This window comes from Arthrobacter sp. MDT1-49-2, from assembly GCF_059090185.1.
Genome location: NZ_JBNHFK010000002.1, coordinates 453392 through 510101, shown reverse-complemented (window position 1 = coordinate 510101; position 56710 = coordinate 453392). Strand labels below are relative to the sequence as shown.

52 protein-coding genes, 1 tRNA gene and 1 pseudogene (1 of these 54 only partly in view) are annotated in these 56710 nt (G+C 63.4%); 28 read left to right on the top strand and 26 right to left on the bottom strand.

Annotation, left to right across the window (positions count from 1 at the left end):
- Positions 1–113: 113 nt before the first annotated feature.
- From AC5RTS_RS04875 to AC5RTS_RS04865, 3 genes are all read left to right on the top strand, one after another.
- Positions 114–187 (top strand) — tRNA-Thr (locus AC5RTS_RS04875).
- A 186-nt stretch (positions 188–373) separates the two neighbouring features.
- Positions 374–556 (top strand): helix-turn-helix transcriptional regulator, encoded by a 183-nt coding sequence (locus AC5RTS_RS04870; RefSeq protein ID WP_493990941.1) that lies wholly within the window; start codon positions 374–376, stop codon positions 554–556.
- 167 nt (positions 557–723) lie between these two features.
- Positions 724–1797 (top strand): tyrosine-type recombinase/integrase, encoded by a 1074-nt coding sequence (locus AC5RTS_RS04865; protein WP_493990940.1) that lies wholly within the window; start codon positions 724–726, stop codon positions 1795–1797.
- A gap of 1 nt (position 1798) precedes the next feature.
- Here AC5RTS_RS04865 and AC5RTS_RS04860 read toward each other — a convergent pair whose 3' ends face one another.
- Positions 1799–2170, bottom strand: coding sequence for a hypothetical protein (locus AC5RTS_RS04860; RefSeq protein ID WP_493990939.1), 372 nt, complete (start codon positions 2168–2170; stop codon positions 1799–1801).
- 134 nt (positions 2171–2304) lie between these two features.
- Here AC5RTS_RS04860 and AC5RTS_RS04855 point away from each other — a divergent pair, with 134 nt between their 5' ends.
- Positions 2305–2454: a hypothetical protein gene (locus AC5RTS_RS04855; RefSeq protein ID WP_493990938.1), complete on the top strand. Its 150-nt coding sequence runs from the start codon at positions 2305–2307 to the stop codon at positions 2452–2454.
- Between the two features lie 168 nt (positions 2455–2622).
- Entirely contained in the window at positions 2623–2787 is a 165-nt protein-coding gene (locus AC5RTS_RS04850) for a hypothetical protein (protein WP_493990937.1), read from the top strand.
- Between the two features lie 298 nt (positions 2788–3085).
- On the opposite strand, the gene AC5RTS_RS04845 is transcribed toward AC5RTS_RS04850, so the two are convergent.
- From AC5RTS_RS04845 to AC5RTS_RS04830, 4 genes are all read right to left on the bottom strand, one after another.
- Positions 3086–3412: a type II toxin-antitoxin system HicB family antitoxin gene (locus AC5RTS_RS04845; protein ID WP_493990936.1), complete on the bottom strand. Its 327-nt coding sequence runs from the start codon at positions 3410–3412 to the stop codon at positions 3086–3088.
- Positions 3409–3720, bottom strand: a complete 312-nt coding sequence (locus AC5RTS_RS04840) for a toxin HicA (RefSeq protein WP_493990935.1) — start codon at positions 3718–3720, stop codon at positions 3409–3411. Before AC5RTS_RS04840 ends, AC5RTS_RS04845 begins: the two co-directional genes overlap by 4 nt.
- Positions 3721–5926: 2206 nt before the next feature.
- A complete protein-coding gene (locus tag AC5RTS_RS04835) occupies positions 5927–6094 on the bottom strand; it encodes a hypothetical protein (protein ID WP_493990934.1) in 168 nt (55 codons plus the stop codon).
- A gap of 567 nt (positions 6095–6661) precedes the next feature.
- On the bottom strand, positions 6662–6967 hold the full coding sequence (locus AC5RTS_RS04830; RefSeq protein ID WP_493990933.1) for a hypothetical protein: 306 nt from the start codon (positions 6965–6967) through the stop codon (positions 6662–6664).
- A gap of 421 nt (positions 6968–7388) precedes the next feature.
- On the opposite strand from AC5RTS_RS04830, the gene AC5RTS_RS04825 reads away from it, so the two are divergent.
- The gene (locus tag AC5RTS_RS04825) at positions 7389–10460 is read left to right on the top strand and encodes a hypothetical protein (RefSeq protein WP_493990932.1); all 3072 of its coding nucleotides are present in this window, start codon (positions 7389–7391) and stop codon (positions 10458–10460) included.
- Positions 10461–11280: 820 nt separating this feature from the next.
- A complete protein-coding gene (locus AC5RTS_RS04820) occupies positions 11281–11472 on the top strand; it encodes a hypothetical protein (protein WP_493990968.1) in 192 nt (63 codons plus the stop codon).
- A 21-nt stretch (positions 11473–11493) separates the two neighbouring features.
- Here AC5RTS_RS04820 and AC5RTS_RS04815 read toward each other — a convergent pair.
- From AC5RTS_RS04815 to AC5RTS_RS04805, 3 genes and pseudogenes are all read right to left on the bottom strand, one after another.
- Positions 11494–12072: pseudogene (locus AC5RTS_RS04815) on the bottom strand (metallophosphoesterase family protein); the annotation flags it as partial.
- On the bottom strand, positions 12059–12541 hold the full coding sequence (locus AC5RTS_RS04810; RefSeq protein ID WP_493990931.1) for a hypothetical protein: 483 nt from the start codon (positions 12539–12541) through the stop codon (positions 12059–12061). The pseudogene AC5RTS_RS04815 and the gene AC5RTS_RS04810, both read right to left, overlap by 14 nt.
- A 640-nt stretch (positions 12542–13181) precedes the next feature.
- Positions 13182–14444: a hypothetical protein gene (locus AC5RTS_RS04805; RefSeq protein WP_493990930.1), complete on the bottom strand. Its 1263-nt coding sequence runs from the start codon at positions 14442–14444 to the stop codon at positions 13182–13184.
- Positions 14445–15090: 646 nt separating this feature from the next.
- Between AC5RTS_RS04805 and AC5RTS_RS04800 the strand changes: the two genes are divergently transcribed.
- Positions 15091–16596, top strand: a complete 1506-nt coding sequence (locus tag AC5RTS_RS04800) for a hypothetical protein (RefSeq protein ID WP_493990929.1) — start codon at positions 15091–15093, stop codon at positions 16594–16596.
- Between the two features lie 65 nt (positions 16597–16661).
- Here AC5RTS_RS04800 and AC5RTS_RS04795 read toward each other — a convergent pair whose 3' ends face one another.
- From AC5RTS_RS04795 to AC5RTS_RS04785, 3 genes are all read right to left on the bottom strand, one after another.
- Positions 16662–16994, bottom strand: a complete 333-nt coding sequence (locus tag AC5RTS_RS04795; protein ID WP_493990928.1) for a hypothetical protein — start codon at positions 16992–16994, stop codon at positions 16662–16664.
- A gap of 450 nt (positions 16995–17444) precedes the next feature.
- Positions 17445–19388, bottom strand: coding sequence for a zinc-ribbon domain-containing protein (locus AC5RTS_RS04790; protein WP_493990927.1), 1944 nt, complete (start codon positions 19386–19388; stop codon positions 17445–17447).
- A 518-nt stretch (positions 19389–19906) separates the two neighbouring features.
- The gene (locus AC5RTS_RS04785) at positions 19907–20404 is read right to left on the bottom strand and encodes a hypothetical protein (RefSeq protein WP_493990926.1); all 498 of its coding nucleotides are present in this window, start codon (positions 20402–20404) and stop codon (positions 19907–19909) included.
- Between the two features lie 206 nt (positions 20405–20610).
- Between AC5RTS_RS04785 and AC5RTS_RS04780 the strand changes: the two genes are divergently transcribed.
- From AC5RTS_RS04780 to AC5RTS_RS04760, 5 genes are all read left to right on the top strand, one after another.
- Positions 20611–21438: a hypothetical protein gene (locus AC5RTS_RS04780; protein ID WP_493990925.1), complete on the top strand. Its 828-nt coding sequence runs from the start codon at positions 20611–20613 to the stop codon at positions 21436–21438.
- 327 nt (positions 21439–21765) lie between these two features.
- Positions 21766–22194: a hypothetical protein gene (locus tag AC5RTS_RS04775; RefSeq protein ID WP_493990924.1), complete on the top strand. Its 429-nt coding sequence runs from the start codon at positions 21766–21768 to the stop codon at positions 22192–22194.
- Between the two features lie 931 nt (positions 22195–23125).
- Entirely contained in the window at positions 23126–23482 is a 357-nt protein-coding gene (locus tag AC5RTS_RS04770; RefSeq protein ID WP_493990923.1) for a hypothetical protein, read from the top strand.
- Positions 23483–24293: 811 nt separating this feature from the next.
- The gene (locus tag AC5RTS_RS04765; RefSeq protein WP_493990922.1) at positions 24294–24875 is read left to right on the top strand and encodes an RNA polymerase sigma factor; all 582 of its coding nucleotides are present in this window, start codon (positions 24294–24296) and stop codon (positions 24873–24875) included.
- Positions 24863–25903 carry a CU044_5270 family protein gene (locus tag AC5RTS_RS04760; protein ID WP_493990921.1) on the top strand — a complete coding sequence of 347 codons (1041 nt, stop codon included), beginning with the start codon at positions 24863–24865 and terminating at the stop codon, positions 25901–25903. Before AC5RTS_RS04765 ends, AC5RTS_RS04760 begins: the two co-directional genes overlap by 13 nt.
- Before the next feature lie 41 nt (positions 25904–25944).
- Here the strand turns inward: AC5RTS_RS04760 and AC5RTS_RS04755 are convergent, their stop codons facing one another.
- Positions 25945–27354 (bottom strand): aminotransferase-like domain-containing protein, encoded by a 1410-nt coding sequence (locus AC5RTS_RS04755; protein ID WP_493990920.1) that lies wholly within the window; start codon positions 27352–27354, stop codon positions 25945–25947.
- Here AC5RTS_RS04755 and AC5RTS_RS04750 point away from each other — a divergent pair.
- Positions 27353–28288, top strand: coding sequence for a DMT family transporter (locus AC5RTS_RS04750; protein WP_493990919.1), 936 nt, complete (start codon positions 27353–27355; stop codon positions 28286–28288). The two genes, AC5RTS_RS04755 and AC5RTS_RS04750, sit on opposite strands and share 2 nt — an antisense overlap.
- Positions 28289–28440: 152 nt before the next feature.
- On the opposite strand, the gene AC5RTS_RS04745 is transcribed toward AC5RTS_RS04750, so the two are convergent.
- Genes AC5RTS_RS04745 through AC5RTS_RS04735 form a run of 3 tightly spaced genes read right to left on the bottom strand, consistent with a single transcriptional unit; the run spans position 28441 to position 30221 of the window.
- Positions 28441–28683, bottom strand: coding sequence for a DUF559 domain-containing protein (locus AC5RTS_RS04745; protein WP_493990918.1), 243 nt, complete (start codon positions 28681–28683; stop codon positions 28441–28443).
- Between the two features lie 6 nt (positions 28684–28689).
- Positions 28690–29469, bottom strand: a complete 780-nt coding sequence (locus AC5RTS_RS04740; RefSeq protein WP_493990917.1) for a hypothetical protein — start codon at positions 29467–29469, stop codon at positions 28690–28692.
- Positions 29466–30221, bottom strand: a complete 756-nt coding sequence (locus tag AC5RTS_RS04735; RefSeq protein ID WP_493990916.1) for a hypothetical protein — start codon at positions 30219–30221, stop codon at positions 29466–29468. The genes AC5RTS_RS04740 and AC5RTS_RS04735 overlap by 4 nt, the downstream gene beginning before the upstream one ends.
- A gap of 144 nt (positions 30222–30365) precedes the next feature.
- On the opposite strand from AC5RTS_RS04735, the gene AC5RTS_RS04730 reads away from it, so the two are divergent.
- Complete coding sequence (locus tag AC5RTS_RS04730) at positions 30366–30734, top strand: hypothetical protein (RefSeq protein WP_493990915.1); 369 nt, start codon at positions 30366–30368, stop codon at positions 30732–30734.
- A gap of 32 nt (positions 30735–30766) precedes the next feature.
- Here AC5RTS_RS04730 and AC5RTS_RS04725 read toward each other — a convergent pair whose 3' ends face one another.
- Positions 30767–30949 (bottom strand): hypothetical protein, encoded by a 183-nt coding sequence (locus AC5RTS_RS04725; protein WP_493990914.1) that lies wholly within the window; start codon positions 30947–30949, stop codon positions 30767–30769.
- Positions 30950–31450: 501 nt separating this feature from the next.
- On the opposite strand from AC5RTS_RS04725, the gene AC5RTS_RS04720 reads away from it, so the two are divergent.
- Positions 31451–31624 (top strand): hypothetical protein, encoded by a 174-nt coding sequence (locus tag AC5RTS_RS04720; protein WP_493990913.1) that lies wholly within the window; start codon positions 31451–31453, stop codon positions 31622–31624.
- A gap of 114 nt (positions 31625–31738) precedes the next feature.
- Here AC5RTS_RS04720 and AC5RTS_RS04715 read toward each other — a convergent pair whose 3' ends face one another.
- Entirely contained in the window at positions 31739–32380 is a 642-nt protein-coding gene (locus tag AC5RTS_RS04715; protein ID WP_493990912.1) for a hypothetical protein, read from the bottom strand.
- Positions 32381–32492: 112 nt separating this feature from the next.
- Here AC5RTS_RS04715 and AC5RTS_RS04710 point away from each other — a divergent pair, with 112 nt between their 5' ends.
- A complete protein-coding gene (locus AC5RTS_RS04710) occupies positions 32493–33317 on the top strand; it encodes a histidine phosphatase family protein (protein WP_493990911.1) in 825 nt (274 codons plus the stop codon).
- Positions 33318–33379: 62 nt separating this feature from the next.
- On the opposite strand, the gene AC5RTS_RS04705 is transcribed toward AC5RTS_RS04710, so the two are convergent.
- The 3 genes from AC5RTS_RS04705 to uriH are packed head-to-tail and all read right to left on the bottom strand — an operon-like array spanning position 33380 to position 36699.
- The gene (locus tag AC5RTS_RS04705; protein WP_493990910.1) at positions 33380–34300 is read right to left on the bottom strand and encodes a ribokinase; all 921 of its coding nucleotides are present in this window, start codon (positions 34298–34300) and stop codon (positions 33380–33382) included.
- Between the two features lie 24 nt (positions 34301–34324).
- Entirely contained in the window at positions 34325–35755 is a 1431-nt protein-coding gene (gene uriT, locus AC5RTS_RS04700) for a uridine transporter UriT (RefSeq protein WP_493990909.1), read from the bottom strand.
- Positions 35752–36699, bottom strand: a complete 948-nt coding sequence (gene uriH, locus AC5RTS_RS04695; protein WP_493990908.1) for a uridine-preferring nucleoside hydrolase UriH — start codon at positions 36697–36699, stop codon at positions 35752–35754. Before uriH ends, uriT begins: the two co-directional genes overlap by 4 nt.
- Before the next feature lie 409 nt (positions 36700–37108).
- Between uriH and AC5RTS_RS04690 the strand changes: the two genes are divergently transcribed.
- From AC5RTS_RS04690 to AC5RTS_RS04680, 3 genes are all read left to right on the top strand, one after another.
- Complete coding sequence (locus AC5RTS_RS04690) at positions 37109–38731, top strand: AMP-binding protein (protein WP_493990907.1); 1623 nt, start codon at positions 37109–37111, stop codon at positions 38729–38731.
- A 45-nt stretch (positions 38732–38776) separates the two neighbouring features.
- Entirely contained in the window at positions 38777–39898 is a 1122-nt protein-coding gene (locus AC5RTS_RS04685; RefSeq protein ID WP_493990906.1) for a hypothetical protein, read from the top strand.
- Positions 39899–40448: 550 nt separating this feature from the next.
- Entirely contained in the window at positions 40449–41534 is a 1086-nt protein-coding gene (locus AC5RTS_RS04680; protein WP_493990905.1) for a PLP-dependent cysteine synthase family protein, read from the top strand.
- Between the two features lie 9 nt (positions 41535–41543).
- Here AC5RTS_RS04680 and AC5RTS_RS04675 read toward each other — a convergent pair whose 3' ends face one another.
- A complete protein-coding gene (locus AC5RTS_RS04675) occupies positions 41544–42044 on the bottom strand; it encodes a GNAT family N-acetyltransferase (RefSeq protein WP_493990904.1) in 501 nt (166 codons plus the stop codon).
- 119 nt (positions 42045–42163) lie between these two features.
- Here AC5RTS_RS04675 and AC5RTS_RS04670 point away from each other — a divergent pair, with 119 nt between their 5' ends.
- From AC5RTS_RS04670 to AC5RTS_RS04650, 5 genes are all read left to right on the top strand, one after another.
- A complete protein-coding gene (locus AC5RTS_RS04670) occupies positions 42164–43156 on the top strand; it encodes a patatin-like phospholipase family protein (protein ID WP_493990903.1) in 993 nt (330 codons plus the stop codon).
- Between the two features lie 79 nt (positions 43157–43235).
- A complete protein-coding gene (locus tag AC5RTS_RS04665) occupies positions 43236–43832 on the top strand; it encodes a magnesium transporter CorA family protein (protein WP_493990902.1) in 597 nt (198 codons plus the stop codon).
- Positions 43832–44371: a hypothetical protein gene (locus tag AC5RTS_RS04660; protein WP_493990901.1), complete on the top strand. Its 540-nt coding sequence runs from the start codon at positions 43832–43834 to the stop codon at positions 44369–44371. Before AC5RTS_RS04665 ends, AC5RTS_RS04660 begins: the two co-directional genes overlap by 1 nt.
- Before the next feature lie 111 nt (positions 44372–44482).
- A complete protein-coding gene (locus tag AC5RTS_RS04655; RefSeq protein WP_493990900.1) occupies positions 44483–44905 on the top strand; it encodes a hypothetical protein in 423 nt (140 codons plus the stop codon).
- 139 nt (positions 44906–45044) lie between these two features.
- Entirely contained in the window at positions 45045–48086 is a 3042-nt protein-coding gene (locus AC5RTS_RS04650; RefSeq protein WP_493990899.1) for an alpha-mannosidase, read from the top strand.
- Positions 48087–48158: 72 nt separating this feature from the next.
- Here AC5RTS_RS04650 and AC5RTS_RS04645 read toward each other — a convergent pair whose 3' ends face one another.
- Complete coding sequence (locus AC5RTS_RS04645) at positions 48159–48635, bottom strand: hypothetical protein (protein WP_493990898.1); 477 nt, start codon at positions 48633–48635, stop codon at positions 48159–48161.
- A gap of 112 nt (positions 48636–48747) precedes the next feature.
- Positions 48748–49617, bottom strand: a complete 870-nt coding sequence (locus tag AC5RTS_RS04640) for a DUF1684 domain-containing protein (protein ID WP_493990897.1) — start codon at positions 49615–49617, stop codon at positions 48748–48750.
- A gap of 174 nt (positions 49618–49791) precedes the next feature.
- Between AC5RTS_RS04640 and AC5RTS_RS04635 the strand changes: the two genes are divergently transcribed.
- Both AC5RTS_RS04635 and AC5RTS_RS04630 read left to right on the top strand, forming a co-directional pair.
- Entirely contained in the window at positions 49792–50457 is a 666-nt protein-coding gene (locus AC5RTS_RS04635; RefSeq protein ID WP_493990896.1) for a peptidyl-tRNA hydrolase, read from the top strand.
- A 35-nt stretch (positions 50458–50492) separates the two neighbouring features.
- Positions 50493–51737, top strand: coding sequence for an MFS transporter (locus AC5RTS_RS04630; RefSeq protein WP_493990895.1), 1245 nt, complete (start codon positions 50493–50495; stop codon positions 51735–51737).
- Between the two features lie 16 nt (positions 51738–51753).
- On the opposite strand, the gene AC5RTS_RS04625 is transcribed toward AC5RTS_RS04630, so the two are convergent.
- The 3 genes from AC5RTS_RS04625 to AC5RTS_RS04615 all read right to left on the bottom strand — a co-directional run bounded on the left by AC5RTS_RS04625 (position 51754) and on the right by AC5RTS_RS04615 (position 55199).
- Positions 51754–52527, bottom strand: a complete 774-nt coding sequence (locus AC5RTS_RS04625; RefSeq protein WP_493990894.1) for an SDR family NAD(P)-dependent oxidoreductase — start codon at positions 52525–52527, stop codon at positions 51754–51756.
- A gap of 70 nt (positions 52528–52597) precedes the next feature.
- Positions 52598–54424, bottom strand: coding sequence for a Na+/H+ antiporter NhaA (gene nhaA / locus AC5RTS_RS04620; protein ID WP_493990893.1), 1827 nt, complete (start codon positions 54422–54424; stop codon positions 52598–52600).
- Positions 54425–54431: 7 nt separating this feature from the next.
- Complete coding sequence (locus AC5RTS_RS04615) at positions 54432–55199, bottom strand: tyrosine-protein phosphatase (protein WP_493990892.1); 768 nt, start codon at positions 55197–55199, stop codon at positions 54432–54434.
- Positions 55200–55367: 168 nt separating this feature from the next.
- Here AC5RTS_RS04615 and scpC point away from each other — a divergent pair, with 168 nt between their 5' ends.
- Positions 55368–56710 carry the 5' portion of a succinyl-CoA:acetate CoA-transferase ScpC gene (gene scpC / locus AC5RTS_RS04610; RefSeq protein ID WP_493990891.1) on the top strand. Its footprint extends 184 nt past the window's final position, so 1343 of the gene's 1527 nt are visible here — the first part of the coding sequence; it begins with the start codon at positions 55368–55370; its stop codon lies beyond the right edge, outside the window.

The window sequence follows — 56710 nt, the reverse complement described above, 5'->3', positions numbered from 1 at the left end:
TGTTCCCCGTGAAACCATTGCCGGTTTCACGGGGGCGGGCGCTCTGGGCTAACCTTGTCTAGCGTTGTTTGTTCGGTTCCGCTTTCCTTGTTTGCCAGCGGGCACGGCAACACGCCCCCTTAGCTCAGTTGGCCAGAGCACCTGTCTTGTAAACAGGGGGTCGCCGGTTCGAATCCGGCAGGGGGCTCCGACAAACCCCTCCTGATCAGGCGAAACGTCCGATCAGGAGGGGTTTTTTATGGGCTGCCGACGGCTCACTACACGTTTACGACACGCTTTCACGCAAAAAGTTGTCACCCGCCAACCCACGGGCCGCATAGAGACAGATATGCAGAAAAGTGAAAAGTCCATGGGTCCGAGCACGGACCATGGCATGCCCGAGCATCTCCTGACCCGGGGGGAGGTTGCAGCCTGGCTCCAGATCTCTCCCAAAACACTGGCCAACTGGAGTTCGAATGGACTGGGCCCCACGCCGTTGAAGTTGCACGGCTTTGTCCGCTACGAGCGCGGCACCGTTCAGGCCTGGATCGACAACACCGCACAGAAGGCCGCGTAATGCCTAGGGCTGCGTTGCCGGTTGGAGCATGGGGCACGATCACCGCCAAGAAGGACGAGACAAGCGGACGATGGAGAGCGTCCTGTCGCTTCAGGGATATGGATGGGATTACGAGAACCTACAGCAAGTACGCGACCACGCGGGGTAAAGCGGAAAACTCCCTGTTAATGGCGATGAAAGAGCGGCAGGGGCAGGGGCGACAGCCGGACCGGAAACTCACGCTCGGGGAGGTCGCTGCTATGTGGCTCGCGAGTATTGAGCCGGCCGAAGTTGTTGTTGACGATCGCGGTGATCAGATTTCCGGCAGTAGCAGCGGCCGTCTTCGACGGCAGACCTGGGACCAGTACGAATCGATCCTCCGTCTACACATCAGCCCGGCACTGGGTGCCCTGCCGATCCGGGAGGTGCGCACCTCTACCTGTGATGCATTTCTGCGGTCACTGACGGTCGATGGGAGGGGCAGCTCCAATGCGCGTATTGGTAAGACTGTGCTGCGCCAGGTGATGTCCTACGCGATCCGGCACGACCTATATGTAGAGAGTAACCCTGTGGCGGAGGTGGATCGCATCCCCCGGAAAGTGGTGAAACCACGGGCACTCGATACAGCGTCTTTGGAGGCTATCAGGGAGGCAGTGAGTATGTGGCGGGCCGAACCGGGGTTGTCTGGACCGCGTCCGACAAGCACTCTCTCGGACATTATTGATGTGCTGCTGGGCACTGGAGCCCGTATCGGGGAGGTGCTGGCTTTGCGGTGGCAGGATGTCGACCTGTCGGGTGATGTCGGAAAGGTATCGATCACCGGAACCATCGTTGAGCCGAGAAAAGGTTCCAAATATCGGCAGGGGTACACGAAGACCAGCTCAGGTGTTCGAGTTGTTCCTGTTCCGCGGTTTGTCGTCGACGTGCTGCTGCGCCGGAGCATCGAATCGCCCACGACAAACGGCGTCGGCGCCGTTTTCTGGTCTCGGAGGGGTACCTACATGCAGGGCTCCAGCGTCCGCAGGTCGTTGCGGTCCGCGCTGGAAGCGGCCGGAATCGATCCGACACTGGCGATTACACCGCACTCGTTCCGGCGCACAGTAGCTACGCTGATTGATCGGGAAATCACCGACGGTGCCGCAGCGGAGTTACTCGGGCATTCGAACGTGGACATCACGCACAAGCACTACATCGAGAAGCTTCGGGAGGTTGGTGACTACCGGGACACCCTGCAGCAGTTGGCTAGGAGACACGTGAGTTGAGCTACGGTACATGGGTATGCGAACTCAGCGATGAAGGAGACCTTGAAGGCGTCAAAGCATCCCGTTTCACCCCAGTTGGCTCGGGAAGTCCCGCGGTCACCTGGGACAGTAGCGAGCTGACAACGTCCTTACATTCACCGCCGGCGGTGATGGTGATGACGACGGCGTTCGGTGACGTGGAGTGGTGCGTCGGCACGGCGGTACCCGTTCGGTGTGCGAGCCAGAGGGAGTGGCGGCGGCGTTCCTTGTTGGAAGGTCTGCGCATCGTGACGGCGATCCACGTGCCCTCGGGCATGGCGGTGGCCAGCAGCCGCGGCAGCTCGGTGGGGTCGATGCCGTTCTGTGTTTCGCGCAGGGGGGGGTAGCTGACCATCTCCGATGGCCGCTGGCGGTTAGACCTCTTCAGCGCGTGCACGGACGGTCTGGGCGAGGTGAAGTATCGCGTTGGAGCCGACAGCTTTGGCCGGCAGGATCAGGTAGCCGTGCAGCCGGGTCTTCTCGCACCGGATGAGCAGCGCCGCAGATCCGGCATTGGTCGCCGCTAAGGCAAAGGTTCCGGTCCGCTACGTGAAGGTTGTGGGGTTTGTGCCGGTGCACGCCGACGCGAGCGAGCCGAAGATTCTCTGTTCCATGCCGGGGAACACCCGTAGTTTTTAGCTCACTGCCGGTTTTCGTGCCCACACTAGGGATTTGCGGCCGGCTACACAGGATTCAATCGCCGTGCCGGGCGCGAATCCCCGATGTACGCCCAGCGAACGGTGCCGCCGCTTCTCTCTGTCTGTCACCATGACAAGGTGCGACCCAAGTGCACCCTTCTGCTAACTGGTGGCCCGAAGCGTTTCTGCGCTGCGGATCCCCAACCTCCGCGAAAAGGCCATCCAGTGCCCCGTGCACCGCGACGTCCGGCCGCGGACGGTCCGGGAACGCATCGACTTCGAGCAGGCCTTCGACAAGGCCCTGGAATACAGCCGCACCGTAACGGAGGAGTAACCCCATGCCCACCATGGTCAAGATCGACGGCAAGTACTACAACGCGGACTTCATCCTGAGGGTTGCACCTGATGAGGGGGACGTCACTGTCAGCATGGAACGCCGACACTGGGTGTTCACCGTCGGGAAGACGACGAGGGGGCAGCGGGCAGCGGACTTCGTCGCCAGCTCGACACCGTCGTTGACACCAGCGGGACGCCGGTGGAGCACAGATAGCTGCCGGAGTCGGCAGCAGCAGAAAAGCCCCTCCCGGTGGCGTGCCGGGAGGGGCTTAGGCATCCTGCGACATCCTGATTTTCTAAGCGGAGAGCTTCATGGAGGCAAGGCGGTTCAGAGAGACGTTCTGCTCTGCCGCTTCTTCGGCCAGTCGGCGGTGGGCCTGCGGCGGGATGCGAACCAGGAATTTACCGGAGTAGTTGCGTTCGGAAAGCGGCTGGGGGATAGGTTCTCCGTTTGCTTCCAGATCGGCCACGACCTCGGCAGCTAACCGCTGGATGCCGGAGAAGGCTGACCCTGACTCGGTGTCGAGCCAGGACAGGGAAGGCAGTTCCAAAACGGTGCCGATGAACTCTTCATCCTCGGCCGACCAGGTGACCCGGTAGCTGTAGTGCTCTGCAGTATTCACTCCTGCTCACCCTCTTCCTCTTCTTTGCCCTCGGAACCTTCGGCAGGTTCCGCTTCTTCGGCGCTATCGGCTTCAATTTTGCTGATTGCTTCCAGGACCTGTCTGACCTGGTATGGCTTAGCTTGCCCGTTCTTGTTCTGGATATTCACCCGTGGATCACCGGCCCACGGTGTCGCGTAAACCTTGTGGGAAGTCCCGCTTTGCCGAGGGTCGCCGAAGTACTCGTCGCAGACCCGGACAAGATCGTCAAACCGTACGGATGTTGGATTCTGGCGCATCTTGGCCAGAGCCTTCTCCGTTTTCCCCATGACCAGATAGTACCATTAGTAGTATCACGCTGGTCAAGCACGCAGATGAAGCCTGCGGCCGGCGGTTGGTTGCCACCTGGCTCGTGATGGTTGGTGTCACTCTCTTGGGTGGTGGTAGGGGCTGCGCCCCGGTGGGTGCCTCTCGTGTGGGTGGGTTGGTGCTGTCTTGTTCCTGGTTGGGAGGAAGGCCTTCGGCCGGTGAAGGGGGTTCCGGTTTTGGTGGTCGGGTCTCGGGTCGCTCCTTGTATCTCGTCCTGTCCACGTCCGGTCATCTGATCGTCGTCATGATGTTCCACGCAGCGCCCTTCTTGATGGTCCACGCAGACCATGACGCTTCACGTGCCGCCAACATCCCGCAAGCATTCAGCCTCCCGCAAACATTTCGAAAAACATTCCGCCAACAAGCAGCCGGCGTCACGACAAGCACCCTTCACGACCACCATGACGACAAGCAGACCGCCGGCCGTGAAGAACACCACAACCCATGGTCAACCGGGGCGAAGCCCCTCATGCCACCCACCCGTCCGCCACCATAACGACCAACACTCCGGGCACACACCGCCCCGCGCAGCGGCCACCGGAACGGACACCAACAAGCAAACGTCTTGCCCCACAAACCGCCCCGCGCAGCGGCCACCAAAACGACCACCAAGAAGCAAGCGAGAAGGCCCCCGCAACCGGGGCGCCGCCCCTTCGCTTTTCCATCAAGAAACCATCCCGACCCATCCTGCCCAGGATGAGGCCACGCCATCTGCCCGCGCAGCGGCCGAAGGCTTGGATGAACGGAGCGCAGCGACGGAAACCAAGACCGGTCGCGGACGAGCCGCGGACCGGCGCTCCGCGCCAGGTCCACGACCTGCAGCCACTACGGGTCCCGAACCGGTCCCCGTGCAGCTGCAGAGCGCAGCGATGCAGCGCCCGTACCGGGCAGCTGCACGCCGACGCTACGCGCGGCGAAGCCGCACGTACGCGCGCAGCGCGGACGGCCGAGCGCAAGCGATGGCAGCAAATCGAAAGGCTTTCCAAAACACCAGGCACCGAAACGAAACCCGAGCTGGTATCCGGAAAGGTTAGCGGAGGGGGAGGGCCGCCAGGCCCGACCTTCTTTATATGCCCTCCAATCAGCCCGGCTCACCGTTTCGCGGCTACCGCCGGCCCCCGCGGGCACACCCGACGTCCCTTTGTCGCGAGGCTGTGCCTTTGCCTCTACCCGATTCGGATCGCCGGGGGTTTGTGATTAAAGAGGCCTGTTAACAGTCTGTAATTCTCTGAGGTGAACTCCGGTCCAGCATTGACCCCAGGACTCGGTTTTGGCTGAGTTCGGCAGTTCGGAAGTTCCAGCCCGGCCGCTCGGGTATGGCTGGAACTACGGGAGTCTGGATGTTCGGAAGTCCGGTGGTCTGGAAGTCCGTGCCTGGCCGCTCGGGTATGGCTGGAACTACGGGAGTCTGGATGTTCGGGAGTTCGGTGGTCTGGATGTTCGGAAGTCCGGTGGTCTGGGAGTCCGGGAGTCCGTGCCTGGCCGCTCGGGTGTGGCTGGAACTACGGGAGTCCGGAGGTCCCGGAGTCCGGGAGTCTGGATGTTCGGAAGTCCGGGAGTCTGGATGTCCGTGCCTGGCCGCTCGGGTGTGGCTGGAACTACGGGAGTCCGGAGGTTCCGGTGTCCGGGAGTCTGGATGTTCGGAAGTCCGGCAGTCTGGATGTCCGTGCCTGGCCGCTCGGGTGTGGCTGGAACTACGGGAGTCCGGGAGTCCGGTGGTCTGGATGTTCGGAAGTCCGGGAGTCTGGATGTCCGTGCCTGGCCGCTCGGGCGTGGCTGGAAGTACGGGAGTCCGGGAGTCCGGAGGTTCCGGAGTCAGGGACTGCCAAATCAGACTGGACGATGCCTGTGTCCTTCTGGGCATCGCGGGTCGTAGCGCAGCGCGCCATGGGGTCGCCTATATCCAACTAGCGGCAATATCATGCCGATTCAGTTCTTGTCAGCCGCTTAGGGACGTCCAAGCGTCGAAAAAGGCAATATCCTGCCTATCGGTGAGTGTGCAGAACTGCCTGCGCAATGAGAATAGGGAACATCCTGCCGCAGCGAGAATCGGGAACATCCTGCCGCAGCGAGGGAACATAACAGCCGGCACAGCCAAGTCCGTCATGTAAACGCGCGGTTTAGCACAATGTGACCGAGTGCATTTTTCAGGCCGAGCCTAGGGAGTCACGCCACTGTATCGTTCACGAAGGCCATAGCCGCGCCCAGAACCTCTGCCTCACGCTCATGCTGGATAAAGAGCACGGGGAGCTGTCCATCAAGCCGGGGGTTTGAGCCCATCAGCCAAGCCAGGGCCTCATGCGGACCCATGGCAAGCGTGAGCGTGCGCCACACTCGGTACCCGAGCCTTAGCCTAGCTTCAACGTTTGGGGGCGGCTCAGGTCCGTCCTGGCTGGCCCAATCGTTGGGGGAGGTCGGTTCACGGACGCCGGCCATAGTCTGGACAACTGTTGCGCCGACGTTGTCGTTTAGTTCACGCGCTAAGGCATGGATGCTCATTCTATTGGTTTGAATAGAATTGTCGTTCCCAGAGGTCGGCTCCATCCGATTATTCTCGCACCCGCTGATAGAAGAACAGTGCGGAACAGGCATCATGCCTTACTGCTGTTCGGTTCTGCGCCGGACGAACAGAGACCTTGGCCTTGCGCGCAGAGAGTCGTAGGTGTTGGGTTTGGGGTGAAAACGGCATAACCGCTTATCGGCATGGGCCCTAAGCCCGTTGTGTAGGGAGAAAGGACTCTGCGTCGACGTTGATATCCGCGGCCTAGCGAAATTTCGGTACACGCCTCAGAGCAGGACTGGGCTCATCGGAACCGGTCATCGGGGCTAGCCAACCTGACATGCAGGTTTTTACGATTGTGCGGACCTGTTTTATAGGCGCACCCAGGACCCAATGAGGCCTTAACCACCCGCAGCGATGAAAAGGTCAGCGACCTGATCGGCTGTAGATCCGGGAAGAACAGCGACCCCGGGATCATCCTCACGAATCGTAGTGACGTACATGCTCCCCGTATTGAAGACTGAAGCGCCCGGGTTCTCGTTGTTGTAGTCTCCGGGGCCGGCAAACAGAATGCTGTTCGGCAAGGATGCGTAGATAGTGGCCACCTCGGGGCTGGTCTGGTAGACAAAGGAATCTATGCCCCTGTGGGAGAGGGCTTTAATGAGGCTATTGGCTGTGTGCTCATATTTAGTCTCGGCCTGAGTCATTTTTGCTACTCCTGTATCGGTGGCCCTGATGCGGGCCGTTCACCTCATATGTGTGCGGATTCGGTCAGAAATGTCACCGCGGGTTGTTTTCACGGGTGGTACGGGTGCGAAATGATGAGCGGTAGCCGGGGTAGGTAGCTTTTCAAATAAGAGCGGGGCCAAAAGAAGTAGGACCGGACGCTGTTTCCGGCTATTCCAAGACCTGAGCACGGTGGCATCCCTGAACACCCGAGAGGTGTGTTGCCGCCGTTGCCTGGCGACATCAGCTTCCGCGTTCGTGTCTGGGTCTCCCTGTCTTCGATCCTTTGCGAAACAAGTGATGCTGTCACCGACCCGGCCACGAAGGCCGCTAAAAATGCCATTGCCGTATCGAGGCGCAAAAAGTTGTCACCGGTCAGGGCCAAGGACGCATAGAAACAATATGACCAAGATACGAGAAACCATCAGTCCGAAGGCCGACGATCGGCAGGCGAGCGGTGACGGAGGAGTGCACTTCCCTCACTCTTCGGGGCTCGCTCTGCCCGACCTGCCGCCCTGGCAGCTGGAGGACTATCCCTCTTCCTTGGGAGGTTTTGCAGCTTGGGCGCTCGCGAACTCCGGCATCGCTCCATTGGTCGCTGAAGCGCGGGGATACAAGCTCATGAACCACACCACCATTGCGGCTGAGTTGAAAGCCATCGGGGTGAACACAAGAAAAGGAAAGGGGCTCCGCTGGAAGCAGTCTCTTTCTATCCCTGGAAGAGAAGCCTTATTACTGCCGTGGTTCTCACGCGCAAGTCTTAGGGAAGCTGACAACAGCCACACGTCCGTAGTTCCTCTCACCTTTCAGGTTCGTGCCATGGTCCCGACCGTCAACAAGGTTGGGGAGCTGATGGAGTATGAGTTCATCGAGGACACGGGTGCGCCACCGGGCCTTCACCCGGGGACACCAGTTTCGTGGCTCGATACAGCCCCCGTAGTCATGGTCACCGAAGGGATGCTGAGCGCAGACGCGGCGCTTTCCGCCTACCTTCGTGCCATGGGCGCCACTTGGGATGAGCTTCGCACCAGTGATGTCGCCAACCCCGTCAAGAAACTGCGTGCTCTGATGGAACGCATCTCTGACCACGACAGCATCCTCATCGTTTCAGCGCACGAGCTGAGTGACTCACGGCACTATCCCTTCAACTGGGAGGACCGCGTCGTTTGGTTGGCGCCAGCCAGTGAAAGCGAAAGCACGCATGCCACGGACGTAAAGGCCCTGTCCCTGCACCTCCACGAGAGAGCAAAGGCTAAGAATGTGTTGTTCCTGAATCTGGAGGACAACCCCCAGGACGGTGCGGAACCGAGCAAGATCCCTTTGGACGAATTTCTCGCTAAGGTCGGGACGTGGGAACAGCTCAAGACCCGGCTGTGTGACGCTCTCTTGACAGTACCTACGCCCTCTCACGTTTGGAAGGACGGTGCATGGCGCGTCTCCGGGAACGGGTTGTTCGTAGAGAGACTTGTTGGTTCCGACAAACGTAGCCACGCTTTGAGCCAGCCTCACAAGTGGGTCAGAGAGGTTGATCTCGGAGGACGCGTCCTCAGTGTTGAATGCGAACGTTACCCCACCGAACTGGAGCTGCGCACAGGCGTGCTGCAGTCCGGAAAGCGCCACGGAACGTCTACCGTTGAAATCGAACTCTCTTGGGTGGGGCAGAGGGGCGTCGTGGAAAGTGGGATTATCAGAGGCCCCGCCAGCATTCTTTCCTCGCCGCCCACAGACTGGGTTTCGGAGGGTGCAATCGTTCCCTTCGCGATACTTCGGCACCCGTCGTGGCCTCCTCGTTGGGAGGCGGGCGACAAATGGCTGGAAGCGGTCAAGAGCAACGGTGCGGATGCAATCGGATTGACGACGCGGTGGAGACACATGGGCTGGGCTCCCACCGACGATGGGCGCCCCGTCTATCTGGTCGGCGACCAGATTATTGGTGATATCAGCGAGGATCGGGCATCATGCTCCAGCCCCCGACGTCTGAGTGCGCCGATGGTAGAGCACTATGGGGTCGGCGTCTTGGCCGACGGAGACTTTCATGAAGAGGCGTACCGGGACCAGGTGCGTCGGGACTTCCATAAGGTGATCGAAGCCTATATCCGTTCCCGGGCTTGGACCGAGGAATCGACAGCTGCACTTGTGCTTGCAGCGGCGCTGCGCCCACTGGTTCCCATCCGCCCCCGCGCAACCATCTACCTGTGGGGGCCGAAGGGCAAAGGTAAGTCCTGGACAGCCCGGTCCATGATGTACTTCTGGGCACGCAAGAAGCCTGACTGGCAGGACATGCTTCCGGGTCAGGCCAAGGACACACCTTCGGCAATCGAGAATGCTCTGGCTCATCTCCCCATCTGGGTCATAGATGACTTGGCGCCGTCATCGGTATACAACCAGGCCAAAGAAGAAGAAGCGAAGGTCTCTGACGCCGTCCGGGCCATCTTCAACAATGCGGGGAAGGCCCGCATGAATCCTGATATGACTCCCAAGAGGGTCAATAAACCCCGCGCACAGCTGGTCGTTACGGCTGAGAAAGAGTTGAGCACACCGTCGGTGAGGGAGCGGCTCATTTCCGTATATCTGGGGCCGGGCAAGCTCAGCCCTTTCAGGGAGGCGACCGACCGGATCAACGAACTCGCCCGTCAGGACGGGCTTCAGGCTCGTTTCACTTCTCACATCGTGCGCTACATCCGTCATGTTGTCGACGAGACTCCCGGTGGTTGGGAAGAGTACGTGAAGGGATTGGAAAGCAAACGCAACGAGTTGATGGAGTTGGCTGGAGCAGGTCAGGAGAGGCTCTGGGGCCCATCCGCTTCCTCGGAACGGAGCGCGTCGCTGGCGGCCGACATGCTCTTGACGCTTGAGATCCTCAGGGGCATGGCCCAGGAATTGGATATGGGTTCTGAAATGCTTCGTTTGCTCGGCACCGATGGATTGGGGTTGGCGATCATTGAAGCGGTGGCTAGTTCTCATGGGAACAATCAGGAGTCTGCTCCCGGTATCTCCCTGATACGCGCGCTAACGTCGTTGTTGGCGTCCGGTGCCGCCCATGTGATCTGCGGCCATAACCCTGGTGAGCCGCCGATTGAACCCACCGAAGAGGGTGCTGCGCTGGCTAATCGCGGCTTGGGATGGATATGCGGTCCCGAGGACGGTTCTCTTACGCCTGGCGGACTGCGGATCGGCACTGTCACAACGGTCAGGGATTACGAGGGCAATGCACAGAAGGTCGTGCTGTTTGACGAGGAAAGTGCTTTTGCTAGGGCTCAGGCTGCCTATCCGTCGTTGATTCCTTATGGCCAGCGTAAAGGAACCTCGTGGGCTTGTGTCTGGGACGAGGGTCTCACCCCCACCTATATTCCGCGTGCCAGGCATCCCAAATCAAACGGTCCTCTGAGTACTGTGCGTCGTAAAGTGGGAAGTCATCGGATCTCAGGGGTGCCCGTCGCAATTGCCACGATTCTGGGCGAGGAAGCGGGCTAGCCGCAATCGCTTTTCATGGCTTCAGGAGAGAGTCCCCGTGATGTCCGGGACTCTCTTCTGTATTAAGGGAGGTCATCTTTTGGCACTCGGGCCTACCGACTGCAGACCTCCGGGCATCCGAACGCCGACCCGGTGGGAAACAGCAGAGTGTCATCTTTCCGCTAGAACGCGCGGGATTTTGGGGTGCCGCCGACCGAACCGACCTAACCAAGCAGGGGAGAGTATGCCTATAAGAGGGGAACATATGTATATACATAGGGGAGGGGCTATATATGATTCGCTCCCCTCTTTATATATATATCTTTTGGTTGGTTAAGTTGGTTATATATAAGGAAGCCCCTTCGTCCCTTTAGATTCCGCGGATTTATCCTGCCGACCCTCAGGTCGGCAGGACGAGGCAGCGAGTCGGCGATGTAGGTCCTGTGACGCTGGCTTGCACCCCATCGCGGAATCGGTGTGAGGGGTTAGCGGGCCGAACGTTCCGGGTCCTCCTCGTGAGCGAGGCTGACTGTCTTCCCTGTTTCAGTCTGCGTCCGGGACCTTGCTTTCGGTAGGTCGGCGCCCAGCACGGTGACCGAGATTTGGGGCGGTGATAGACCTCCGCTCGTCCCCTTGAGTCTCCGCCCCGTAGCGTTCGCTCATGAAGTCCTTTCACCGAACAGCCGGTTGCGGTTCGGCCACGCTTCGCGTTCCTCCCGGCTGCGGTCAGGACGTTCGTTTTCGCCCTGTGCGAGGACGATGGGCGTGCAAAGGAATCGGCGGCGGCGACGCGTCGGTTTGTCGTCGATGCTGACAGCGCCGGAACCACGGTGCTGTGCACGTGCGCTCATCCGCGGACAACCAATGGTTCGACGCGCAGCGGGACCTTGCCGGGCCACACAAGTACGGCGTTGCCCACACGGGACTTCTCTTTGTCGAGTACATCTACGCGGGTTATTCGTCCGTCCCGGTGAATTATTTCCTGGGATCGTCGCTGGTGCCAATGTCCGCAGAACACATGTGGCGGAACTAAGGAATCGACGACCTCGCGAAGTAATGTCCTGGTACGGTCCGCACGACGACGGACATCGGCTGGAAGGTCAAACTTTTCCGTGATAGATACGCCGGCGGGGGCATCATGGGTAAGGAGTACATCCACAGGGCCACCGCCCACCAGCCTTTGGGCTTCGGACTCGCTGGGTTCCTCATTCGCCCACCAGTCTTTTCCCTCAGTCCGGTGCTCCTGGTCAACGCTGTAGGCCCCGCCCAGGGCACCAATTGTCAATCCGCTTATATGGGCTCTACCTCCTCGAGGGAGGACGCGGATATTGGATCTGAACGTCCCTAATCCGTCTTCCTGTGGGCTGAGCTTCATCAGAGTGTCCCAGTTGTCATGGTTTCCTCCGGAGACGATGAGTTCGATGTCGCATTCAATCAGTCGTCTGTTCAGTCTGTCTTCATACCTTGCACGCTTAAGCCCGGGCCAATCAAGCGCGAAGTCTCCCACGTGCAGAATGGTTTGCGCGCCGCTTCGGGCTGCAGAGCGGATTACAGCCAAAGCCCACTCCTGGTCACCGTGCCAGTCGCCGGCGATGACGATGGGCTGAGCGGAACCCCGGTCAAGTATTGGCATGAAGGTGACCATGCTCTTTGAAAGCGGTAGATGTACTGGAATTGAAGGCCAAGCAGCCCCTATCTACTCGAGCGGAAACGGCGATCGCGACGGCTGGGGTTTCCGGCGTCCGGCCATTACAGATGGTCCCTTCCTCATTGATCACTATGTAACCCCATTCGAAAAGCGGGTCGCATCCCAGCGAACAGACCAGCATGGCCACAGAATCGAAATCCCTGCGTTCCTCCTCAGTGCACATGCGGCGCGGTTTTATGTGACCAGCGATAAGGAGACGCCTCGGATACGATTCTCCGCAGATCGAGCAGGGTGCAGCCTCCCGTTCTCCCAGAAGCCGCCGACGGAGATCAGCCTGTTCTGTGCGCAGCATCGTGAACGCCGCAGTATCGGTGTCTTGGCCGTTCCACCAGTCCTCAGGTCGGCCCATAAACCCTTCGGCCCGGTCCGGCAATTGCACCTTGAGTTCTTCCAACAGGCGTAGGCCTTCTTCTTCCGCCAAGGTTGACAGGAACCGTTCGGCTGGGCGGCCAGCCGAATGAAGGGGGGGGCATCCTTTCGGCCGTACTGAATCAGCTCAGCTACCCGCGTGTAATGCAGTCTGAGGCCGGTGGCGAATGGATCAACTCGGACCAGCCAGCCCTCGTCCTCTTCTCCGACCCGACCGGGATGATAGGCCGCTGGACGGTGGCATTTTTGCCAGGGCTCGATAACGACGCTGACGGCCCTCAGATACCCATGCGCATGATGGAAAACGACGTCCCCCGCACGGATCTCCTGGATGAAGGCTCGAGAGTTGTCCAGTTTTCGGCCATTAGGACGTGGGCATGTCCAGAGAGAGCCCTCATTAATTGCATCCTCGTAGTTCCTGTTTTGCGTAGCCCACCAGAATCTCATGGACACACTCTGCCATGATTGGCAGCGCCTGCGCTGGATGGCTCGCCCGAGGGGAAGAAGCCCCAGCGGGAACGCTGAGCTACCAGTTTCTATCCGAATTCTGGGCACTTCCCCATCGGGTCTGGGGCGCTTGCGGTCTGAAGTGGTTATGCCGCAGGACCAAGGACCCAGGACCTGGGAGCGTCGCTCCGGTCCTGAAGGGCGCCACTATCCCAGGTTCACCGGTTTTTAGCCTGTGCTCTGTCCGCTGCGGTTGACAGACGGAAGGCGTCCAGGGCGGAGAACCCCGGGTAGAGGCCGGCCTGGTCCATGTTGGCCAGGTCTGACTGGATGGAACTGGAGCCGGCCAGGGCGTCGCGGAGCGTGTCGGCAGGAACCAACAGGAGAAGCATGCGCAGTGCCAGGACATTGCGTACGGCCAGGCTGGCCGCGTAATACCGGTCGGCCTCGTCGCCGTGAAATCTCGTCAGTGATTGATGGCTCTGGTCGTTGCGGATGTCCCTCACCGTCCTCTTCCAAGGCTCTAAGTTGGGCGGGCCGCATAACCCGGGGGCGACTAGCTCCAACTCCTTGGCGAGATCCTCGGCCCGTACCGCGTAGTCGACCCTCCTCTTGGCCCGGGGGTCGAGGCGTTTGTGCAGGCCCTCCAAGGCCGTTGTTAGCACTTGGGCGGTAGCCTGTAGAGGCATCAGATCCAGCTGCATAGCCGCAATGTAGGGCAGGGGCTCGAGCCTGTGGGCCGTATCCAGCCAGGGGGCGATTATGTTGCCAGTGAGCTCCTGCACGGGGAGCAGGTCCGACTTCGAAACCCTGCCGACCGTTTCTACGGGAGCAACATACTGATGGAAGGTCCCGGTTGTGAGCACCTGTGTCAGGATGATCGCCGGAGGTCGGCGGCGGCACCACAAGCCGGCGAGTACTGTGGAAGGCCCCTGAATGTCGGAGATCAGGTCGTAAAGCGGTGCCGGATCATCGGGCGTGAATTCTAGGCCGCAGTCGTTTCCTTCCACGATCCGACGCACTGTCCCTGAGACGGGCAGTCTGACGCGGGCCGGTTCTGTCTCGGTCCACAGGTCATTTTGGTCCGGACGGAGACCCGGTGCGGCAAGGTCCCATACCCAGCGGATTGCTTCCACTGGCGATACGAAGCTCAGGTGCGCACCATCCACGTACCGCTGCCCCCTCATCCGCTGGGTTACCCGCGCTGGCAGTCCCAGGACATCCTGCATGTGGGCTTCTGGGAAGGACATCAGCCGCTGCCCATCGAGTTCGGCCAAGATGCACCGCGGTTCGTGGTCGGCGACGATATGGCGAGCATCCGCGCTGATGGCGTAGCCGTTGGGCAGGGGGGTTATCTGCTGGGGCATGAAGCAGAACTGCTCGAGGTCGAGGGTGTAAGTCCCATCCCCATGGAGTATGGCTGTTCCAGGTACCGGAATTTCGTCCCCTGTGCGGAAAGTTCCGGTCAGTCTCTCTTCCATAGCTTGATTATCCGCGTGGGAACGAATTTTGTGCAGCTGGTGTGAGGCTTCATCTCGAGGACACGCGATGCCGACGACGGCGGCGCCCGCACAGGACGGCCCGAGGATCTAGAAGCTCAGCATGATCCCGGACCAGCCTTTAGCACTCCGTCGCTTCCGGCCTCAAGAGGCTATAGTTTCGCCGACGGTAATGGAAATTATCGTCGATAGCTCATTGTGAGGGTTTTGCGCGCCGGAGAACTTCATTCCGCTGTTGAGTGCGCACACTGCACCTGAGGATGGCGCCCCCGGCCTTCCTCGCAGACGTCGGCACAATCATCCCTGCTTCACCTGCTTCACCTGCGAGAAGGGTCCCGCGGAGCCTATGACGCCGAAGCCTGAACGGAACTTCTCATCCGCGGCCACAGCGGCCGCTATGCGGCACCAGACCAGCCCTGGATCCGGCGGGACTTCGGCGGGAATCTGTACATCGACTTCGAAAACCTGCCCGAACACATCTGCAGGCCATCCGGCACGCCGACGGCGCCGCGTCTAGGAGTGCTCGGGCTCCGACGCCTGAAACTACGGCCTGTCCAGAGGCTTCCAGACACATAAGCTGTTTTTCCCTGAGTGGATTCGCCTCGACCGCGTATTGCATACCCGGGTTGTGTCACTGCTGGCCGATAAGATCCAGAGTTCATTGACTTTGGAGAAAGTAGGCAATTCAGTGCCCGCGCGGCTGACCAATGAAACAGCAACATCAGGACTTCTTGGGTTCGGCTATGAAGCGCTGGAGAGTTATCCGGGCAGCATTACGGCACCTTGGCGCGCCAGACACAAGGACTGCGGGCAAGGTGTCACCCTGACATGGATGAAGGCAGCGAATAAGGACTCGTTAATCGAGTGCCCGTGCCTCCCAGCCATAAAGGCGGCCAGGCTGGTGCGACGCACCGCCACCATGCTTAACCGCAAGGCAATCGAAGCCGTTGAAGAAATGAAGGCTGCATCGTGGAAGCCGCTCGAAGCGTATCCGGGATATTCGGCCAGGTGGCGCTGCCTCTGCATGGTCTGCGGAGAAGAGAGTGCTGTCCTGCTCGGAACCGTCAGAGCAGCGCGCGTTAGAAGTCGGAACAAGCAGAACGGATGCCAGTCCTGCACAAGGAAAGCCTCCGACCGGGAGGCGGAGCTGCGTAGTTTCGCAGTGTTGGCTGAAGCAGGCATGAAGCCGTTGGAGCCTTACCCTGGCTCGCGTCTGGCACCGTGGCGGATTCGCTACACAGAGTGCGGCCACGAAGCCGCCCCGGTCTACGTCGAGATCCAGCAGGGCAACTCTCGATGCATGAAGTGTTCACGGATAGCAACCGGCGCCAAAAAGCTAAGGGTGAAGGCTGAAGCAGCGGTGGAGGTTATGCGAGAGAACTTCTTGGAGCCGTTGGTGCCCTACCCCGGCTCCGACGTGAATTGGGAATGCCGGTGCTCGAGGTGCGGCAACTTTACGAGTCCGAGACACAAGGACCTGAAGAGAGGTAAATCCATGGGGTGCTCCGTTTGTAAAACGAGATCCCAGGCCGCAACTAGAAAGGCGGGCAACGCCGAAATCGCGGAAGCGAGAATGCGGGCTGCCGGCTACACGCTGCTGGAACCTTACCCGGGCGCCGGAGAAAAATGGCATGTCCGCTGCAGCTGCGGAAAAGACACTTACCCCACCTATACCTCAGTGACTTCAACGGGGGTTCGAGGGTGCAAGGATTGCGCGGAGTATGGGTTCCAGCGGTCAAAGGCGGCGGTGGTCTACCTTGTCACTAACACCCGCCTTGGGGCCATCAAGGTCGGGGTTGCCGGGATTGATTCCAGCCGGTTGGCAGGGCATGCAAGGTACGGCTGGGAAGCAGTTGCCATCGAGGCGTTTGATGAGGGGGCCTCGGCGTGGGCTATCGAAAAGGAAATTCTGAACTGGTGGCGCGAGGATCTAAGTCTGCCGGTCTACCTTTCAGCGCAAGACATGCCCATAGGCGGTGCCACGGAAACAGCCGAGCTGGACGCCATGCCTGTCTGGATGGCGACCGAACGTGTACGTTCAGCGGCGGCCCGGGAACGCGAACTGGCAGCATCGGCATATGACATCAGCATTGAACCGGCAAGCTCACCAGGACCTTCGGTACTACGCCCCTGACTGTCCTTTTCTTACGCCGATAAATCTATACGTAAAGCTGGAGTTGCGAATTGCCGGCACCCGGCTCAAAACTCCTCTCCGAGCATTCCCACATACGTGCCATCCGGAATCGGTCGCGGCTTCGTCTCGTACAGGGACACAGCGGTGTGCCTGCCGCGGAATGAGAGTCCCAGGAGGAACTTCCCCGAGACGGACGGAACCGGTTCGTCGAACAGGTTCAGGTAAAAGACGACCTGAAGGACCCCATCAAAGTTGTCGATGCTCCGGAGCCTCCCGATCCGGTTACGGTCCCTGTCCAGAACCTCCAGGTTCTTCGGAGTGATGACCGTGCCGGTGAGCTTGGTGAGTGATTTGCCGGAAAGGGTCACCTTCCGGCCGTCCTGGCCCTCTACATCCAAAGGAATCCATACAGGGATCCTCCGCGCGTTCTTTGACTTCGTGTGGCGGACCATCGTTAGTGCGGGCCCTGTTTGCACGTCAGGCACCGGCCCGGCTTCAGGATGCTTTCCTCGTAACCGTGCGGGTACATCGGCGCGTTCCCCCAGGCCGACTCCATGCAGGACAAGCCTTCACGGCACCGGCCGCAGCAGGAGTGGCCGACGGCGTTGCTCAGCAGTCGATACTGATGCTTGGTGCAGTCGTGGAAACAGGTCCACGGTCCGGTCATTGTCAAAGGGGCTCCCAGATCAGGCGGGTCGGTTCACGGCTAGTGTCCCATGACCCTGCAGGTCACCGGCGGCTACGGGAAGATCGACCAGACCGGGAATCGCGGCATAGTGGTGAACGTGCCAGATATTGAACATTTCTAGTTGGAGTGCCCATGATCCATATCTGACACATTAACTGGGCTATCCGGGTGTCTCCGGTGCCTTCGGAATGGCCGGAACCTCCTGGTCCATGATGGCCGGTTTCTCCGCCGAAGCTATGTGCCGGTTTAGTCCGGCACCTTTCGCACTGGGCAGCTGATCCAGCCAGGCCTGTATTTCCTGCAGGACTTCCCGAGGCCGCGGTGCTGCAGAATAGACGCGGATTTCCCGGTACCGAGGATGCTGGATGGGAAGCTCCGGAAGATCATCCTCCCTGAGGCGTACGACAGCGTAGCCGGCTGCCAACAGATCTGCGCTCTTGCGTTCGTCGACGAGCACCTTTGCTGCGGCCCGGTGCCAGTAAGCGCCGTCATACTCAATGGCGAACTTCGTGCTGCCGGCCGCTGCGCTAATGTCCACCGTCCAGGTCGGCCGCGTAGAGAAGGCGCTATCCCGAACAAGTGCCCCGGACCGGACGCTTGTGAAGAACTCCTTGGCCGCGGCGTAATGGTCCAACTCCACCTTCGACTTACCGGCGACCTTGCATTCCGGGCACTCCGAACCATTGGTGCGGCTTGCGAGGGTGCTGTTCCAGACATGCTCCGGGTTGGTGGCGCAGATCCACTCCGGTACGAACGGGGTCGTTGCGGTGGGACGGACCTGCCAGGCACTGCGGGGATTGGCAGGGCTCCACTCCGCGGCCAGACCGGGGTCCTGCCAGGCGAGTGAATCCAGGATGGTTAGGCATTGCGGGCAGCGTAGCCGGTCGTACTTGTCCCGGGACCGGGGGCTCTCCTGCCATTCATAGCCGCAGCAGTCAGCCAGCCACCAAACGTTTCGCTGGGAGTCCCAGACAATACTTTCCGGGGTGAGTTTGCCGTTGCGGGTCGGGTGCCACTGCGAGGCTATTTCTGGAAGAGTGTTGGCAAGCCAGTTCTTCTGGGCCTTCCGTGTTTGAGCTGCCCGGCAGCTTGGGCAGCCCGATTCCAGAAAAGCGAGGGGCCTCATCCTGGGATGGTGTCCGGCAGGGCACTGGAACCGTCGCAGCTGCCAGTCACCGGCAACCATGACTGCGCGCGGGTCGGCATCGTCAGCCCAGGCGGTCGCCAGCTCCGGGACCTCGGCAACCGGGGTAATTCTCCACTTGGCGTGCTGCCTGTCCCGTTCTTCCTCCCGAAGAGCGTTGCACTGTGGGCAGGCAGGCCGCCCTCCGGTCATATCCAGTACCTTGGCCTGGAATGAATGACTGCATACGGGGCACTTCCACCAGCATTCCCGTCTGGCTCTGAGTTTCACGGTCCGGAAGGTTGTCTCGTCGTTGCGGTCGTGATCCCACCACACAAGCGAAGGGTCTGCGGAGTCGGCCAGCAGGTTCTGTGGTGAACGCGGAGTGCCGGACTTCGCTGACCCGGTGTCCCGAGTTGGAGATGAAGCGAATGCTGGGGTTGTTGAACGGGCGTTGCGGGTGCACGTGCAGCCCCAGCCGATGTCCCCCATGCGCTCTGCCGAGATCTTTCCGCAGGAGCGGCAGCGGGTGATGATCGGATCGTCGCCGTCGTTGATGTCGGTGGTCAGCGCGATGAGGTCAAGCCCGTTCAGATTGCAATGCTCCTCAATGTCACCTCGGGAATACAGCGGTTCCGGCACCATACGTCCCAGGCCTGCTCGGGCAACCTTGGCCCAGCCACGCCAATAGCACGCCCGGCAGGTTTTCTCACCGAGCGCATTTTTCTCCACCGTGTAGGCCAGCTTGTAGTGTGCCTGCACACCGCAGTCCACGCAGGTCGTCAGGCGGTACGCGTTGGGCTTGGTGAAGGGCTCGTCGGCCCGCAGGACGCCTTCAAGGAGGATCCCGTCGATGCAGTCCAGGCACCAGGACGGCTTGGTCCTGGTTTTGAACGCGGCCGGATTGCCACACCCCTTCGTTGAGCACAGCTGCCCTCCGTCCGGCAGCACCGGAGACTCCGTCGCGGTGGCGTTGGTCATGGTTCCTCGTCCTTCTCGATGCGCTTCCAGCTACAAGATACATAGGGCCGACAACTATTCGAATTCGGACCTGCAACACCGGCCAGGGCAGTCCGCTGCCGTTACGGGAACCTCTACGCGTGGCTCTCGAAATACCCCTGACGGCCAGGGAGCCAGCGCGCAGGAAGGGGGGCGGCCCACGGGCTTCAGATCACGCGCGAAGGCGGCCACACGAGTTGGCGAGCACGCGCCAGGGCACCCCCCTAAAGAAAACGCGGGGGAGCAAGGGAAGTCACGGAAGCAGGCCGGATTTTGGCGCTGGTTACCAATCACTCTAATTGTTTCCCTTACGGCCTTCATGGGCGGCGTGCAGGTCGATCCCTACGAGACTGACCTCGGTCGTGCCCGTGCTGACAGCAGCTGCCCCAGCGTGTGCGCCGATGGTCGCCCGGGTCGAGGTTGATCGTGGACGGGGCGGCGACCCCGTCCACGCGGGTCACACTGCGCCAATGGAAATACGTGGGCAGTTTCAGCGCCAGTCACGACAAATGAACGTATGCCCAAAGGTCCTCCGATACGTTGAAAAGCCGAGCGCCGATCTCATCAAGCTCATCCACGCCATGCAGGGTCGATTCCCAGACCAGATTCTGTCCATCCGGGACCGTTCCCTTTTTTCGCAGGTTGAAGACTGATTTGCTACCGAACATGATCTCTCCCACGCTTGAGTGCAGGATCTTGTTGCGTTGTATCAGGGCTGCTTTTGCCTCCCTAAGCATGGCCAGGACATGGTCTCTGTCGTCTTCACTGGTTGACGTTGATTTAGTGACCAAAGTCCTCGTCAAATCGATCACCGCAGACGCACTCATCTTCGCAGTCACGGCGTAGCCGACGCTGTAGTCATCGACGTTGAATAAACGCGCACACAGGTCGACAAGGTTCTCTTCTACTCTTGCTGCCCAGACAGCGATGCGGCCTACAGCAGCTTCTCCCTCGGTGGTCACGCCGGTGTAAGCGCGATGTCCTTGTATTTCCGTCATGTCTGGGTCTGTACCCCTTGTTCGGAGAGTGGTAAGCGGTGTGTCGGCCAGCGCATCCGAGTTTATATGTCGCATTAACGAATGGCTGACTAGGGAGATGAGGGTACGCCCTAAAGCGAAAGTTCAGAAGGTGGTACAGGCCCAGCGTCAAAAACGAGCTGAGCATCAAGCTCTCGGATACCTAGAGATGCGTTGCATAATTAAGGATGCAGCATCTCAGACTCCTCACTGATCAAACGTCATGGCATCTTCATCTCCAAGATTTCAACGAAGAAATCGAAAGAATAACTGCCATGCACCGGTATCTCGTCAATGTGTCGGAAAAGCAGTTCCGGGAGGAGTGGGACCGCTTGATGGCTTTGCCTGGGGACGGTAGCTACGACGGCGGAGACGCTATCTGGGATGCTGAGAGGAAAATCGGTGTCGCCCCGTGGGAAGTGGCGTCGCATGCAGGGCTGATGGCGATTACCCGAGCTGTGTCACTCAGCGAAGTTACGATCGCGCGTATGGCGGCAGCGCATTTTGACGACCCCGACCATTGGATCTTTCCCGAAGGGCAACTTTGGTTCCGCGAATGGGAACGGAAATTTTATAGGACCGTACCAATAAGTTCCTTCAACATAGATGGGAACGGTTTCGGAACGGTGAGAAGTTTGCGGAATCTTTATTCCCATGGTTATGGGATTCCAGCCACCGAAGCGCGCCGAAATGACCTGGCCCTTAAACTGTACAGCCAGTTCGATACCGGTCCGCTTACGCCGGAAGAAGAGAAGTTAGGTTACACGGGGGATGTCTACTTTTTTGGAGATGATGTTCGGTTCTCATCCAGAACCCAGGAACTAGACGCAGGGTCATTCGTAGCGAAACGGGCAGATATTAGTCCCTTAGCCACATATCGGCTCCTCAATCGAATCAAAATGCATATTGAAGCAGCTCACGGTGCACTCTCCGGAGGCGTGACGATGAATCTGACGGCAAAGAACAATAGTTTCGTCGAAACCGTTGAGAAGTGGTGGGCGAAGAAGGCGGGATAGTGGGCGGTTTTACCAGGCGGTCTCAGAACAGCGAATGGCGGCTGCCCGCGAGGGCCCCTTGTTACCCAGCTTGGGCCGCGAGAGCTGTCCCAGTGGGGGATCGGTTTGCGGGCGCTTGACTCACCTCACCGGGTCGATCCACCTCAGCTGGAGCAGGTGTCGGGGCGGCGCCAAAGCCTGCCTGTTAGCCTGCCTAACTGCCTTTTGCTGCAGAGCGTTGAGTAGCACAGGTGGGAGTCCCTCGTCCGGTAGGGTGGGGGCGTTGCGCCAGCGGGGCGCGAGGGAGAGGCTCGGGGGAACGTTTTGCTTCGGAAACCGTCAGTAGGGATGGTCGTTACTCTGTCGATGTTGGGTGGTTTTGCCCTCGGGATCGGCACGATACCCGCCCATGGGCTCGATGAATCCGAGACGGAGTCCAAGACAAGCTCATCGGCTGCTGATGACCTTGTGCCCTCACCGGCCTCGGCTACGGAATTTCCTGAGCTAAAGGATGATCCACAGACAGCTGTGTACGAACCGTTCATCGGTTGTTCTGCTGAATATGTGAATGGTCCAGGCGCTGCCCTGGACCAGAGCAGCATGATCGGCCCGGAGAATAGCGTGATGGTTTCGCCCGCTGAGATGAGATCCATGGGTCGGCCCGGAGCTGAGGTCGACGCACAAGCTCACGCGTGGAATGAGCTAAGCCAGGAAGAACGCGGTGAACAGTTGTGCCGCGCGGCTCAACAGAACGCTGTTATCGACGAGCTGCGATGAGTACCGAACGCAGCGCTAAGAGCCCCCATGGACCTGTCCGGTCAACCAGGCCCGACCTCTTGGTAAAAATAGTGCTGGTTGTCACCCTTCTTCCCATACTTCTCTTGGTCATGCTCTCAGCCGCCACCATTGTTTCCTTAGCCCGGGGAACGGGTGCCGTGTGGGCCCAGGTAACGATGTATCTGCCTTTCCTCGCAGCAGTTCTCGCCGCGGTCGTGACCGGTTTCCTAATGAGACGAGCTGAGACGTCCCGGCGGGCATGGGTGATGTCCCTTTGTGCGGTCACACTGCTCCTCGTCGCGGCGTTTCCGCCCTTTTATAGCTTCAGTAAGGCAATGGCTGAGGAGCTATGCGAAAACGCTCCCGGTGGCAGGGGATACTACGGGGCACCTCGTGAAGCTCCCGGCATCTGCCACTGGGCCAGAAACTAATTGCGCTGAAGCACAATGTTGATGGGTGCTCTCGGCTAGGCTCACGCAGTTGTTGCAAAACCCAGGCGGAGAGCCTGAGTAAACTGCGGCTCAGAGACTTGTCTCCCGCCGCAGGAGGCGTCCTGGTGGTGGATCCTTCTTCTGAACGTTAGCCATCCTCCCTTCCGGCATAGACTCCACCTACGGACGGAGACGAGGCGTTGGCCCCGGCAGCAAAGTCTCGTGCGGAATTGCCCAGTATTTGTTGCCTGTTGCTCGGGCTTGGAGTAGTCGTGGTCTTCGTCAATGGATGGATTCTGGTGATTGGGTCGCATGTCGTCCGCAACTGGATAGTAAGTTGCATGCTGCTCCTGGTCTCGCTGGTACTCCTAGGGGTTAGTGCAAAGACCCGCCGAAATGGCCGTGCGGGTGGCAGCGTGTGGGGGTGGCAGCGCTCCTTGGTCATGTTTTTGCTGGTCGGTTCAGTTGGTGCGGCCAGCTTAGTAGGAGCGTTTCAGGACATGAACACACATAACTTCGTGCTGGTCAGTCCACGTGGCCCGGACAGCTGTCGACTCGTCGTGCGCGAGTCCGCTTTCCTGATGTCAGGCAAGGGAGAGGCATATACCGTTGGTACTGCCGGCATAGGCCATCTCGCTGGGACATGGAGCACTGACGACGGATACCGGCCAATCGAAGAAGGGTCCTACACACTGGACTGGAATACAACTGGCGCAGAAATCACTGTTTATGAGGGTTTCGGATTCAGATCGCGCCAAAATCTTCTGCCACAACAGACGGTTGAATTTGGAGAAGTCACCGTTTCAGAAACCGACAGTATGGGGCGCGTCGAGCAACAACCAATCAGCTGCCGCTGATGCCAGAGTTTCTTCTGATCATCAACTGGAACTCGGAGGCGTCCGAGCGACGGATTGGCGTTCGGACCGGCTTACGGGACTAGGCTGCCCGACACGAAAGGTTCTGTTACGAGCGGTGGTGGACACGTCTCATGGACGGGTTCGCAGGGGCACAGATCCAGCTCCTGTATGTTCTGGTACGTGTCCAATGAAAAAGAGACGGAAGCCCACATAGAACGATCAATGTCAGGATCCAACCGGCGTCTTTATTTTCGCGGTGCATGGCTCAATGCTGTCTCTGTTGGCGGGCTTGTCTGGGTGTTGGTGGTGACGAGTCCACCCGGTGCCACGGATGATTTCGGTCCTGCTGGCATGGGCTTTATCTTCGCTGCATGGGTTGCAATTCCCTGGTTTATTTTTTCGCTCCTCGTGGGAGGACCTGTTGTTCTTCTGATGAATGCGGCATCGAGTCGGCCGGCGTGGATTGCTCTTTGCACCTGTTTTCTCTCGGCTACGCTAGCGGCGTTAGCCGTCCCTGTCCTGTGGCAGCTGGTTGTGGGTTCCATGACACTTGGGCAGGCTTTTGTCTTTTGGGTGCTCTTACCGTTGCTGAGCGGCGGCTGTTGGGCTTTCGTCATAGCTCGCCGTGTGCTGCCAAGGGGTGGGCTGAGATCGGCTTTGAGGCAGGCAACCAAACTGTGAATGCAGTGATGACTGGTGTTCAAAAAACTGCTGGTTCCATTAGTGGTCAGGTGAAATCCGACATCCTGAGTGAGAGCCGTGCGGGTCTTGGGTCCGTGAACCCTAAAGCGATGTTCGGGCAATACATAGTGTGAGCACAGACACTGACGGCGAAATCATTCGCCTTGCCCGGGACAACCCGGCCGTCTTCGGGGAACTGTATGACAGGCACGCTGCCGGCCTTTACCGGTATGCAGCGCGCCGGGCAGGGGAGTTCGCTGCCGACGACATTATTGCCGACACCTTCCTGGTCGCATGGGAACGGCTCGAGAGCTACGACCACGACCACGACGACGCACGTCCCTGGCTGTTCGGCATCGCTACCAACCTGCTGCGGCGACACCACCGGACAGAAGCCAGGATGCTGAAAGCCGCAGCGAAGGCAGGTCTGCGGGACTCCGTGGCCGATGAATCCGACAGGGTCGCTGCCCAGACGGATGCCCTGGTGGCCACAGGCCTGATCGCCGTGGCGTTGAAGTCGATGCCCGTCATCGACAGGGACACGCTGCTTCTCTATGCCTGGGGAGACCTCACCTACGAGGGTATTGCCGCCGCTATGAACGTTCCGATCGGTACCGTCCGGTCCCGTCTGAACCGGGCACGGCGGACCCTGCGTAACGCGCTTGATGCCGTGCAGCTTGCAGACAAAGGAGAAGAAGCATGGACGAAATGACACTGCTCCGCGGAATGCGTGACGGCATTGCCTCCCCGCCGCCGGCAACACTGTCCCGCCACCGCCGCAAAGTTCTGGCAGGCATAGGGATTGCTCCCTCCGTGGACACCGCAGTCGTGGCACCACCTCGGGCCAGCCATGGCAAGGCGCGCCGCCGCATCACTCTCTTGGCGGCAGCGGCGGCCTTCCTCGTCGGCGTCCTGGTGACGGCCGACGTCGTTCTGCCCGATCGCGGCCGGGCAACAGCGGAGGCAACCCAACTGCTTGATGACGTGGAAGCGGCCGCGATGAGTACCGCGGATCCGGTGGTCCTTCCGGGGCAGTATCTGAAAATCGAAAGGGAGGAGTTGTTTTCCAACACTTCCGCGGCGGACGGCGTAGTGCTTTCCTGGGATGCGCTTTCCCGCGATCAGCTCTATGTTCCCTCCGATCTGGAGGGTGAGTGGGTGTGGAACCGGGAAGCTCAGGTTCCGGCAGACTCGGCACCAGAGGTGGTCAAGGAACTCGCACGCAACCGGGCGGTTAATGATCCGCGAACAGAAGCCGCCATGGTGGGGGTTTTCCGGGCCCCGGGCGGTGACTTCGACGGTGCCGGCTACACGATACTGGGCGTGCCGCCGGCCGATACCACCGGGCTGCCCCGGGATCCGGCCAAGCTGCTCGACCGGATTTATGAGTACACGAAGGACCGTGGGACCCCGGACGACAAGGCCTTTGAGATGATCAAGGAAATCCTGCGCACCGGCGTGATCCCGTCGGATCTCCGCGTAGCCCTGTACCGGGCCGCCGCGCTAATTCCCGGCGTCGACGCTGTGGACAGCGTGGTCATGGCGGACGGCCGGGAGGGCGTCGCCCTCGGCATGCTCAGCCTCGATGGCATATGGCGCAGTGATCTCGTCATCGATCCTGCCTCGGGACTGGTGATCGGTGAGCAGGTTGTTTCGCTGCAGGATTACGACGGCGCCCCCGCCGGTACCGTTTCGTCCTGGCGATCGGTGCGGACTTCCGTGGTGGACTCCGCTCCATGAGGGGATCAGCTTCCAGGCGCTGGCGAGGTTGTGGTGTTTTCCTAGCTGATGCGGTTCAGGGTCTGGCCGATGATGCGTGCGGCTTCTGGGTAGGCGCCGGGGTTGGGGCCGGAGTAGTTGAGTCGGATGAAGGGGCCGGTTGGTTCGGCGGGGAACCATTCAGTGCCGAGTGCGACAAGAACGTTCTGCATCTCGCATTCCCGAATAAAGGCGGGGAGGTCGGTGGTATCGGGCAGTCTCAACCACAGATTCAGTCCACCGGGCGGAATGGCGGTGAGGTGGGCGAGTGGGGCGTGGTCGGCGAGGCTGTCGACGAGCAGGTCCCGGCGTGAGCGTAGCTGGTGGCGGAGCCCGCGGAGGTGGGTCTGCCAGCCGGGTTGGGTGACGATGTCCAGGGCCGCGGTCTGCAGGATTCCACTGACATACATGGATGCTGCTGCCCGGTCGGCGATGATCCGGTTTCGGGCCGGCCCGCGGGCGATGATCGCGGCGACCCTCAGAGCCGGGGACACACTCTTAGTGAGGGATCGGATGTAGACGACGTGTCCGTTGTCGTCCTGGGCTGCTACCGGGGTGGGGTCGGTGGTGATGCCGAAGTCGTGGGCCCAGTCGTCCTCGATGAGGAACGCCCCGTAGGTCCTGATGACGTCGAGGATCTGCTGTGCAGCCTTGGCGGACCATTGTGTACCGGTGGGGTTCGCGTAGTTCGGTTGAGCGTAGAAAGCCCGGGCACCGGTTTCCTCGAACGCCCGGGCAACGTCGTCCGGGTCAGGACCGGACGTACCCGATGCAATGGGAACAAGGCGCACACCGGCTTGCGCTGCGGCGAGGATCGCACCCCAGTACGAAGGGGACTCGATGAGCAACGGCCGGCCGTCGGTGACGAGACCCCGGAAGATGGAACTGAGCCCGCTTTGACTACCAGGAAGCACGATCACATCGCTTGCCTGAGGTACGGCGACACCGACAGGGGTAGCAGCAGCCAGTTCAGCAGCGAACCATGCCTGCAACTCCGGCACACCGGCAATAGGTGACCGTGTGAGCGCCGCATCACTGCGGCCAGCTCGAGCGAGGGCAGCACGGACCAGTCGTTCAGGTAGGAGCTCCCGGTCCGGGTACCCACCATGCAAAGCAATCGCATCGACGGGAGCACCACGCATCGACGCCGGCGCCGGCGACAAACGGTTACGCGGGGACCCCAGCGCCCCGGTCTGCCACCCATAGTCGGCCGGCTTCGCGGTACGCACAGCACGAACGAACGTCCCGACCCCTGGCCTGCTCTCAATCAGTCCCTGCCCAGTCAGGGTACGCAATGCCTTCTGCACGGTGACCGGGCTCGCCTCATACCGGGCCACCAACGAACGGGTCGACGGCAGCTTCGCACCAGCAGGGGCAGTGGCGATCCACTCCCGGAGGGCGGTCACGATTCTCGCACTGCTATCGTTAGTCATGAACCCACATAGTAGCGCTACCCTGCAAACATCAACGCCGCTATCGTCTTCCCAGGCCGGGCTCGCCTGGGGCCTTCTCGGTGTTCTGGCATTCTCGTTCACCGTCCCCTTCACTAGGGTCGCGGTCGGTGGACTGTCACCGCTATTCATTGGATCCGGGCGGGCCGTGATCGCTGCAGCCCTCGCCATCACAGCCCTCTCCCTCACCCGGCAACGATTCCCCGCCAGGTTCCAGTGGGTTCGCTTAGCTGTGGTCGCCGGCGGCATCGTCGTCGGCTTCCCGCTCCTGACGTCTTTCGCACTCACCACCGCCCCGGCAAGCCACGGGGCCGTCGTCATCGCACTCCTGCCTGCAGCGACCGCGGTTATGGCCGTCATCCGCGGCCACGAACGACCACCCCTGTCGTTCTGGGTCATGGCGGCCATCGGCGCAGTCATCGCTGTCGGATTCGCCGCCCTGCAGGGCGGCGGCCTCACACACCTCACCGCCTCCGACCTGCTGCTCTTCGCGGCAGTCCTCGCTGCTGCCATCGGATACGCCGAAGGTGGCCTCCTCGCCCGTGAACTCGGCGCATGGCAGACCGTGTCCTGGGCCCTCGTCATCGCATCCCCGGTGATGCTCGCCCTGACCATCACCGCCGTCGCACAGCAACCACAAAACGGCTCCCCCACCGAGTGGGCCGCTTTCGCCTATCTCGCAGTCATCAGCATGTTCCTCGGCTTCTTCGCCTGGTACCGGGGACTCGCGATCGGGCCCATGGCTCAAGTCAGCCAGGTCCAACTCACCCAACCCGTCCTCAGCATCCTCTGGGCAGTCCTCCTACTCAACGAACACCTCACGCCAACCACCATCATCGGAGGCATAGCCGTCATAATCTGCGCCGGCATCGCTGTACGGACACGACTCAACCGTCCCAAGCCACCGTCCCGCTGAGGGATCGTTCTGCCCGACACCACCCACCCAGAGCACCCGTGAAAAGCCGCCGTTGCCACCGAAGGTCATACACCTGTGACTAGCTGGATAGACCAAGTTGAAATGTGCGTGAAGTGTTCCGACTGCTGACAGTTCAGGACGCCAATTGTTTCTCAACTCATGCGCTCGGCGAGCTGGTCGAAGAACTCAATGAGCATTTTCTCTGCACCGTTCTTCATCAACTCGGCCCCACCGAATCGGTAGACCTCGTAGCCTGCGAGCTTGAGCCGTCGGTCCTCGGCGACCATCTCGCCGTAGAGGGCCGGGCTCGCGGTATCACCGGTCGCATAGTGCTGCTTCCCGTCAACTTCGAGGACCACGCGATGTGTGCTGGAGAACAGGATAAGGAAATCCATCCGCTGTCATGCCAACGGACTTCTGCTCTGGCCAGCAGATCGACGAGCCGAGTGGGTCGCGGGGTCGAAGTGCAGGTAGACCTGGGGGACCAAAGCCGGGATGTTGAACTGGCCGTCCTTGTAGCGCCCCGCGTAGGCGTCAAAGACACGGAGCTCAACCGTATTGTCTCCAAGGGAAGCCCGCAGGCGATTGTGCAGGTTCAATGCGACGTCACGCGCCGGAATCGTGTCTTCGAAGCTCTCATGCTCTCGCCACCACTCGATTAGATCGCTGAACGTCAGGCCATCAGCAGGGATCGGTCTGTCGTAGACGAGGCAGAACTCGCTGTTGCGGACGATCTCGATGTCGTTGTTAACCGCGTCGCGCAGCACAAGCTCAGGCTTCGGTCCGTTGGCAGCGATGATCAGGTTCTTCGCCTGCGTACCGACACCTCCGCCACGGTCGTACTCTGCGAGCAGAGCAGTCAGATCGGACAGAAGGACGCCGGTTACCTCAAGCTCAGCGACGATGCGTCGCGTAAGGGCCACGAGGCTGGGAAGACCCCAGTCCGCCGTGTACGCCCTGACGACATCCCGTTTCGAGTATCCGGAGTGGGTTGGCTGATGTTCGGCAGTCTCCGGCCATGGCAGTTGAAGCTCCTCGGCCAATACCGTCTCGAGGTCGCTCCGCGTGTAGGTCTGGATGAGCGCCTCCTCGATAACGCTCCGAAAGGTGCGTGACGACACCTTAGTCGGTGTCTGGGGGGAGTCGGCGAGAATTGCCTCGAAGAAGTTGAAAGCGTTCAAGGCATCGTTGTCCCTGTCGCTGACGGCAGTCGAACCCCGCCGAAGACCGAGCCAACATCAGCCATCACCCTTGACCGGTCTTCGGGTAATCGCGTGTAGGGGTGCGCGGTCCAGTGGCCGGCAAAGAAGCCCCGCTCGTTGAGCCGGTGCATGCGCGTGTCGATCAGGGGCGAGGCGAGGATCGACTCGCACAGTGGCGTCAGCGCGTTCACAACGATCGTGCCGAGGTGGGCGAGGATCTCGATCTGCCCGGTCGATCGCCCAAGGAGAATGGGAGCCACCTCATTTAGGGCGCGTTGCATGTCGTCCTCAGGCACGCCAAAGTGGACGCCTCCTTCGACGTTGGCGTAGTACTTCACCACCTCGCGAACGGTCAGATGCCGTCCTTGGACCATGCCCACCCTGGCGCCGATGAATTGCTTCAGCTTCGGCAGCGCCGGGTCCTCAGGCCCACCGACGAGCTCCGGTCCGCCAAGCCGGAGGAGGTATGGCAGATCTTCTTCGTGCTGACCGTCCTCCGGAGCGATCCACTGCCTGATACGGAACTCCGTCAGCTCCTCTGGGCGAGCTGCCCGGACAGTGTTGAGGAGGGGGCGGCCGTCGATGAGGAGCTTTCGCAGGAGCGGCGCGATCCCGAGCAATTCGTACCGGCTTCGTGCGCCCGGATCCTCGCTCCGCCGTTGGACGTCACCGACTGTCTCGACGAAGAGCCATTCGGCGAGCATCGTCTCGGGGCCTATCTTGCGTGCCATGTTGCCCCCTTCTGCTGGTGAGACGGATCGGGGTCCCGTCCGCTGATGCCAACTTCCGGAACCAAGTGTATGCACGCCGATAGAATTCCCTGACGTGCACAACGATGAGGGGCGACAGTGGGCAATCTCGGAAACTATCAATTAATGACGACCCTTGCGAAGAAGGTGGGTGGGCCGGCCGGACTCTTGGCCACGACATTGAGTGTGGGATACGTCGTCGGCAGGACGACCGAGGCCGGCGGCAAGCGAGGACTCGGCGCGTTGAAGAAAGCGATCAAGAGACGCAAGGCCCCTTGCGGGCTGAAGGATAAGGTCTTCACTGTCCGGGCCGACGGCATGGATGGCCAAGGGCTCGAGTTCAAGGCCGGCGCTGAGTACAGGGTGCTCGAATGCAGCGACGATGCGATCCTCATCGAGCTGATCGGCAATGACAACAACCCCCACGTCGTGTCCGACGCGTTTCTGGCCATGATCTCCGACTTCCCTACCGGACCCGAAGCCGGCGAAGACTGAACCGGAGGGGGAGCCCGGCGTCGGCGGATGTACTAGTCCACCGATGACGAGAGCCTCTCGAAGAAGTGATCAATTTCCTTCTGATTGCTCTCCCTCAGGAGCGGCGCGAACGTGCGTATGCTCGACCAGCCCACCGTCGCCTTCCAGATCTTGTAGCCAACCGTGTTAATCGTCTGCTTCGGCGTCTTGGTCTTCTCCGTGAGGTTGTCGCTCATCTCCATGACTGGACAGCTGGTCTTGTTGTCGTTTCCAGAGGTGTCGTCGCGGTTGCCCTTCTGGCTACACGTTTACGACACGGTTTGGGCGGGAATCAACGGGAACTCATGGGTAGACTATCGTCACTAAAACAAGCGTTCGCCCTGATCAGGGGGCAATCCTGGGAACTGTGAGGAACCGTCAGGTCACGGTGACACGACAACAGGGGGTCGCCGGTTCGAATCCGGCAGGGGGCTCCACTCCTTCACTGCAAACCCCTTCTGGTCAGGCATGGCGCCGACCGGGAGGGGTTTTCTTATGAGCTGCCGGCACGTCGTCGACCGATGGCCAGCGCCGTGCTCGGCGATCTGTCTCCGGTTGTCTCGCGGCTGCCCAAGCCGTATTTTGAAGGAATTCTGTTCCTTTGTCCCAATATCCGGCCTGCCCGCCGGAGATGGGTTTTGGGGAATCGAAATAACCCGACTCGCGAGCAGAATCGAGGCCCAGCGGTGAATCGAAAATTGATCAATCGGATAGGCCCGCCGGCATTGTTCCTTGTTGCCGTTTTCATTTATGCGGTGGTCCTGGGCGGCACGGTCAGTCTCATTCAGCTGCTCATTACCGCTCTGATCATCCTCGCCGTCTGGGCAGTCGCAGCACGCCTCATCAAACCCAAGCAGCACCGGGACACATAGGCAGCGGATCCGGACTCCTCATCGGCCGCACCGTGACCGCTGATCTGAGTGCCGGCTTGTGAGAAAAAAATGCCCCGGCCGCTGCAGCGGCCGGGGCATCGATTCGCTTGGAAACTACTTCAGCGCCACCAGGAAGTCATTGGCTCCGCCGTGGTTGAAGTTCACCTTGACCATGCTCGAGGTGTTCGCGTGTTCGATCGGCATCTGCAGGACCGCATCGGCGGTCACAGTGAAGCCCTTTTCCACCGGGTCGGCCTTGGTTTCGCCCTCCTTCAGCGCGGACACCGAATTAAACGTGGTGCCATACTCGTCGTCGGTCATAAAACCGCCGTCCCAGTTCTCGTTGACGATGGAGAAATCGGTGCCGACGTTATCGGCCGGTTCATCACCGGTGTATCCCCAGGTCGCATTGATGAATACCCAGGTGTTGCCGGGATCCGGCTCGACCTTTCCGAGGAAGCTGTCCATCGCCTTGAACTGTTCGTTGCCCTCCAGATTGACGCTGTTGACGGTGAGCGTGAAATCGCCGTCGACCATTTCCTCACCCAGGCTGTACGGGTTGGAGAGCGTCCCCTTCTCATCACCGGCGGGCCATTCAGCGGCAGGCGTGGTGGCGGTTTCCACGGCGACGGGGGCCGGATCGGCGGGGGCTTCGGCCTCATCGCCGCCGCAGGCGGTGACCGCAAGCAGGGCCGACAGGGCAATGGCCGCTCCCGCGCTCCGGCGGCGGACAGGGTGCTGTGATGTGTGTTTCATTCGTGCGAGTTTACCAACGGATTGGGCTAATCCAATTCCGCGGCGAAAAGGCTGATTGATGGTCCGCATAGGATAAAAACAGAATCACTTTCGCCTATCCAAGGAGGCCCCGATGGTTATGCCCCGCAACCTGTTTCTTGTCCGTCACGGACAAAGCGAAGCGAATGTGATGCAACGGGCAGCCAAGGCCGGGGACCCGAGCCTGTATACCGAAGAGACGATGACCGTCCCGGACCGCTCCTGGCGGCTTACGGACCTGGGCGTGCAGCAGGCCAAAGTGGCCGGAGCCTGGATCGCCGAACAGAATATCCAGTTCGACCGCGCCATGGTCTCCGTCTATACCCGGACCCGCGAGACCGCCGCCCATCTGGGACTGGATGTGCGCTGGGAAGAGAACCGCGTGATCCGTGAGCGTTCCTGGGGTGAGATCGGGTCCATGTCCAAGCAGGACTTCGCCCGGAAGTATTCGCAGAACGCGGCATACCGGGACAGCGACCCGCTGTATTGGGCGCCACCCGCGGGGGAATCCATCGCCAATGTTGCCGAGAACCGCGTACGCAACATCCTCAGCACCCTGCACCGCGAGAACGCCCGGGAGAACGTCCTCCTGGTGACCCACGGGGAGTTCATGTGGGCCACCCGCCTGGTGCTGGAACGCTGGAGCGACGAGGAGTTCCTGCTGCGGGACGCAGACAAGGAACAGGTGATCCATAACTGCACGGTCCTGCAATACACCAGCACTGATCCGTACAACCGCAACAACGCCCGGGAGAAGCTCAACTGGGTCCGCCGCTGCTGGCCGGTGTGCGTGGACGGCGAGTGGACCATGTTCGTCGGCGAGTGGGAAGAATTCGACCGGAAGTACTTCACGGGGGAGGAGCTGCTGGAGCGCGCGGAGGCGAACCGGCATTTCCTTGAGGGGTCGTTCGGGAGTTAAGGACAAAGGGCCCGGCATCCGCACACTATGCGCGAATGCCGGACCCTATGCGGTGCTTGGAGCTAAGCCGTTGCTGCCAGCTCCAGCAGCGCCGAATACGAGGACTGCGCGCCCTCCCGGGTGGCGGCCAGTGCCCCGGCCCGCGCAGCAAACGCCGCGGCGTCGGCCAGCGGATCCCCTGCAGCCAACCGGGCGGCGGTGGCGGCGGTGAAGGCATCCCCGCAGCCGGTGGTGTCCACCGCGGTGACCCGGGTGGGTGCGATGGGCACTACCCTCCCGGCGCCGGAGGCGGTGCCGTCCAGTACGACGGCGCCGTCCCCGCCCAGGGTGATGATGGTGCGGCGCACGCCCAGCGCGCCCAGGGCGGCGATGACCGCTTCCCAATCCGACGCCGGGTCCGCCAGACCCGTGACGAGCGCTGCCTCATGGGTGTTCAGCAACAGCACATCGGTCAGAGACAGCAGTTCCGCCGGAACCTCCCGGTACGGGGAGAGGTTCAGCAGCACCTGCGCGCCGGCGTTGTGCCCGGCCCGTGCCGCGGCGGTCACCGCTTCCAGCGGAACCTCCAGGCTCAGCGTGAGCACGGCGGCGCCGTCGAACAGGTCCGCCGGCAGTTCCGCACCGGTGACGGTGCCGTTGGCTCCGGGGGAAACGATGATCGTGTTTTCCCCCGCCGCGTCCACCACAATCATGGCCGTGCCGGTGGCGGTGCCGGTGCGGCGCAGGACGCGGGAGGCGTCCACGCCGGCGTCGGCAGCCGCCTTGAGCAGAAGGTCCCCGTGCCCGTCGGCGCCCACGGCACCGAAAAGCCGGACGTCGGCGCCCAGGATGGCGGCGGCTGCAGCCTGGTTGGCGCTTTTGCCGCCGGGCACAATCACCAGTTCCGAACCGCTGAGGGTTTCCCCGGGGGAGGGGAAACGGTCTGTACGGACGGTGAGGTCAGCGTTCAGCGACCCTACAACTACAACTTTTCCGGCAGGCATGCGGGGATTCTCCTAGGCGTGATGTCAGCGGTCGGCCGGCTCGGCCTTGGCGGTGACCTCGGCGTTGACGGGCTTGGGGATGAGGAAGGACGTGGCCAGGGCCAGCACCAGGATCACCAGACCGGCAATAATACCGGCGTAGTAGCCTGAGGTGCCTACGCCGTCGGCCGGCGTAGCTGCGGTTTTCACTGCGTAGATGACCGCAAAGCTCAGGCCCGCGCCCAGGTTGAACGCACCGGCGTTGAGGCCGGGCAGGAAGCCGGGGTTTTCCTTCGGGGAGAGCACAATGCCCAAGCCGTTGAGCATGATGTTGCCGATGCCGGCGTAGGTGACACCGATCAGCACCGAGACGCCCAGGACGCCGAGCCTGGAGTCGCCCCCGACAACCAGCAGCATCAGCGTCAGGGCAATAACGGAGCCGATCATGCCGATCCGCAGCACCTTGCCGTAGCCCCAGGTCGCTGCCAGGCGTCCGGCGATCGGCCCCAGGACCAGGCCGGCGATGGCGTACGGGGTGAGCGTCCACCAGGCGGACTCCTCGGCGCCCATGCCGAAGCCGACGGCGCCGTCCTGCGCCAGGGCCGGGATGATGCCGTTCATGACGGCGAAGACACCGGTCATGGTCAGGAGGGTGGTGAGCAGCAGTGCCCAGGTGGAACGCTGCTTGAGCAGGTGGGTGGCGACCAGGGGCTGCTCGGTCCGGTTCTCCACCTTCCAGAAGACCACGAAGGCGATCACGGCAATCACGATCAGGCCGATGACCAGCGGCCAGTTTGCGGCCCCGAGTTTGCCCGCCTCGTTGAACGCGGTCAGCAGGGTGCCCACGGAAATGACCAGGGGCACTACGCCCACCCAGTCCATCTTTTCCTTCTTCTCGGCGGTGGATTCAGGGGCCAGGAAGAACAGCAGGGCGGCAGCGACCGCACCCACGGCAGCCATGACCCAGAAGACCGAGGCAAAACCGTGGTTCTGCGCCAGGTAGCCGCCGGCGATGGCGTCCACACCGGCAATGCCGCCGTTCACGGCTGTGATCACACCCATGAGCGTGCCGTACAGCTTCGCGTCGGTGATTTCCACCCGCAGCATGATCAGGGTCAGCGGGACCACCGGACCGGAAACGCCCTGGATCAGGCGGGCAATGAAAAGGACCTCGATGCTCGGTGCCAGGGCGGCAACCACGGAGCCGATGGTCAGGACCACCAGCATGCCGGCAAGGACCTTTTTGCGGCCGATGATGTCGCCCAGCCGCGGCAGGAACAGGGAGAAGAGCGCAGCGGCGGTGAAGAACGCCGTCTGGCTCAGGCCCACGGCCGCCGAAGTGGTGTTCAGTTCCTCTTCGATGGTGACCAGGGCGGGGGAGAGCATGGAGGCATTGAGCTGGAAGGCCACGCAGGCTGCCAGCAGTGCCGTCATCAGTGCGCCGACGTTGACCCGGCGCCGGGTGGTTTCACTCACAGGTTTACCTCACCGATTCGTTCGAGTGCGTCAACAACAAGGCCCCAGAACTTTTCATGGTCCAGGTCCACAGCCACCGAGGTGGTGCAGTCAGCGGGCGCCGGGGCACGGAAATCCGCCACGGTCATGCCCAGCGTCAGGGTGCCGGTGAGCTCGACGTCGAGCGGCACGCGGCGGGTAGTCATTACGGAGGGGTCAATCACGTAGGCCACTGCACAGGGATCGTGCACGGGCGGGAAATCAAAGCCCTGGGCGTCCTTGTAGGTCTGTCCGAAGAACTCCAGGAGTTCACCGACGAACTTTGCCGGCTTGGTGCCGACGGCGGCGATGCGGGCAGCGACCTCGTCCGTGGCCAGTGCCTGGTGGGTGAGGTCCAGACCGACCATAACCAGCGGCCACTTCTCATTGAAGACAATGTGGGCGGCCTCGGGGTCGATCTTGATGTTGAATTCCGCCACGGCGGACCAGTTGCCCACGTGGTAGCCGCCGCCCATCAGGACAACTTCCTTCACCCGTTCGGCGATGCGCGGTTCTTTGCGCACGGCGAGGGCGATGTTGGTGAGTCCGGCGGTCGGCACGATGGTCACGGTTCCGGGTTCGTGGGACATCACGGTGTCGATGATCAGGTCCACGGCATGGCGGGGATCCAGTTCCAGCGTGGGCTCGGGCAGGACGGGGCCGTCCATGCCGGACTCGCCGTGGATATCCGGTGCGTTTTCAATGGTCCGGACCAGGGGGCGGTCGCACCCTGCCGCGAAGGGGACGCCTGTGATATTTGCGACACGGGCAATCGCCAGCGCGTTGCGTGTCACCTTCTCCAGAGTCTGGTTTCCGACGACGGTTGTCACCGCGAGGAGGTCGATCTCCGGGCTGCCGTGTGCCAGCAGCAGGGCGACCGCATCATCATGGCCGGGATCGCAGTCCAGGATGATTTTGTGGGGCATTGCATCTCCGCTTCGTTGAGGGTTCCCGCGCCGGAGCCGAAATTCCGGCGTTGCAGTGCCCCGCTCCGGTACGGCCGGCGGGCGCGCAGCATGGCGGACCGATGGTTGTACGGAGTGTCGAGGGCCGGCCGACCGCCGGGAACGGCGGGCGGCGGGTGCCGGTAAACCCCGGTGGGGGCGGGCACTGCTTTTTAAGGTTATCGGCGTTGGGCGGACAGGAAATACTCCGGCTCCGCAGAGCTCCCGAGCTCCCGCCAGCGGATTTGCCTAGGTGGAAAGTGGTCCTTATCCTTTGCCCGGCCGGGGCGCAAATCCTGCGGCCCATGTGTCCCGACGCTACGGAGCGGATGTGATCCGCACCTCATTTTCCATGTAGCGTGGAAGGCCCGTTACACCTCATAGGAGAGATATGACCGGCCTGGATACCGCTTTGACCCCGCTTCGCTTCCTGGAACGTGCCGCTTCAGTGCATCCGGAGAAGACAGCCGTGATCGACGGAGAGCGGCAGCTGACGTACCGCGAGTTCGCTGCAGCGGTCACCCGCGCCGCCCATGCATTGCGCGCCTCCGGCCTGACCGAGGGCGCCCGTGCGGCATTCCTCGGGACCAACTCTGCCGAGCTGCTCATCGCCCACCACGCGGTGCCGCTGGCCGGCGGCGTCCTGGTGCCCCTGAACACCCGGCTGTCCCCGCCCGAGGTTGCCTACATCTGCAACCACTCCGGCGCCACGCTGCTCTTCGGCGATCCGGACCTGCTCCGTGGGCTGGGGTCGCTGGCCGCGCCGGAACTGGAAACCGTCACCGAAGTCATCGCGGTACCCCTGCAGGACGGCAGCGAGGACCCGGTGGAGGGCACGACGTCGTACGCCGCGTTCGCAGCACGCGGCACCGACACACCGCTGCCGTGGGACGTCAAGGACGAGAACACCGTCATCAGCCTGAATTACACCTCCGGCACCACCGGCCGGCCCAAGGGTGTGATGTACACGCACCGCGGTGCCTACCTGAACTCGCTCGGCGAGGTGCACCACCAGGGCTTCGACGCGGACACCACGTATCTGTGGACGCTGCCGATGTTCCACTGCAACGGCTGGTGCACCACCTGGGCCCTGACCGCCGCATCCGGCACGCATGTCTGCCTGCGCGCCGTCCGCGGCCCGGAAATCTGGCGGCTGATCGACACCCACGGCATTGACCACCTGGCCGGAGCGCCCACCGTGCTCTCCGCCATCGCCACCGCGGAGGAAGCCCATGTGCTGGAGCATCCCCTGACCATCGTCACGGCCGGCGCACCGCCCAGCCCCACCGTTATCAACAAGATCCACCAGCTACAGGCCACCGTGGTGCACGTGTACGGGCTGACCGAGTCCTACGGACCGTATGCGGTCTGCGAGCCGCAGGCTGCCTGGGCGGACCTGGATGCGGACGCACTGGCGAAAAAGATGGCGCGGCAGGGCGTGGGAATGCTGACCTCCGAGCGGCTGCGCGTGGTCCGGGACGCCGCCGGCGCCGACGGTGAGTTGGAGGACGTGGCCGGCGACGGCGTCGAAATGGGCGAGATTGTGATGCGCGGCAACTGCGTGATGGCCGGCTACTACCGCGATGAGGCGGGAACGGCCGACGCCTTCCGCGGCGGCTGGTTCCACACCGGGGACCTGGGCGTGATGCACCCGGACGGCTATGTGCAGCTGCTGGACCGTTCGAAGGACGTGGTGGTCTCCGGCGGAGAGAACATTTCCACCATCGAGGTGGAGCAGGCGCTGGCCAGCCACCCCGCCGTCGCCGACGTCGCCGTGATCGGGGTGCCGGACGAGCGTTGGGGCGAGCGGCCCAAGGCCTTTGTGGTGCTCACCCCCGGGACTGAGGTCACCGGCGAGGAGCTGCTGGCCCACGTGAAATCCCAGATTGCCTCCTACAAGGCGCCGCGGTCGGTGGAGTTCATCCTGGACCTGCCCAAGACCTCGACCGGGAAGATCCGCAAGAACGAGCTGCGCTCGCAGGAATGGGAGGGTCTGGAAGCCCGGATCAACTGACGCCTCCGCCTTGCCGGATATGACCGTGCGTTCTAGCTTGTAGCCATGCAGCCACCTTCCGAACGCACGGTCACCGGGCCGGGGAGCCGACGGTTGCCGCAGGTCCGTCCCGGCGGTCCGGAACACGGTTTGGACAGCAGTGATTCCCTGCGGCGCTTCGACGGGGAGACGGACCACGTAGGGATCTGGACGTCGGAGGTCTTCCGGGACCAGGCGCTGCAGTGGATCCGTGCCCGGCTCGCCGCCGACGGGCACGAGTCCGTTCCTGTCCACGGCCCGCTGACGCTGCACCGGGTCCGCTTCTGGTCTGCCATCTTCACGGTGGATACCGGACGTGGACGCCTGTGGTTCAAGGCAGCCAACCCCGGACAGGCATTTGAAGCAGCATTGCTTCAGGAGCTGGCCCGGCTCGTCCCCGGGCACGTCATCGCCCCGGTGGCGGTGGACACCGCACGCGGCTGGCTGCTGCTTCCCGACGGGGGGACGGTACTTGCCGAGCGGGAGGAGCCCGCCGCAACCCATTGGCACGCGCTGCTGGAGCAGACAGCGCGGATGCAGACAGCGCTGGCCCCGCATGGGCGGGAACTGCAGCTGGCCGGCTTGCCGGTGCTGGGTCCGGACCAGGCGGAGGAGTATGCCGCCGGCATGATCGAGGACCTGGCCATGCTGCCGGCAGCCCACCCTCAATATCTGCCGGCTGCGCAGGCCTCCCGCCTAGCGGCCGGTCTGCGGTCCGCCGCCGCTGCCTTCAGGGCACTGGACAGCTCCGGAATTCCCCTGTCGCTCCAGCCCAACGACGTCACCTTGCGAAACGCTTTCCACACGCGGGACGGGGTGCGGCTGTTCGACTTCGGGGATGCCTTCTGGTCCCACCCCGCTGCCGCGCTGCAGTTGCCGTTGCGGATGGCAAGCGGCAGCTGGCCTGCTCCGGCACCGCCCGACGACGCCGTCGTCCAGCGCATGTGCAGCGCCTACCTGCACTACTGGCCTCGGGCGGAAGGGAACATGCGGCTCATGCTTGAGGGCGCCGACAGGCTGGCCAGCCTGCACCGCTGCGAGTCCTGGCGGCGGCTGCTGGCCTGCACCCATCCGGAGGCAGTGGGCCCCCGGACACCGCAGCTGGCGGACTGGCTGGCGGACGCGCTCCGGCCCGCCAGCCAGTCCTGATGCGGCAGGCCCTACCAGCGGACCTTGCGCTCGCGGGGGCCCTGCCTGCCGGTGGGCTGGGTGGGTTTATGGCCCTTTCCCAGGCTCTGCCAGCCGGGTAGCGCAGACTCGGCGGTACCAGCCGGTAGAGCCTGCCCCGCGTCGTGGAGGCGTGCCTCCGCCGACGGGGCGAGATGTATTTCCAGTCCCGGTGCCGGCGGCGGGACGGGTTGGACGGACGGTTCGTTACCCAGTGGTTTCTTCTTCGGTGCACGCATGGCTTCACTCCTGTAACTGGTGCTGCCGATGCCGGCACGGGCCCTTCCGGGCAGGCCGCTATAACGGGCCGTAAAGGGGAGTTGCAGACGGAAGGACTCGGAGGCCGGGCCTCAACAAGCGGTGGATGGTTGTCTGCGAAGGTTCGAGAGGGCGCGTGCGCTCGCTACTCGAAAATCAGGATCTCCATGCCGGGAACCCTAGCACCGGGGCCGTCCGGCGGATAGCCCCTGCCGGAAACATACCGGGAAGGGCACGCATCCAGCCCTCACAGCGGGCCACGTAGGCTGGACGGGTGATTACCCCTATTTCCCGGGACCGCAGCTGGTCCGAGGCCGCCATCCGCCGGATCGAAGCCGAAGCCGCCCGTTCCGCGGACACGCACCTTTTCCAGATCCCGGTGCCGGCAGGCTGGGCGGTGAAGGTCTACCTCAAGGACGAGTCCACCCACCGCACCGGCAGCCTCAAGCACCGGCTGGCCCGGTCCCTGTTCCTCTTCGGCCTGGTCAACGGGTGGATCACGGAGGGGACCACTGTGGTGGAAGCATCCAGCGGGTCCACGGCTGTCTCGGAAGCATATTTCGCGCAGTTGCTGGGCCTGCCTTTCATCGCGGTGATGACCCGGACCACCAGCGCCGAAAAGGTCGCCCTGATCCAGCAGCACGGCGGCACCTGCCACTTCGTGGATGATCCGTCCGAGGTGTATGCCGCGGCGGAAGGGATCGCCAGGCGGACCGGCGGCCACTACATGGACCAGTTCACCTACGCCGAACGGGCCACCGACTGGCGCGGCAACAACAACATTGCCGAGTCCATCTTCAGCCAGATGTCCCTGGAAGAGCACCCGCTGCCGGAATGGATAGTGGTGGGCGCCGGCACCGGCGGAACCAGTGCGACCCTGGGACGCTATATTCGCTACCACCGCCACCCCACCCGGCTGGCGGTCGTGGACCCGGAGAACTCCGCGTTCCTTCCCGCCTGGCAGAACCCGGCGGCCCCGGCAGCCGGGGGACCGTCCCGGATCGAAGGCATCGGCCGGCCCCGGCCGGAGCCGAGCTTCATCCCCGCAGTGATCGACCATATGATCCAGGTTCCGGACTCTTCGTCCGTGGCCGCGGCCCAACACCTGCAGCGGACCGCCGGCCTGCATGCCGGACCGTCCACCGGCACCAACCTTTGGGGTGTCTGGCAGCTCGCCGCCGCGATGGAGGCCGAGGGGCGGGCCGGCAGCATTGTGTCGCTGATGTGCGACTCGGGTGACCGGTACGCCGCCTCCTACGGCGACAGCGCCTGGCTGGCTGCCCGCGGACTGGATCCGGCCCCGGCGACGGCCGTGCTGGAGGAACTGTTCAGGACGGGGCAGTGGCCGGCAGGAAGCTAGTGTCCCGGCCTAACGCGCCGGCGCCGGCACAAGGACACGCTTGAACCCCACGTGCGATGCCTCAAAGCCCAGCCGAAGATAAAAGCGGTGGGCGGAGTGCCGGCGCTTGTTGGAGGTGAGCTGAACCAGCCCGGCGCCGTTGCGCAGGCCTTCGCCCATGGCCCAGTTCAGCAGGGCCGTGCCCAGTCCGTTCGAGCGAAGATCCGCGCGGACGTGGACAGCTTCGATCTGCAGCCGGGTCGCCCCGCCGGCCGCCAGACACGGGAGCAGCGTCAGCTGCAAAGTCCCTGCAAACCCGCCGCAGGCATCGTCAACCGCCGCCAGGAAATGCGCGGGATCGGCGGAAATGGCGTCGTAGGCCTGCAGATAGGGTTCCAGTCCGTGGTCTTCGTCCCGGACCGGTCCGGGACGGTCTGCCGCCAGCAGTTCCGCTATCTGCGGCACGTCAGCCCGTGCCGCCCGGCGCACGGTAAATGACCCGTTGAGCAACGAGGCGCCTCTGATCTCCATGCCCGCAGTCTTGCACACCGGCATCCGCCAAACCGGCCTCCTCCATTGACCCCGCCAGCCGGAGCCGGGCAGGGTTAATGGACCACCGGACCCGCGCTGCACGCTGTCAGGAGCCGTTTATGCTTCGCATTCTCTCGATTGACGGGGGCGGCATCCGCGGGATTATCCCCATGACCTGGCTGATGGCATTGGAAGAGAAGACCGGGCAGCGGACAGCTGACCTGTTTGACCTGGTGGTGGGAACTTCGGCCGGTGGTATGGCCGCCCTGGCACTGGTCTCTCCGCAGAAGGACGGCACCGGATACAGCGCCGAGGAAGTGCGCCGGCTGAACCTGGACAGCGCGGCGAAAGTCTTTCCCCAGTCCCCGGGACACCCTGCCCATGCCGCAGCGCCTGCCGGGGCACCGAGGTATTCCGCCGAGCCGCTGAAACACTACCTGGAGGAAGCACTGGGTGATCTCCCGCTTTCCGAAGCTGTGCGACCGGTGGCAGTGACCACCTGCGACCTCGCCCATACCGAGGCGCTGCACTTCGCCGGCGGCGGCCTGGAACCCACGGTCCTGGGCGACGCCCCGATGGCGCTGGCAGCACAGGCGACGGCCTCGCTGCCCCGGTACTTCCCGGCCGTGCCGTTCACGGACGCCGAGGGAAATGCCAGACAGTTGGTGGACGGGGGCCTGGCCGCGGATGATCCGGCGTTGCTGGGGTACTCACTCGGCACGGTACTGCCCGCCGCTGTGGACGGCGTGCTGCTGGTCTCCCTGGGTACCGGAACCAGTACCGGAAACCGGAACGCGGGTCTGCGGCTGGGAGCTGAACAAACACAGCACACACCGGATCTGCAGGTTCTGGAGAAGGACCTCTCGATGGTGCTCAGCGGTCCCGGACAGGTGGCACGCGACTGTCTGCAACTCATCCTCGGAGACAGGTACGTGCGGATCCAGACCGACCTCTTGCCGGACACCAGCCACGAATCGGACAACGCAACCGAAGCCAACCTGCAGAGACTGATCCAGACGGCCGAACGCATGGTCCGGGACACTGCTGCGGAGCTGGACCGGCTGGCCCGGCTGCTTCAGCAGGGCCCGGGACCTTGGCTGGCCGGGGAATGAGGGGAAGAATGGCGGGAAAGCATTTTTGTGCCGTCCCGGACGGCAGGGGTTACCCTGCCGGGCGAAAACCGGGACCATCATGGAGGTAGCTGTGGGCCGGAACCTCAAGCGAATCCGCCGAATTGCGCAGGCACAGTTCGGTTATCCCGCCAAGGGCGACAATTTCACCCAGACCTGCACCCGGCTTGATGCCGCCATTGCCGCCACCGCCGCCAGACAGGCAATGCTCAGGAACCAGACAAGGGCATCCTGGGAAGTATTGCGGCATTACAGTGCCGTCACCCGTTCCTATGAAACACGGCTGCGCTGCCTGGAACAGGTCATTGCCGAAGAGCGGATTGATACCGGGGAAACTGTCCGCCTTGCCCAAACTGCGCGCCGGATGCACGATCTCGCGGCCCGCATCGAAGCCACGGCGCGTCATCACTTTGACGCGGTCCGTGCCAAGGAATCCCGTGTGGAGGATTTGATGCAGAAACTGACAAGTTCCAAATCCCAGCTAAAACTGGCCCAGACGGCCCAGAACCACCGAAACCGTCTGCGCGCCCTGGAATCTGCCGGCGGGCAGGACCAGATCATCCATAGCAGGGATGTCTACGACCATGAGCTCAGGGCGGCGTCCCGGCTCGCCCGCGAAGCCGAAGCGCTCGCCGGGTTGAAAGGCGGCTGGTCCTGATGTCGGCACAGATTAACCCGGTACTCATTGCCCTTCCCCTAAGTCCCCGGCGCAGCCACTCGGTTCGAACCCTGGTGGGGCTGAGCATGGCAGCGGTCCTTTTCCTCTTCCTGGGCGGCGGCGACCTGGTGACCGTCCTCATCGGGATGGGATTCGCCGTCCATCCGGTGCAGGCCGCGGCGGACAGGCTGGTCCGCTGGCCGCGCCAGGACCGGGCGGACGCCCAGGCGCTCACCGGGGTGGTCCGGGAATACTTCTACAACTCTCCCGAAGTGGACGCGAAGAGCGTCCGCGATCTGGTGCGGAAACGGCAGTTGCAGGTGAACGACGACGGCGGCGGGCAGCTGCGCATCGGCCTCACCGGGCGGCGGCTTCCCACACCCAAAGGCAGCCGTCCCGAAGCCAGGCTTTCCTACAAATGCGGGGACGTGGGCCTGACGGATTTCGACCGCCTGCTGCAGAACGCCGAGCGGGACCCGCAGGTCCGCCGCGCCACCACACGGATGCGCCGTCCGGAGACGGGTACGGCGGCAGCCTGATTCCGGTGCCGCCTGCGGACACAGCAGTCCCGCAGGCCCGCAGTCGCGCAGACACGGCAGCGGCCTTACGCCCCGGCGCCGGGCAGGCTCCGGGGCTGGGATCATGGAGATATGCGAACACTCAGCCTTCAGGAAGCCACCCGCCTTGCCGAACAGACCGCCGGGGTAGCCGAAGGCCATATCCCTTACGGTTCCGGACTGGGTGCCCCCGCCTCCTTCACCCTGGCCTGGCTTCTGCACGAGGCCGGTTTCGAGGACGTCCGCGTAGCCAGCGGGAGTTCCGGCATGGGGGACCACTTCTGGGTGGAAACGGACCAATGGCGGATCGATCCGACGCTGCGTCAGTTCGCCCATTTGAACAGCCGTCCACTGGTGGAGCCGGTGGCCGAGCCCGGCGGATTCCCGGCCGATAAGTACCATGCCATTCCCCGCTCACGCGAGGAAGCCGTCCGTGAAGTGTCCTACGGATTCCGCAACGCGGCGGAAACCGAAGCGTTCGTCCGTGAAATGGAGGCGGCAATCCGTCTGCCCTGACGGGCCGGTGCCGTACACCCGTGGAGCTATCCGCGGCCATGTACTAGCCTCGGGCGGACCGGGGGACGCGGGGTCAATCGCGTCCTGCCGCAGCCTCGGGCACCTGTCGCGCCGAGCGGGAATGAAAGGGCCTACCGCGATGCACGACAACCGCGAACTTGTGGAAGCCCGGATCAGCAGGTTCCTTAGGGAACGCCTCACCGGGAGCGTCTGGCGGGACCGGCGTGCAGCGGACCTGTCCGCCCTGGACCTGCCGGGTGAACCCGAGCCCTTCGAGGTGGCAGTGGCCGGGCAGTTCAGCCCGTTCAGCGCCGGCACCGCCTGGGGAGCGCCGTGGGGCACCACCTGGTTCCGTGTCTCCGGCACGGTGCCGACGGACTGGCAGCTGAAGGACGGCGACCGTCCGGAGCTGCTTCTTGACCTTGGATTCAGCGGCGGCGGCCCGGGGTTCGAGGCCGAGGCTCTGGTGTACAGGCCGGACGGCAGCATTGTGAAAGCCGTGGAACCGCGGAACCAGCACGTTCCCCTGCCGCAGGATCCCGGGGCGCCCTTCGAGTTCTATGTGGAGGCCGCATCGAACCCCAATGTCGCAGCGGGGTTCAGCTTCGCGCCGACACCGTTGGGAGACCGGACGACGGCGGGGACCGCACCGCTCTACGTCTTCCGTTCCGCTGACGCGGCCGTTCTGGACATCGGAGTGTGGAACCTGGCCCGGGATTTCTGGACGCTAAACGGGCTGATGCACGAACTGCCGATGGACCTGCCCCGCCGGCACGAGATCCTGCGGGCGATGGAACGGGCGGTGAGCGCGGTGGACCCGGCCGACGTCTCGGGAACAGCTGCCGCGGGCCGGCAGCAGCTGGCACCCGTTTTGGCCCTGCCCGCTTATGCCAGCGCGCATCGGGTACACGCCGTCGGGCACGCGCACATTGACTCGGCGTGGCTGTGGCCGGTGCGCGAAACGGTCCGGAAAGTGGCACGCACCTTCGCCAACGTGCTGGAGCTGATGGAGACGGACCCGGAATTTGTATTCACGGCGTCCTCCGCGCAGCAGTACGCCTGGCTGCAGGAGTACTACCCGGAGCTTTTCGCCCGGGTGGCGGCGCGGGTGCGCGAGGGACGGTTTGTGCCAACGGGCGGGATGTGGGTGGAGTCGGACACCAATATGCCCGGCGGGGAGTCCCTGGCCCGCCAGTTCGTAGCCGGCAAACGGTTCTTCATGGAGGAGTTCGGCGTGGACCCGGACGTGGTGTGGCTACCGGATTCCTTTGGGTACTCCGCGGCCCTGCCGCAGATTGCCCGGGCTGCAGGATCGCACCGGTTCCTGACCCAAAAAATCTCCTGGAACGAAACAAACACAATGCCGCATTCAACCTTCCGCTGGGAGGGGATCGACGGCTCCCAGCTGTTCACCCATTTCCCTCCGGTGGATACTTACAACTCGGAACTGTCCGGACGGGAACTGGCCCTGGCGCAGCGGCAGTTCGCGGAGAAGGGATTCGCCAACACCTCGCTGGTGCCCTTCGGCTGGGGTGACGGCGGGGGCGGACCCACCCGGGAAATGCTCGCCGCCGCGCACCGCACGCAGTCACTGGAAGGGTCTCCGACGGTCCGGCTGTCCAGCCCGGAAGGGTTCTTCGCCGCGGCAGAGGCGGAACTGGATGATCCGCCGGTCTGGTCCGGGGAACTTTACCTGGAGTTCCACCGCGGCACCTACACCAGCCAGGCCCAGACGAAGAAGGGCAACCGGCGCAGCGAATCCCTGCTGCGCGAAGCCGAATTGTGGTGCACTGCCGCCGCCGTCCGCACCGGCGCCGAATACCCCTACCGGCAGCTTGACGAGGCCTGGCGGACAGTGCTGCTGCAGCAGTTCCACGACATCCTGCCCGGCACCTCCATTGCCTGGGTGCATCGGGAAGCGGAGCGGAACTATGACCGGGTGGGCCGGCAGCTTCAGGAAGTGACCGAGGCCGCGGTCCGGGCCCTGCTGGGCACCGGCGGCCACACCGCCGTCCTGAATGCGGGGCCCTACCCGGTGCAGGGAGTGCCGGCATCCGGGGCAGGGCCTGCGCCGGACCCCGGAGAATGGCGCTGGAAACCGTCCGGGGACGGCTGGAGCATCAGCAGCAGCCGGGTGCGGCTGCAGGTCGATGCGGACGGCCTGTTTACCTCCCTGGTGGAATCCGGGACCGGACGGGAGATTTTTCCCCCCGGACGCCCCGGCAACCTGTTTCAGCTTTTCCGGGACACTCCCAACCAATGGGACGCCTGGGACCTGGACGCCCACTACCGGTTCAGCAGCACCGACCTGATGCAGCCCGAGGCGATGGCGGCCGAGGACGGCGGGCGCGTGCTGCGGATTGAACGGTCTTTCGGTGACTCGCGGATCACCGAACTGGTTTCGCTGAGTCCGGACGGCACGGCTGTGGATCTTGATGTGGAGGTGGACTGGCACGAGCGGCAGAAACTGCTCAAGCTTGCCTTTCCGCTGGACGTGCACGCGGACCGCGCGGCGTCGGAAATCCAGTTCGGTCACATTTTTAGGCCCACCCACGCAAACACGTCCTGGGATGCGGCGCGGTTTGAAACCGTGGCGCACCGATGGATCCATGTCGGGGAGCCGGGCTTCGGAGTGGCAGTGGCGAATGATTCCACCTACGGGCATGACACGTTCCGCGAGACGGTGGACGGCCGGACCTGCACCGTCCTGCGGCTTTCGCTGCTGCGTGCGCCCCTGTTCCCGGACCCGGATTCCGATCAGGGACGGCACCGGTTCCGGTATTCGCTGCGCCCGGCATCCGAGATTTCCGACGCCGTGGCGGAAGGCTACCGACTCAATATCCCGCTGCGCAGCGTCACCGGCACGGCGGGAGCGGATCTGCCCCCGCTGCTGGCAACCGATCATCCTGCGGTGGTGGTGGAGACGGTGAAACTGGCAGAGGACCGCAGCGGCGATATTGTGGTCCGGCTCTACGAAGCGCACGGCAGCCGGGCGGAAGCCCGGTTGAGGACGGGATTCGAGTATGGTGCCGCCTGGGTTGTCGATCTGCTGGAGCGTGAAACTGAATCGGGCGTGCTCGCCGGCACGGGGACAGGTTTCGGTCCGGCGACCGCAGACTACGAAACGTTGCTGCGGCTGCGGCCTTTTGAACTGGTGACCCTGCGTTTCCGCCGGGGCTAGCGGGGCGGCGGTCTGGCGGGGCTGGCTCGCCCGTCGCGGTGCGGCCGGGAACCATAAAGCGCGGCGTGCCGGCTACGCTCCGATGTTAGCTTCCGCCACGCTCAGCAGCTGCTCCTCATCATTGCGTACGTCCACCGGCCGCTTGCCGGACAGCTGCCGGTTGGGGGTGAAGAACCACAGCGCAATCTGTTCATCCGGCCAACCCGCATAGCGTCCCATTCGGATCACGTCCTTGACGGCCGGAATGACCCGGGCGCTCGCGGAATCGAACTGGAACCCGGGATACAGGAAGTGGTCACCGCGGTGGACGGCGAGAACCCGTCCCTTGCCGGTCAGCTGCCGGGCCATGGCATTGGGGCCGCCTCCGAACCCCAGACGCTGCGCTATCTCGGCCACGGTGTAAAGGCCCCCTTCACGCTCCATGACCTGCCACTGCTTCTCTGCCTCACGATCAGCGGCGGGGCTCTTGCCGGCGCCGCCTTTGGCAGCCGGTGCAGTGCCGGCCGGCGCCTTGTCGGAGCTGTGCCGCTGGGGTTGACGATCGCTCATGGCGGCAACGCTACCGCTGCTGTCCTGCCAGCGGCAGGGTAGGAGTCAACATTGGTCCGGTAACCGCCGGAGCCAGGTTCCGGGCCGCACCCGGGACATGGCCGGGCAGGTCTCAGCCCGCGTCAGGGCGTTTTTCCCCTGCTTCTACGGGGACTGGGATCCGGTTGCCCCCGACCGGCATGGGACAGGTGCCGAACTCGGTAAAGGCGCTGGGATAATTCACTGCCCGGTTGAAGTCCAGGACCACCGCACCGGCTGCCGCTGTGCCGTCCGCGGAAGCACCCTGGCCGGCGGCAGCGTCGCCGTCGGGGGCGGGGAACGTCAGGCTGCGCCACCCGGCCGTAGTGACGCCGTTGGTGCGGTCATGAAAGGTCAGGGTGAGCTTGTCCGAACCGGACGCGCTGACCTGCAGGCGCAGCTCCTCAGTACGTCCCGGCAGGGAAAGCACCACCTCACCCACGGACCGCTGGACCCCGGGGACCAGCGGGTGGGCGGTGTGAATGGCCACATCCACGGGCCGGGGATAGGGCTCGAAGCGTCCGGGAAGGACCCACTGGGGTGCATATCCGTAGACAGGCACTCCGTTGAAGGAAGTCACTACCGGTGATTCCGCATCCCGGGGGCGCACCGCGTACCGCCCGCCGCGCCGGGCCAGCTCCACGACGACGCGGTGACCGCTCCGTCCGCCGAACCGGACCCATAGCAGCGACTCTTCATTGTCCAAAGAAGCCGTAAACCGTCCGTCCACCGGCTCTCCGGTGTCCACAAAAGCCAGACCGTCCCGGGGACCGGCGGCCAGGACCGCGTCGTCGCCGGTCGCGGACCACAGCCCCGGCAGCGTGCCCACGGCAGCGGGGGAGTCCGGAAGCCAGTGGAAACCGGTGAGGCTCAGCCAGCCGTGGTCCTTGCCCAGCTCCGCGTCGCGCCCGTGCCGGAACACTTCCCATTCCCGCCGTGCCGTCACTGCTTCTGCCTGATCCACGAATCCTCCTACGCCCTGCCGATGCCGTCCTGTAGCTGCGGTCCTGAATCAGCATGACCGATCAGCGCGGTGCCGGTCATCTTTGGCGCGGGAACCGGTCTTCCCTGCGAACGGAAACCCTGTGGCCCCGGCGGGACGAAACAGGTGCTGCCCGGGACATGGAAAACTGGAAGGATGCAGCCGCTCGACAAAGTTCAGCCCATTGTCCTGCTCGTGGATAAGTCCGAGCCCGCCGCCCACCGCGATGCCGTGGCGGCCGCCGCCGTGGCAAGCGTGCGGTCCTATGCGGCTACCAGGGAAAGCGCAGCATGGGAGAACTGGCTGTATGGGCGGTTCACCAAGACCGTCCGCCGGGCCAATCCCACTACGTTCGCCCGCCTGGCAGCCGAGGCGCCGTCCGGTCCCGTGTCCGTGGGACGGGCGCAGGCCATTGCCTTTGAACCCGTTACCTACGGGGAGATGCCGAAAAGCCTCAGCAAACTGCAGGTCTCGGGCACGCAGTTGCCCGATGAGCAGCCGGCGCCGCAGCCGGATACTGCGCCCTGCATCATCCTGAACCTGGATCTGGAGATGTCCACCGGCAAGGCTGCGGCGCAGGCAGCCCATGCCCTGCTGTCCTGGTACCTGGCGCTGCCCTTCCCCGAGCAGCTCGCATGGGAAGAAGCCGGCTGGCCGGCCGCGGTCCGCTTCACTCCGGGCTCCCGGTTCACCGAGCTGGCTGCGAGCCCGGAGGCAGGGCCGCTGATTGTGGATGCCGGGATGACCGAGATAGCCCCGGACACCGCCACGGCGTTTGTTGCCCGGGCGGACGCGGGTTCCGCCGCGGCCTCCACCGCCTGAGGGACCGCGTCCGGGGTCCGTGATAGAAAGAGCCGATGAGTGAGACCCAGCGGACACCGGCGAGAAACACCGGACGTGGGCGTCCTCTTCCCTTCTGGATGGTTCTCCTCGCGGTGATCCTCGTGGCAGTGAACCTGCGGCCCGGAGCGTCCTCGGTGGGGCCGGTGCTGGCCGAAGTGCAGGCAGCGCTGGGCCTGGACGCCACGGCTGCCGGGGTATTGACCGCCCTGCCCGGTCTGACATTCGCAGCCGTGGGTGCCTTCGCCGTCGCCCTCTCCCGCAGGACCGGGATCAACGGCGCCGTCCTCCTTGCCCTGGGTGTGGTGGCGGCGGGACTGCTGGTGCGCGCGGTCGTGGGATCAGCCGTGCTGTTTATGCTGCTGACGGTGCTGGCATTTGCGGGCATGGCCATCGGCAACATCCTGGTTCCGGCTTTCATCAAACGCCACGGCGGCCGGAGGCTTCCCCTCCTGAACTCCGTCTACGGCACCAGCCTGGCGCTGGGGGCCACCCTTCCGCTGCTCTTTGGCGGCGTGCTGGCGGGCACGGGCCCGCAGGGCTGGCGGCTGAGCCTGGGGATCTGGGGTGCCGTGGCCCTGTTGGCCTTTATTCCGTGGGTATTCCTGACCTGGCGGGCCGGACGGGACCCCGTTGCCACTGCCCGCAGGACACGGACCGGAGCCAAGATGCGCTCCTCCCGCACCGCCGTCGCCCTCAGCATTTTCTTTGGCGTGCAGTCGATGCATGCCTACGTCCAGTTCGGCTGGGCCGCCCAGATCTACCGTGATGCCGGTCTCGGCCAGGGGCAGGCCGCGCTTATGGCAGCGATCATTGCCGGACTGGGCATTCCCGGCGGGCTGCTGATGCCTGTCCTGGTGGCGCGTTCACCGCGGCTGCGATCCTATATTGCCGGTCTCGGTATCTGCATGGTTGCCGGCTATTCCGGGCTGCTGCTGGCACCGGACACCCTGCCCTGGCTCTGGGCCGTATGCCTGGGTATCGGCGGTTTTGCCTTCCCGACCGCGCTGGCGTTGATCACTGCACGGTCCCGGGAGCCGCAGATCACCGCCCGGCTCTCCGGTTTCATCCAACCGGTGGGCTATCTGCTGGCTGCGCTGGGTCCGTTCGCCATCGGAGCCCTCCACGACATTTCCGGCAGTTGGTCGCTGCCGCTGGCACTGCTGATCGCCTCGGCCGCGGTGATGGTTGGAGCGGGCATGATCGCCGCCGCTCCCCGGTACGTGGATGATGAACTCGACGCAGCCGCAGGAGGACGCTGATCCAGCGCGCCCGGTGTCAACGGAGGTAGGAAGCGCCGTTCACGTCGATGATCGTGCCGCTGGTCCAGATCGGAGCCTCGGTGGCCAGCCACAGGACTGCGGCAGCCACCTCCTCCGGCTCGGCCACGCGGTTGAACGGACTCTGCGCCCGGATGGCGACGCCGCTTTCCCCTTCCAACGCGGGGCGGCCCATCCTGGTGTCCACAAACCCCGGGGCGACGGCGGTGGAGAGAATCCCGTGGGGTGCCAGCGCCACGGCCAGGGACTGGGTCAGGGCGTGCAGTCCGGCTTTGCTGGCCGCGTAGGCCGGCGTCTCGGCTTCGCCGCGGAAGGCACCGCGGGAGCCCACATTTACTATTCGTCCCCCTGAACTGCCCTCAGTGCGGTTGATCAGGTGGTCTGCCATGAGCCAGCTCAGGTTCGCCGGAGCAACCAGGTTCAGCTCCAGGGTGCGCTGCCAGGCCCGCTGCCAGTCGGCATAGGAGGTTCCGGGCAGGGGATGTGACTGGTAGGTCCCGGCATTGTTCACCAGCACATCCAGGCCGCCGAGCTGTTGGACCGCATCGGTGAAAACGCGCTCGCATTCCTCGGCCGATGACAGATCGCCGACGACGACGGCGTGCCCGGTGCCGGGCAGCTCTCCGGCCACGCGGCGGGCCGCCTCGGCATCATGTCCGGCATGGACGGCAATGCGGTGACCGGCTCCGGCAAGCGCGGTTGCAATGGCTGAACCGATGCCCCGTCCGGCGCCGGTGACCAGAATGTGGGTGCTCGTGCGCGGTGTACTCATGCACGCGAGCGTACCGGTCCCCTTTAGCCACAGGTATATGTGACGCCGTCCGAACGCAGACACGGGCTGGTCAGTTGCCCGCCGGCCGCTCGGCTTCCAGCAACCGGATGAGGGTGGCGGCGTCGTAGGGGCCGTGATGCCGCCTGGTCCCGATGAAGAAGGTGGGTGTGCCGTGCAGATCCATGGACTCGGCATCCAGGGCATCATCCAAAACCCGGTTGCGGATGTCCGCGGAGCGCAGGTCCGCCTCGAACCGGTCCAGGTCCAGTCCCAGGGCCTGCGCCGCAGCGAGCAGGTCATCGGGTGCCAGGCGCTCCTGGTGTTCGAAAAGGTAGGCACTGTAGGGAAAGAACTGCCCCTGCCGGTGTGCTGCTTCGGCCGCTTCCGCCGCGGCGACCGCGTGCGGGTGCACCCGTGTCAGCGGCAGGTGACGCCAGACGTACCGCACATCGGAACCAAAGTGCCGGCGCACCTCGGAGATGGTTCCGGTGGCCCTGCTGCAGAACGGACATTCGTAATCACCGTATTCCACCAGGGTCAGCGGCGCGTCCGGATTTCCGGCAACGTGGTCCCGGGAGACGTCGACGGGCCGGGCCAGGACCTGTCCGGGAGGGACGGCGGGGCGCCGTTCAATAATCCTGAAGATGAGGGTGCCCGCGGCGAATGCCAGGACTGATGCGGCCAGGACACCCACGCGGGCTTCGTTCTGCACGGCGGGGTCCGGGATGGCCAGGTCGATGATGAACAGGGAAATGGTGAAGCCGATACCGGAGAGAGCGGATCCGCCGGCGATCCGCCCCAGTGTCAGGCCGGGACCGAACTCGCCGGCACCCCACCGGCGCAGCAGCGCGGACGCACCGAAAATGCCAATGAACTTGCCCAGAACCAGTCCGCAGATGATGCCCCAGACCAGGGGCGAGGTGACGGCGGAGGCCACCGTGGACCGGTCAAGGCGCACGCCCGCGTTGGCGAGGGCGAACAGCGGCAGGATCGCGTAGTTGACGTAGGGGGTGTACGCGGCGTGCAGCCGCTCGTTGATGGAAATGGACTCCCGAAGCCCTGATGCCGCAGCCCGGGCATAGCCCGAACTGGGCGACTGCCGGAAGACCTGTGCCAGCTGCACGGCCTGTTCAACTTCCCGTCGGCCCGGCTGGAAAACGGGAACCAGCAGGGCAATGCCAACACCTGCCAGGGTGGGGTGCACCCCCGACGCGTAGAAGGCCAGCCAGGTGAGTACGGCCAATCCGGCGTAGGCGGGTCCTCGCCCGGCGGGCAGATAACGGGTGCAGTACACGGCGGCCAGCCCGAGCAGGGCCAGCAGCAGGGGCACCCACTGCAGCCGGTCCGTATAGACCAGGGCAATGATGCTCAGCGCTGCGACATCATCCACCACCGCCAGGGTCAGCAGGAAAACCCGCAGCCTGCCGGGGAACCGGGGACCGACAATGGCCAGTGCCCCAAGCAGGAAGGCTGTGTCGGTGGAGATGACCACGCCCCAGGCGGCGGCGTTGCCGGTGCCGGCGGTGAACACCAGGAAAATCACGGCCGGCATCAACAGGCCGGCGGCGGCGGCCGCTACCGGAACTGCGGCCCGGGCACGGTTGGTCAGCTCCCCGAGTGCGAACTCCCTCCGCACCTCCAGACCCACGACAAAAAAGAACACGGCCATCAGTGCATCGTTGACCAGTTCGCGGAAGGTCAGTTCCAGGACCATGCCCCCGGCGCGCAGCTCGGCGGTGGAGTTCCAGAACTCCTCATAGGACGCGGCGAACGGGGCGTTGGCCCAGACCACAGCCAGGACGGTCGCCAGCAGCAGCAGGGCTGCCGGCCGTTTGTCCGCCGAACCACCGCCCGACGGCGCCGCCAGGCTGGCGAGCCGGTCTGAACGGCCGGGCACCGGGTTCCTAGAGCCCCGACGGAGCGGGCTGCACCAGTTTGGCGTGCAGCCGGCCGGCCAGGTCCGTGGTCAGGCCGCCGGCACGCAGCACCCCGGTAATCCCGCCGGACCGCGAGTCGAGAACATCCAGCATGGTCCGCATCGCTGTCGGATGGGCCGCCAGTACGGGATGGTCCAGGGGGATCCCGGTGCCGCCGGCCAGATCGGCGAGCCCCATCCTCCGGTAGACCTCCGGCAAACGCTCCTGGGTTCGGGAATAGTCATCGGCAATGGCGTCGGGGCCGGCGCCCAGAACGGCGAGCAGGGCAGCGGCGAACATACCGGTGCGGTCCTTGCCGGCAGCACAGTGGAACAGCACCGTGCCGGGGGCCTCCGCCACAGCCTCCAATCCCTGAACCAGGGATTCCTTCCGGGCGGTAAACATCTTCGCGTACCACTGGCCCACATGCTCGGGGGTGCGGACGGCAGCAAGGAACTGCCCGGCCAGATCCGGGGGAGCCGCTTCCGTGTCGGTCAGGGGCAGCGCCAGATACCGGACCGGATGATCCGCCGACGGGCCGCGTCCGGTGCGCTGCGCCTCCTGCGCGGAACGCAGATCGATGATGGTGGACAGGCCCGCCGCCACCAGCTCGGCGACCTGGGCGGGCGTGGTGGTCGCGACGTCGTCCGAACGCAGGACAAGACCCGGGCGGATGCGTCCGCCGTGGACCGCAATGCCGCCCAGGTCGCGTAGATTGGCCAGCGGGGCGGGAGCTGGACGGGTTGCTTCGGGCATGGGCTGGTCTTCCTTCCGCGACGGACGTCCGCCTGGCCGCGGCTCGGGCGGCGGGGCGTTGGGACCATCTTAGGGCCGGTGGGTAAAGTGCGCGCCGACACCCGAGTATGAGGCACGGCTCACAGCGAGATAGGGTGAACTGGTCAAGTTCTCTGAAAGGCCCTCTCCATGCACCGTCGCATTGCCCATCCCGGACTCCAGAACCTCGTTATGTCAGCCGAACAGGCCGCGGCCATGATCAGGCCGGGAATGACAGTAGCAATGAGCGGTTTCACGGGGGCTGGGTATCCCAAGGCCGTGCCGGGGGCGCTCGCAGCCCAGATGGAAGCCGCACATGCCAAGGGCGAAGACTTCCAGATCAAGGTACTGACCGGTGCCTCCACCGCGCCGGAACTGGACGGTGTCCTCGCCAAGGCCGGCGGCATGGAACTGCGCCTGCCCTACCAGTCCGATCCCACGCTGCGGAAGCGGATCAACGACGGCGAACTCGAGTACATCGACATCCACCTCGGGCACGTGGCCCAATACACCTGGTTCGGGTTCTACGGGCACGTGGACCTGGCCGTCATCGAGGTGGTCGGCATCAATGAGGACGGCAGCCTCATTCCTTCCTCCTCGGTGGGAAACAACAAGACCTGGATTGAGCAGGCGGATAAGATCATCCTCGAGGTGAACAGCCAGCAGCCCGAGGCCATGGACGGCATGCACGATGTCTACTACGGCACTGCACTGCCGCCGCACCGCAAGCCCATCATGCTGGTAAACCCGGATGACCGGATCGGTGAACCGTACCTGCGCCTGGACCCGGAAAAAGTCATTGCCGTGGTGGAAACCGACGCCCCGGACCGGATGACTCCCTTTGCCGCGCCGGACGAGACCTCCCAGCAGATTGCCGGGCACCTGCTGGACTTCTTCGAAAGTGAGATCAAAGCCGGACGGCTGACGGATAAGCTGCTGCCGCTGCAGTCAGGGGTGGGCAACATTGCCAACGCCGTGCTGGCCGGGCTTTCCACCGCGGGCTACACCGGACTCACCGCGTACACCGAGGTGATCCAGGACGGCATGCTGGAGCTGATCCGCGACGGCGTCATCCGCGTGGCTTCGGCAACTTCCTTCTCGCTGAGCCCGGCGGGCATCGAAGAGTTCAACTCCAACATCGACTTCTACCGGAAGCGGATCATCCTGCGCACCCAGGAGATTTCCAACCATCCGGAGCTGATCCGCCGGCTGGGCTGCATCGCCATGAACGGCATGATCGAAGCGGACATCTACGGCAACGTGAACTCCACCCATGTGGCCGGCACCGCCATGATGAACGGCATCGGCGGCTCCGGAGACTTTGCCCGCAACGGTTTCCTCTCGGCCTTTATGTCCCCGAGCACGGCCAAGGGCGGCAAGATCTCCGGCATCGTGCCCATGGCAGCCCACGTGGACCACACCGAGCACGACACGATGCTTATCATCACCGAGCGCGGCCTGGCGGATCTGCGCGGTCTCTCGCCCAAGCAGCG

Coding starts and splice junctions, on each gene's coding strand:
- AC5RTS_RS04870 (WP_493990941.1), top strand. CDS start 374: ATGCCCGAGCATCTCCTGACCCGGGGGGAGGTTGCAGCCTGGCTCCAG.
- AC5RTS_RS04865 (WP_493990940.1), top strand. CDS start 724: ATGGCGATGAAAGAGCGGCAGGGGCAGGGGCGACAGCCGGACCGGAAA.
- AC5RTS_RS04860 (WP_493990939.1), bottom strand. CDS start 2,170: ATGGTCAGCTACCCCCCCCTGCGCGAAACACAGAACGGCATCGACCCC.
- AC5RTS_RS04855 (WP_493990938.1), top strand. CDS start 2,305: ATGAGCAGCGCCGCAGATCCGGCATTGGTCGCCGCTAAGGCAAAGGTT.
- AC5RTS_RS04840 (WP_493990935.1), bottom strand. CDS start 3,720: ATGGGGAAAACGGAGAAGGCTCTGGCCAAGATGCGCCAGAATCCAACA.
- AC5RTS_RS04830 (WP_493990933.1), bottom strand. CDS start 6,967: ATGACTCAGGCCGAGACTAAATATGAGCACACAGCCAATAGCCTCATT.
- AC5RTS_RS04825 (WP_493990932.1), top strand. CDS start 7,389: ATGACCAAGATACGAGAAACCATCAGTCCGAAGGCCGACGATCGGCAG.
- AC5RTS_RS04805 (WP_493990930.1), bottom strand. CDS start 14,444: ATGGAAGAGAGACTGACCGGAACTTTCCGCACAGGGGACGAAATTCCG.
- AC5RTS_RS04790 (WP_493990927.1), bottom strand. CDS start 19,388: ATGACCAACGCCACCGCGACGGAGTCTCCGGTGCTGCCGGACGGAGGG.
- AC5RTS_RS04785 (WP_493990926.1), bottom strand. CDS start 20,404: ATGACGGAAATACAAGGACATCGCGCTTACACCGGCGTGACCACCGAG.
- AC5RTS_RS04780 (WP_493990925.1), top strand. CDS start 20,611: ATGCAGCATCTCAGACTCCTCACTGATCAAACGTCATGGCATCTTCAT.
- AC5RTS_RS04775 (WP_493990924.1), top strand. CDS start 21,766: ATGGTCGTTACTCTGTCGATGTTGGGTGGTTTTGCCCTCGGGATCGGC.
- AC5RTS_RS04770 (WP_493990923.1), top strand. CDS start 23,126: ATGAACACACATAACTTCGTGCTGGTCAGTCCACGTGGCCCGGACAGC.
- AC5RTS_RS04760 (WP_493990921.1), top strand. CDS start 24,863: ATGGACGAAATGACACTGCTCCGCGGAATGCGTGACGGCATTGCCTCC.
- AC5RTS_RS04750 (WP_493990919.1), top strand. CDS start 27,353: ATGAACCCACATAGTAGCGCTACCCTGCAAACATCAACGCCGCTATCG.
- AC5RTS_RS04755 (WP_493990920.1), bottom strand. CDS start 27,354: ATGACTAACGATAGCAGTGCGAGAATCGTGACCGCCCTCCGGGAGTGG.
- AC5RTS_RS04745 (WP_493990918.1), bottom strand. CDS start 28,683: ATGGATTTCCTTATCCTGTTCTCCAGCACACATCGCGTGGTCCTCGAA.
- AC5RTS_RS04735 (WP_493990916.1), bottom strand. CDS start 30,221: ATGGCACGCAAGATAGGCCCCGAGACGATGCTCGCCGAATGGCTCTTC.
- AC5RTS_RS04730 (WP_493990915.1), top strand. CDS start 30,366: ATGACGACCCTTGCGAAGAAGGTGGGTGGGCCGGCCGGACTCTTGGCC.
- AC5RTS_RS04725 (WP_493990914.1), bottom strand. CDS start 30,949: ATGAGCGACAACCTCACGGAGAAGACCAAGACGCCGAAGCAGACGATT.
- AC5RTS_RS04715 (WP_493990912.1), bottom strand. CDS start 32,380: ATGAAACACACATCACAGCACCCTGTCCGCCGCCGGAGCGCGGGAGCG.
- AC5RTS_RS04710 (WP_493990911.1), top strand. CDS start 32,493: ATGGTTATGCCCCGCAACCTGTTTCTTGTCCGTCACGGACAAAGCGAA.
- AC5RTS_RS04705 (WP_493990910.1), bottom strand. CDS start 34,300: ATGCCTGCCGGAAAAGTTGTAGTTGTAGGGTCGCTGAACGCTGACCTC.
- uriH (WP_493990908.1), bottom strand. CDS start 36,699: ATGCCCCACAAAATCATCCTGGACTGCGATCCCGGCCATGATGATGCG.
- AC5RTS_RS04690 (WP_493990907.1), top strand. CDS start 37,109: ATGACCGGCCTGGATACCGCTTTGACCCCGCTTCGCTTCCTGGAACGT.
- AC5RTS_RS04685 (WP_493990906.1), top strand. CDS start 38,777: ATGCAGCCACCTTCCGAACGCACGGTCACCGGGCCGGGGAGCCGACGG.
- AC5RTS_RS04675 (WP_493990904.1), bottom strand. CDS start 42,044: ATGGAGATCAGAGGCGCCTCGTTGCTCAACGGGTCATTTACCGTGCGC.
- AC5RTS_RS04670 (WP_493990903.1), top strand. CDS start 42,164: ATGCTTCGCATTCTCTCGATTGACGGGGGCGGCATCCGCGGGATTATC.
- AC5RTS_RS04665 (WP_493990902.1), top strand. CDS start 43,236: ATGGAGGTAGCTGTGGGCCGGAACCTCAAGCGAATCCGCCGAATTGCG.
- AC5RTS_RS04660 (WP_493990901.1), top strand. CDS start 43,832: ATGTCGGCACAGATTAACCCGGTACTCATTGCCCTTCCCCTAAGTCCC.
- AC5RTS_RS04655 (WP_493990900.1), top strand. CDS start 44,483: ATGCGAACACTCAGCCTTCAGGAAGCCACCCGCCTTGCCGAACAGACC.
- AC5RTS_RS04650 (WP_493990899.1), top strand. CDS start 45,045: ATGCACGACAACCGCGAACTTGTGGAAGCCCGGATCAGCAGGTTCCTT.
- AC5RTS_RS04645 (WP_493990898.1), bottom strand. CDS start 48,635: ATGAGCGATCGTCAACCCCAGCGGCACAGCTCCGACAAGGCGCCGGCC.
- AC5RTS_RS04635 (WP_493990896.1), top strand. CDS start 49,792: ATGCAGCCGCTCGACAAAGTTCAGCCCATTGTCCTGCTCGTGGATAAG.
- AC5RTS_RS04630 (WP_493990895.1), top strand. CDS start 50,493: ATGAGTGAGACCCAGCGGACACCGGCGAGAAACACCGGACGTGGGCGT.
- AC5RTS_RS04625 (WP_493990894.1), bottom strand. CDS start 52,527: ATGAGTACACCGCGCACGAGCACCCACATTCTGGTCACCGGCGCCGGA.
- AC5RTS_RS04615 (WP_493990892.1), bottom strand. CDS start 55,199: ATGCCCGAAGCAACCCGTCCAGCTCCCGCCCCGCTGGCCAATCTACGC.